Here is a 52274-nt window from a genome sequence, read left to right as displayed (position 1 = left end):
GTCAGGACTCACCGTCCAGGAAACCGGAGTGCTCACCTGCCGGCGGCTACCACCAAGGAGTCTGCCGGATGGCTTACTCCCAGAACTGATTAGGAGACCCGCTCCATCCACACCCGACTTGCCGGTGAGGCGCGCCCATCCCCGCCAAGAGAAGAACGCGCCGCCGGCTCCAACCAAGGAGACATCCAGCATGTCACAGACTCCGCGTGACAAGGCTTACGACAAGGCACAGGGTCGCCTGACCCGCGACGCCGCACACCGTTACCAGCAGCCGGACTGGGGCACGGAGGACCCGCGCGCCCGTGAGGCGTACGACCGTGAGCTGTCCGAGATGATGCCGGTGATCGGCCGGACGGGGCGGCGCCGGTGACCGGCCAGCCCGGCTCTGCGATCTCGGTGGAGATCGTGTCATTCGGCTATCTGCACGGTGAGCCGCCGGCCGCGCATCTGACGATCGACCTGCGGCACCACTTCAAGGACCCGCATGTCTCACCCGAGCTGCGCTACATGACCGCGCACGATGAGCCGGTCCGTACCACGGTGCTGGCCACGCCCGGCATCGCCGAGTTGCTGGAGGCCACCGCGCACGCGGTGGTCGCGTTCCTGTCCGGTCCGAGCGCCGGCCCGGTCGTCGTGGCCGATGGCTGCGCCGGGGGCCGGCACCGTGCGCCGGTCTTTGCTCAGCATCTGGCCACCCGGCTGCGCCGAGAGGGCCTGTCGGTCACGCTGCACCACCGTGACCTGGACAAGCCCGTTGTCGAGCGCTGACTCCGTTCACCATCCGCAGGGGGCGGCCCCTGATCCGCCAAGACCTGAGCCGCCCCCTGGACTCCCTTGCAAAGGAGCACTACCCATCATGACCTACGATCTCAACGCGCCCCCGCGACCGGCGCCCACGCCAGCGCGGAACCGCTTCGCGGTCACGCTGCTGGCCGCACTGACCGAGGGCATGCCGCGGCATCTGGCCGAAGAGGCGGCCTGCGCGTTCGACCCCGAGCTGCACACCGGCCCGGACCTGTTCGTGGAGGAGTCCGCCGAGGAGCGGTCGGCGCGTGAGCAGGTGGCCCGGGAGGTGTGCGCGGAGTGCCCGGTGTGGGCCTCCTGCCTGTTCTACGCCCTGGACGCCCGGCCCGAGACGGGAGTGTGGGCGGGCCTGACCGCCGACGAGATCGCCGCCATCACCAGCGACGGACGCGGCGCCTCGGCGTCGCCATCGGAGGTGGCGTGATGGCCCACCCCGCCCCGACCGCCGCCGCGGCGGTCCCACACGCAAGTCACGTCAACGCCAGTGCGGCCATCCACCAGCCGCGCGCCCACGAGATGAACCTGTACGAAATCGACGGCGCCGACGCGCTGATCCTCATCCTCTCCACCAACCACGTCTGGTTCAACCTGAGCACAGCCGAAGGCGACCGCGAGGCCAACGCCGAGGCGATGGAGCGGCTGGCCACACTCGCCGCCGAGGCCGCCACCAGGCTGCGCCGAACGGGTGAGCAGCCGTGAGCCGAATCCAGGCCCGATTCTGGGACCCCACCGGCCAGCGCTACAGCCTGCCTACCTGGCCGTGGCGAATGGCCCCGCCGCACCTGCTGACCCGCCGCCAGCTCAGCGCCGCCGGACTACGGCCCGGCGGGCAGGGCGTACAGGGGCAAGTGCTGTGGGCCTCGCGCCGCTACCACGCCCCCGGCGGTGTGCGCGCCGCCTACCTCTACGACGTGCGCTTCGCCCTGCCCAAGCGCACGGCGACCGCCCGGCAGCGCGCCGCGCTGGTCAAGGCCAACGCCGCCCGCCGGACCTGCCCCGACTGCACCCGTGACGTGGGCTACGTGCTGGCCCGTCACCTCGGCGTCTGCAACGACTGCGCCGAAAGGAGCGCCGCATGACCACCTACTGGGACACCAAGGCCGCCCGCACCGTGGCGGGCGCCGACGCGGAAACCCGGCTGGCCGAAGCCGAGGCCACCCGCGCCGAAACGATGCTCCGTGTCGAGGCGCAGCGGCTGGCGCTGCAAGCACAGCAGACTGAGCAGGCCGACCAGGCCCGCGCCCGGCGCCAAGAGGCTCAGGCCAAGGTGCGCCGGGAGCGCCGGAGCGAGCGCGACAAGCGCCGCAAGGAACGCCGCCAAAGACGCCAGCAGGCCATCACCACCGTGGCCGACGCGGTGAGCGAACGCGCGCCGCTGCTGGTCGGCGCGGTCGCGATGGGCGCCCCGATCGTCATCGCCTGGAACGGCCAACTGGAGTTCGGCCAGGCCGTCATGCACCTCGGCGCCCTGGCGGTAACGGTGCCGATCGCGCTGGAGGGCAGCGCCTGGTATCTGGCCTGGCTGACCCACAAAGCGCTGCAGGCCGACAAACCCACGGCGCAGTTGCGCGTCTGGACGTGGCTGCTGGCGTTGACCGCCGCGGCGATGAACGTCTGGCACGGCATCACCGGCGAGGCGTTCGGCGCTGACGGGCTGCAGGTCGGCATCGTGCGCGGCCTGGCCTCCCTGCTGGGAGTCGGGCTGTGGGAGCTGACCGTGATGGCGCGCCGCCAGCGCAACGCCGGCCGGTCCCTGGCAGAGCTGCGCACCACGCTGTGGCGACGCCTGCGCTACCCGCGCCTGTCCTGGCAGGCCGCTGGCATCCTGGCCGCCCGCAGCCCGGCCTACGGCGCCGATGACGCCTGGCACGCGGCATGGATCGACCGCTACGGCATAGGCCCCGAGGCGCCCCGGAGAGAACGCCGGCTCGCCCGCCGGATCATCCGCCGTCAGGCCCGCATGGACCGCAAAGCGATCAAGGATGGCCGCCTGTCCATGGTCGGCGGTCTGATGATCGGACGACCGATCCCGATCGTCGTCCCCGCCGATCGGACAGTGCCCGCGCCCGCGCGGGTGACGCCTGCCGCGTCGATCGAAGCCGTGCGCGTCGATCCTCCCGCGCGTCAATCGGCCAAGGATCGACCGAAGTCGATCGATCGACCTTCACGCCGATCGATCGAACCGCCCCGACGCGACACCAGCCCGGCGCCCCGTCGATCGATCGATGAGCATCGGCAGATTCTGCGCCTGCTGATCGGCCAGGGCGACATCAGTCCCCACGCGACCGCGGAGGAGATCCGCACGACGCTGCGGTGCGCACCCAAGACCGCCGCGGCGCTCAAAGACGAGCTCGCCAAGGGGGTGACGGTATGAGCCGCCGCCGCACCATCACCGAAGTCCTGATCGGCGCGCTGTTCACCCTGGCCGCACTGTCGATCGCCACTGCCATGGCTGTGGCGTACCTGACGCCGTGGCCCCGCGAGGTGGCGCTGTGGCTGTCGGGCACCGTGACCGGCCTGTTCGCCGGTCCGCCGCTGCGGGCCTGGCTGGCACTGGTCGCCGCTCGACTGGCCGGCATGCATGCCGTGCCTGTCCGCACCCCTCGCCGTCATACCTCCCGTTCCCACGCTCGGAAAGAGGTTGAGTGATGCCCGGTTTCAAGTACGCAAGCGGCAACAGAAGACGTGCCTTGTGCGCCCGGATGGGTTGCTCGCGGGACGCCGTCACCACCGTCGTGGTCCGCGGAGTGACCTACTGCGTTTGCAAGCTACACAAAAAGGGCCGCTGACATGCGCGTTGCCACCGACGCTCCGCGCACGGTGTACGAGATCACCGATGCCTCCCCGCCCCGCACACCCCCGGCCATCCCCGCAGCCTGGTACGCGCGGCTGCTGCGGCGCGCCATAGTGGCTGTGGCCGCCCTGATGCTGGCCGGCCTGCTGCTTGGAGGCGCGTTCACCACCTGGCGCTGGCTAGTCGTCCCGATGCTGCTGGCCTGGGTCGCCTGGCCGTGGCTGCGCCCGGCTCTGCACCGAGTGGCCACGGTCGCGCTACTGATCCTCGGCGCCCTGGATGCGCTGATCGCCGCCATACTCGGCACGCGCCGCCTGGTCTACCTGGCCGGCCTGCTGCGCCAGGCCGTACGCGAGTCGCGAACCGCTGCCCGGCCCGGAGCTGGCGCTGGCCTGGACGATGAAGCCCCTTTCTCCCAAGGAGATGCCCGATGACCGCTGACATCCCGGCCAAGCCCGGCCGTAGCCGGATTCCCGAACTGTCGTCGATCCCTTGGGAGGGTCCTTCGGCGATCACCCGATACGCACAGGTCGGCCGCAACCTGGCCCGCGACCTGGGAGAGGAATTCGCCCTCGGCTCCGATGAGCTGTACGCGGTGCTGATCCGCAGCTTCAAGGGCCACCCGGTGCTGAGCGTGTTCGGCGCGCCGGACGTGCGCCGCCGCGCCCGCCGAGTGGTCAAGCGCCTCAAGCGCGCCGCCGAACTGCAGCGCGGCGCCGGCGTGGAGCTGGTGAAGTTCCACGCCCAGTTCCGCAAGGAGTTCGTGGAGGTGCTGCCGCCGGCCAAGCCCGAAAAGCGGCACACCCAGTTCAATTGGAAGGACGACGCCTGATGCCCCGCTCCCCGTCGCCCGCGACGCCGCCGCCCGCAGTGCTGCCTGCGGTCCCGGACTCCTCCTCCTGGGAACAGGTGGCTACGCGCGAGGTGTCCAAGGCCCTGCTGTACTTCCCGCCCTGGCTGATCGGCTTGCTGCTGTTCGGCCTCGGCGTCGCGTTCCATTTCACGCTGCGCAGCGACGACCCGCAAACCGTCGCCTGGACCACCGCACTCATCATCACGTGCGTGCTCGTGCTGACCGCGCTGACCTGGCGTCAGTCGCACGCGCGCAGCCTGACCGGGCGGGCGCACACCACGCTGACCACCCTGGCGGGCGGGCTGTGGGTGTGCGCGGCCACCATCAACGGCCCGGCCACCACTGTGACCGGCCGGTTGATCCTGATCGGCGGGGTGGCGTTCGCGCTGTCGTTCAACATCCGCACCGTGATCCGCGCCAAGCAGATCGACGTCAACGCCGCGGTCGCTGACCCGCTGGCCTTCCTGTTCGGCCGCGGCACGGAGAAGGCTGGCATGCCTGCGGTGCAGGCCCGCACGATCCAGGCCACCGCGCACAAGGTGACCGGCGAAGTCCAGTTGGCCGAGGGCCGGCAGATCGCCGATGACCTGCAAAAGAAGGTCCCCTACGTCGAATCCGGGATCGGCCTGCCGCCCGGTTCGATCACCACCGCCGTAGACCCCGACGACGCCTCCAAGGCATCGGTCACTATCTCCGATCCGCGGGTGATGAAGCACCCGATCGCCTGGCCCGGCCCCTCCCGCGTCGGCGCCAGCATCGCCGCACCGATCCGCCCCGGCCTGTGGCAAGACCTGGACGAAGTCGAGTACATCATCGTCGGCCACCACGTGCAGATCATGGGCAAGACCGGCGCCGGCAAGTCCATCGGCGGCGCCTGGAACGTCCTCGCCGAGGTCGTCACCCGCCGCGATGTGGCGGTATTCGCCATCGACATCACCAAGGGTGAGCAGACCTTGGGACCGCTCAAGGCCGCCCTGCACCGGCTGGAGACTACCAAGGACGGCGCCCGCGCGCTCCTCGGCGAGATGTTCGCCGACATCAAGCCGCGTACCGACCTGCTGGCCAGCAAAGGCCTGCAGAAGTGGGTCGAAGGATGCGGGCTCACCTACTGGGTGCTGTGGCTGGAGGAGTTCCCCGACATCTTCGACGCCCTGACCGACAAGCAGCAGGAACAGTTCCTGTCCCTGATCAAGGCCATCCGCAGCGCCGGCGGCACCGTCGTCCTGTCCCTGCAGCGCAGCGACTGGACCCAGATGCCCACCATCGCCCGCGGCCAGCTCGCCAAGATGTGCTTCGGCGTCGATTCCGCCGCCGATGCCAGCTTCGGCCTGTCCGAGGCCCAGGAAGACGCCGGGTGCCGGCCCGAGCTGTGGAGCAACAAGCAGCCCGGCATGGCCTACCTGGACGCCCCGTCCATCCCCGAAGACCGGATCACCATGCCCATGCGCACCTACGCCTGGGGCATCACCGCGGCCGGCGAGTTCGACGACGAACAGGCCAACGCCCAGATGCGGGCGCACGCCGCGGCCTTCCCCGCCATCCACAAGCAGATCGATCCCATGACTGCCGCCCTGTCCCGGCTGTCGGCCACGGCGCTGGCCGACCCCGCGCCGCTGCCCGCCCTCGACACCATCGAGCCCGACGACGAAGACGACGACGATGAGGAGGTGCGCAACGTCGCCACCGAATATCTGGCCACCGACGACCCTGACCCCGAGGTGGCCGCCGACCTCGATGACGAGATCGCCGACTTCCCCGAGGGGGAACCGCCGCTGACGTTCGCCCCGCCTGAGCCCAAGATGACCCCGGAAGAGCGGGGCGCGGCGCTCATGGCCCGCTTGCATGAGCTGTGGGACGACGGCGCCCGCGACGTCGGCACCGGGGACTTCAAGGTGCTGTGGGAGACCACCGACATCTCCCGCGCCTGGTTCCAGAAGCAGATGAAGCGTCTGTGCGAGGCCGGCGTCATCGGCGCCTACGACGACGACCGGCAGCGCTACCTGATGGAGCACCGCCCCGAACTTCCCTAACCCCAGGAGGGTGAATGCCTCAGGTACGCGTCATGGGCGATGACCCCGATCACGTCGAACAGGTGGTGTCGCTCCTGCTGGCGCTGATCGGCTCCTCTCCCAGTCTCACCGCGGGAGATCCCACCCGCCTGCGTCACCGCAACGGCGGCGGACGCGTCGTCTTCGACCTCAACGCCACCAACCGCCGCGCTCCCACTGACCGCCCCACGCGTGTCCAGAGTGAGCGGATCGACAACCAGGCCGCGCCACGCCCTCGGCACGCCCCCGTCCGGCGAGAGCTGCCGCCCGGCTGAGCGTCCTTTGCCCCCGCCCTCGTGATCGCGTGGCCCCTCTTCTGGGGCCACGGGCGGGGGCTGGGGGAAGGAGTTACAGGTCAACGCGGGATCCACGATGCGTGGCCCCCACCGTGGCCCCCCGCGTGGCCCTCACTGTGGCCCCCGGCGTGGCCCCCTCGTGGCCCCCTCAAAGCAAGATCAAAAACTTTCGCGGACGCATCCCACGCGCAGCCGTGCGCGCGAGCCTGCCCGCACACCCCGGAAGGAGCTCACGGCCATGAGCATCACCACCCGAACCTGCCTGGTCGTCACCTGCACCCGATGCGGCGAGGTGGACGACGAATTCCCGACCCTGCACGCCGACACCCTCGACCAACTCCGCGACTGGCTCAAGGACTGGCACTGGAGCGACCCCAACACCCCTGAACTGTGCCCCAGATGCGCGGCTCACCTCGCCTGCGAGCGCGACGGCCACCAGTGGGGCGCCTGGTGGCCCCGCAGCGCCGACCCCAGATCGCGGTTCCGCTTCTGTGACCGCTGCAGCGCCGCCGAAAGCGATCCGCCTCTCCGTCCCGCCGTAACGGCCTGAGCGGAAAGAGAACACGACCGTGAACCCGCTGAAGCTCACCGCGGCCGAATGGCGCATCCTGCGCTACCTGGCCGCCCACAGCACCACCGCCACCCGCGTCGGCTTCCGCATCCGGGACCTGCGCGAGCGCACCGGCGCCAACCGCGCCGACGTGGTGGCGCTGGCCGAATCGCACTACATCACCGGCCGGCTCCACACCGAACAGCAGCCCTACCCCGTCCTCATGCAAACCGCCGACAACCCTCGGCTGCGCATCCACCTCACCCCGGCCGGCAAGACCGCCGCCACCGCCCTGCAGGCCGCCCACCTCGCCCTGTGCCACCTGCGTGCACGCGGCCCCCTACCCATGGCCGCCCTCCAGCGCGACACCGGCACCAGCGACGACACCGTGACCCAACTCGAACGACACGGTCACATCGCCATCACGCCGGGTGAATACCTGAGCTGGCAGACCGGCGGCTTCACCTTCCTCTACGGTCCGCCGAGCGCCGCCGGCCCGGCCGGCTGTGACCCCTGCTGGCGCTGTAACACATCCCCGTCGCACGGTGCCCGCATTTGGCGCAACACCTACGGCGACCTGTACTGCGACCCGTGCGCCCGCCACAACGCCGGCGAGGCCCCCACCGCTCTGCTCACCCTGACCAGCCTCGGCCGCCGCTACGCCGAGCACTACAGCCCCGGGAGCCAGTCATGACCAGTCCGTCCATCTTCGACGTGCTGGCCACCATCGCGCTCTGGCTGACCATCCTGGCCGTACTGGCGTTCACCCTGCTGGTGGCCTACCGGGTCAGCCTCAAGCGCCACCCCTACACCGACTGCCGCCACTGCAAGGGCACCGGCGAACGCCGTAGCCGCCTGTTCGCGCACACCTTCGGCTACTGCCCCGACTGCACCGGCACCGGCCGCAAGCTCCGCTTCGGCGTCCGCCTGCTCAACGTCCGCTGAAACGAGGTAACCCTGCCATGAGCCTGTGCACACTCGCCGGAACGGTCCTGATCGCCGCCCTCTGCGGCGGGCCGCCATCCGCTTCCACCGCCGACCCCGCCAGGATCGTCATGGGCACCAAGCAGCCCGGCAACGTCCTGATGATCGGCATCCTCAACCAGTTCGCCGCCTACGAACGCACGGCCACCCCAGCGCAGCTCCGGGCCTGCACCCGCCGGCCCGACATGCGCTACCCCCGCTGCCTGCCCCCGACGCGCTAACCCGTCGCGCTGCCTCCCGAGCGGCACCGCCACCCCTGTCATTCCTGGAAGGAAGGCTCCGCCATGTCCGGCGAAACCACGATCACCATCATCGGCAACCTGACCGGCGACCCCGAGCTCAACTACACCCAGTCCGGCACCGCCGTGGCCGGCTTCACCATCGCCTCCAGCCCTCGCGTCTACAACAAGCAGGTCGAACAGTGGCAGGACGGCGAGCCGCTGTTTATGCGCTGCTCAGCGTGGCGCGACCTCGGCGAGCACGTCACCGAATCCCTCACCCGCGGTACCCGCGTCATCGCCTCCGGCCGGCTGCGTATGCGCACCTACGAAACCAGCGACGGTGACAAGCGCACCGTCACCGAGATGACCGTAGACGAGATCGGCCCGTCCCTGCGCTTCGCCACCGCCAAACCGCAGAAGGCAACCCGCACCGGTGGGAACGGCCATGTGGGCAGCACGCCCGCCGACCCGTGGGCCAGCGACGAACCGCCGTTCTAGCTCTCCTCCCTTCCCAGCGCGGGCCTCGCGCGCCGCTTCCCGACGTGTGAGGCCCGTCCAGTCAGCGCCCTCGTAACCCGTCGCCTCACGACAAAGGAACCACCATGACCTGTCAGCGGTGCATCGCCCAGTGCTCCGTGATCCACTTCTGGTGGGCCTTGTTGAGGACTATGGCCAGCGGCTGGCCGTGCAACTTGTCGTAGTCGGGGTAAGCGCGGGTGCTGGGCGCGATATCCAACGTCAGCGTGCTCGGGTCGATGGCGATCTGGCCGAGGTCGAAGAGGCGGTGCACGTCACGTCGCAGCAGCAGCCCGCCGTGGGTGTGATGCTTGCCGCTGGCGGCGTAGCTGTACAGGTGTGCCGCTTCCAGGGCCGCCGCGGGCATGGGGCCGAGGAAGGCGCATACCTCGCCGAACTGATCCAACAAGTCGGCGCGGAAGCTGGCTTGACCGTTGCGGACCCGGACCGTCCTGGTCTTATGCCCTCCGGCGATGACCTTGCGCCTGTTGTCCGCGACGTTCAGGGAGGTGGCGTTCTTCCCCGTCTCCACACGGGCGCGGAAATCGTCCCAGCGCAGGCGCCGCAGAGCGTTCTGCGACTTGGGCTCCTCGCACAGAGCCCGCAGTTCCTTATCGGTGACGTGACCCCGTAGGTCGATCCAGCCGGCCTCATAGCGGGCGCGGTAGGTGGTCACCGCGACCGTCTTACCGCCCGGGATATCGAACTCCGCCTTGCACTTTTTGTTCCAGCACCGGTACTTCGGCGTCATCGTCACGCGCGCGTTGATGTCCGCCTTGCCACACTTGGGGCACCAGCTGAGGTCTTTGGTGTCGCTGCCAGTCGCGATGTCCTCAATCACGGACAGGCCCAACAGCGTTTCCCCGTCCCACAGCACGATCGTGTCCCCGACCTTCACATGGGAGGCGTTGGGCACCCTGCTGTCCCAGCTGTAGTGGGTGGAGGGATTGTCGTCATACCCCTCACCCACACGCTTGGCCTTAGCGGCCAAGTACACCAACCACGCCGTCACGTGAACCCCTCCGTTGCCCGACGCCCGCCCCGCACCCGCCGACCGCGCGCCCTCGCGCGCCTCAGGGGGACGGCTCACCGATCAACGTAGCGGGCGGTACTGACAAACGCCGCACGATTTTCTGCAGCGCGACGCACCCTCGGCAGGCCCCCTGGTGGCCGCCCCTGCCGACCCACCGATCCGAGCACCCTCTACCGGACGCTACGCGGCCTCGGCGACAGCCGCCAAGCACACGCCGAGGCCGCCCCGCCCCCTCAAACCAGCAAAGGAAGGCACCTCCAGCATGCCAGCCACACGCACCCGCGCCCACTCCCGCCGCCACGTCCCGGAGCCACCCGCGGCGCCACCTCCGCAGGCCGTCCCCACCCACGTGATCGACCTGCGGCCCGGTCACGCCGTGCGCCTGCCCGGATACGGCACCCTGGCCGTCACCCGCGCCGCCGCCCCGGTCCCCGCCGACCTGGTCGCCCTCCGCCTGGGATGGGCGGGCCTGTCCCTCATCGCCCGCCCAGACACTCCCGTAGACGCCCTCACCCGCGAAACCGCCCTGGTGCACCTCGTGTGGTGGTGCCGCCACTGCGACGGCACCGGCCAGTGGCAGCCCGAAGGGAGGGCGTCCAATGGGCGTTGAGCATCTGACCCACCACCCGCACCCCGTACACCCTGCGGCGCGCGAGCCGAACGGGCTACGCCTGCTGGACCTGTACTGCTGCGCCGGCGGCGCGGGCATGGGCTACCACCTGGCTGGTTTCGAGGTCACCGGGGTGGACATCGCGCCACAGCCGCGCTATCCCTTCGCCTTCATCCAGGCCAACGCTCTGGACGTGCTGGAGGATCGGACGTTTCTCGCCGGGTTCGACTTCATCCACGCCTCGCCGCCCTGTCAGGGGCATTCCCCGCTCAACGCCTACAACCACAAGGATTACCCGGACCTGATCCCGGCGACTCGACAGGCGCTGCGCAAGGCCGGCCGGCCCTACGTCATTGAGAACGTCATCCAGGCCCCGTTGATCGATCCCGTGGTCTTGTGTGGGGCGATGTTCGGGCTGCGGCTCTACCGGCATCGCGCCTTCGAGGTCGGCGGCGGCTTCGCCTTCACCGCGCCCCCACACCCCCAGCACCACGCCCGCTGTGTCCGCAACGGCTATCTGCCGTCGGAAGGCCAGTTCATGACCATCACGGGCGGCCGGCACTCCGAGGCCTGGCGGGCCAAGGCATCCGAGGTCATGCGCGTGCCCTGGACACGCACCATCCGCGAAGTCTGTGAGGCCATCCCGCCCGCCTACACCCACCACATCGGCCAGGCCATCCACGCCCACCTCGGCACCCCCACGGCGGTGGCATGAGCACGCCCCCGCTAAGTTACGCGCTGGCCGCCGCCGCCCGCGGCTGGCCCGTCATCCCCATCGCCCCGGGCGACAAGGCGCCCCCGCGCGGCTTCACCGACTGGGAAGCCCGCGCCACCCACGACCCTGACCGCATCCGCGCCTGGTGGCAGCGCGCCCCCTACAACGTCGGCATCGCCACCGGCCCCGCCGGGCTGATCGTGGTCGATCTGGACCTGCCCAAGCCCGGCCAGCGCCCGCCCCCCGAGTGGGATCTGCCCGGCGTTTGCGACGGCTCGGACGCGTTCTCCCTGCTCTGCCAGCGCGCCAACGCCCCGGTCGAGTGGGAAACGCTGCAGGTGCGCACCCGGCGCGGCGGCCTGCACCTGTACTACACCGCCCCGCCCGGCGCCCGGCTGCCCAGCACCAACGGCAGCCTCGGGTGGCTAATCGACACCCGCGCCTGGGGCGGCTACGTCGTCGCCCCCGGCAGCACCGTCAACTTGCCAGACGGCGCCGGCCGATACACCGTGCAGCACGCCACCGCGCCCGCCCCGCTGCCCCCCTCCCTGTTCAAGCTGCTCACACCCGCCCCGCTACCGGCCAAGAGGCCCGTGCACGTCCCCATCGCCGACAACCGCCATTCCGCCTATCTCCGCGCGGCCCTAAACCGCGAGCTCGCGCACTTGGCCGCCGCCCAACCCGGACAGCGCAACCGTGCCCTGTTCGGCGCCGCCGCCGCCCTCGGCGAACTCATCGCCGGCGGCGCGCTCCCCGAGCAACCCGTCAAAGAGCTGCTTGAACAGGGAGGGGGCGACCTCGGACTATCGCGCGCCGAAGTCGTCCGAACCGTCAATTCCGGGTTGCGGCACGGCGCCCGCCGCCCCCGCCACCTGGCCACCGCCTAACCCGCCCTCGGGAGGCACCATCATGACCGATCAACCGCCCGGCGCGGACCTGCTAGACCGGCTCCGCGCCGCCCTGACCCGCTACGTCATCCTGCCCAGCAGCGAGGCCGCCGACGCCGTCACGCTGTGGATCGCCGCCACCCATGCCCAACCCGCGTGGGCGCACGCACCCCGCCTGGTCATTCGAGGCCCGGAAAAGCGGTGCGGCAAGTCCCGGCTGCTGGACATCGTGGAGGCCACCTGCCACCAGCCGTTCATCACGGTCAACTCCTCCAGCGCCGCCGTCTACCGGTCCATCACCGACGACCCGCCGACCATGCTCGTGGACGAAGCCGACACCATCTTCGGCCCCAAAGCAGACGGCAACGAAGACCTGCGCGGCCTGCTCAACGCCGGACACCAGCGCAACCGGCCGGCCAAACGCTACGACGCGGCCACCAACCGCGTGGAAAGTATTCCAACCTTCGCCATGGCCGCCCTGGCCGGCATCGGCGCAATGCCCGACACCATCGAAGACCGCGCCGTCGTCGTCCGCATGCGCCGGCGCGGCCCCGGCGAGACTGCCGCCCCCTACCGGCACCGCCGCGATCGCACCCCGCTGCGCGACCTGGCCGGCGCACTCAACCAGTGGCTACGCGCCGACCTGGCCAGACTGGAGGAGGCCGAACCCGCCATGCCTGTCGAAGACCGCGCCGCCGACACCTGGGAACCCCTGGTCATCGTCGCCGACCACGCTGGCGGCACCTGGCCCGAGCGCGCCCGCGCCGCCGCCGTCGCGCTGACCGCCGAGGCCGACGACAACGGCCGGCCTTCCACCGGGCTGCGACTGCTGGCCGCCTGCCGCACCGCATTCAGTACCGACACGGCGCTGCCCACCGCCGTCCTCCTGGAACGGCTCAAGGCCGATCCCGAGGGCGAATGGAACGAGCACGGCCCCGGCGGGCTTACCGCCATACGACTCGGCATGATGCTCCGCGAATACGACATCCGCCCCGCCGTGATCCGCTTCCCTACCGGGCTGGCGAGAGGGTATCGCCGCGGCGACTTCACCGACGCGTGGGCGCGCTACTGCCCCACCGTCGAACCCGTTCCCGAGGCCGCCGTCGTGCCTCTTGAGGGGGAAGGCCGTTACAACCGTAACAGCCGTAACACCGCAGGTCACGGCGATACGGCTTCCGACCCTGTTACGGCTTGAGGCGTAACACCCCAACAAGCCGTATCAACCCTGACCTGCAAAGTTACGGCTGTTACGGGTTGATACGGCTACCCCCTCCCACCGCACATCCAGCGCTCCTGCCGATCATGAAAACCCGGAAGGACACGCTCATGGCAACCGGCGCAAGCAAGCCCATGACCGTCGCCGACTTCTGCACCGAACTGGGCATAGCCCGGTCCACGTTCTACGACTGGCGCCAGAAAGGCCGCGCCCCGCGCTGCCTCAAACTCCCAAACGGGGACCTTCGTATCCGTCGCACCGACTACGAGCGCTGGCTGACCAGCCTGGAGGACGCCGCCTGATGAAGGACATCACTTACGACGTTCGCCTCTACAAGACTGAGGTCTACAAGGGCAAAAAGGCCAATACGTACTACGTGCGATGGAAAGCCGGAAGGGTGTGGCGCAAGCCCTTCCGGAACGCGGCGCAGGCAGACACGTACCGAGGGGAACTACAGGCCGCCGCGCGCAAGGGAGAAGCGTTCAGCCTGCTCACTGGCGAGCCCGTAAAGTGGAACCGCACCGCACGACCCGAAATGAGCTGGTACGAGTTTGCCTGCAAGTTTGCCGACTTCAAATGGAAAGCCGCCTCGGCGAAGTATCGGCAAGACATCGCCCGCGCCCTTACCGCAGCCACCCCCGCCATGCTCGTCGGCGACAACGGCAAGCCATCCGATCTCGACCTTCGCACGGCCATGCGTCGATGGGCCTTCAACACCAAGCAGCGAGACGAAGCACCCGAAGACATGGCGAACGTGCTGGCGTGGCTGGCCAAGCACACCCGGCCGGTGTCCGATCTTTCCGAGGCCGCCACCGTCCGCGCCATGCTCGACACGGCAACCTCTCGCCTGAACGGCAAACCTGCCGCCATGAGCACGATTCGCCGACACAAGACCATCCTTCAAAACGCGCTCGATTACGCCATGGAGCTCAAGCTCTTTGACGTGAATCCGATCAAGTCGCTCAAATGGAAACCCGTCAAAGTCACCTACGAAGTAGACAAGTGCAGCGTGGTCAACCCCACGCAGGCGCGCCGCCTACTCGCTGAGGTCGGAGCGCAGAAACCCAGCGGAAAACGGCTCGTGGCGTTCTTCGGCGCGATGTACTACGCAGCGCTCCGCCCAGAGGAAGCCGTCAATCTCACAGAGGACAACATCATCCTTCCCGAGCTGGTCAAGAATGCCGAGACGGGGCAGATGGAAGTACCCGCCAACGACTGGGGGGAACTGCACTTCGCCAGCGCGGCGCCGTTCGCCGGCCGCGAGTGGACCGATGACGGCGGCCTACGCGAGCGACGTCCCCTCAAACATCGCGCCGAGGGGGTGATACGCGTCGTTCCCTGCCCGCCACCACTGACCAAGCTGTTCCGCGCGCATCTCGCCGCGTTTGCCCCCGGCCCTGGAGAACGTCTCTTTACCGGCGTCCATGCTGGAGAGTTGCCCTACATCACGTGCCGGCGCGTGTGGAACAAGGCGCGCGAGAATGCCCTGACCGACAAGGAGGTGCAGTCACCGCTGGCCAAACGGCCCTACGACCTTCGCCACGCCTGCGTCTCGACCTGGCTCAACGCAGGCGTACCGGCCACGCAGGTAGCGGAGTGGGCAGGTCACAGCGTGGACGTCCTCCTCAGGATCTACGCCAAGTGCATCGTCGGCCAGGATGAGGCCGCCAAGCGCCGCATAGCTGATGCACTCCGCGATGAGTGATCGCCAGGCCGCCACGAACGTGCGCACGTATTTGGCACAGGTACCCGCAAACGCTCAGCGAGAGCCGTAGACAGCCGGACACATGGAACCCCCCGTCGCTGCGCGAAAGCGCAGGTCAGGCGGGGGTTTTGGCTGTTCTGGAGAAGTAGGGCGGGTGGGACTTGAACCCACGACCCACGGATTATGAGTCCGATGCTCTGACCGGCTGAGCTACCGCCCCTGGATTCAGTTGTGACATGCGGTGTGCAGCATATGGATCTTGGTGAGGCTCGCGCATGTCAAGGCTAGAGCATCGGATCCGGGTGTGCCGCACGGCCGGATGGGGACGGGGTCCCGCGGACATCATTCCATGCCGGGCAAGGTTGGTGGGGTCGTGTCGATCATATTCGGGTCTCGGTTGGGGGTTGTGTTTGCTGTGGGCGGAATGGGAGGGGTTGGGAGGGGAGGTACCGTGCCGATATGGCGATCAAGGTGGTGTACGAGACGCACTCCATCACTGTGGACAACGAGGTCGGTGTCGCCACCGGGTGGCTGCCCGGGGAGTTGTCCGCGCGGGGGCGGGAGCTGGCCGCCGAGCTCGGGGTGCGGAGGCGGGGGGTGGACGTCGTCTACTGCTCGGATCTGCGCAGGGCGGTCGAGACGGTGGAGGTGGCGTTCGGGGGCGGGAAGGGCGGGAAGGAGGTGCGGCTCGATGCGCGGCTCAGGGAGTGCGACTACGGCAGCTACAACGGACGGCCGGTGAGCGAGGTCGCGGCCCTGCGCAGGCGGCACATCAACACGCCGTGGCCGGGCGGGCAGAGCTATCGGCAGGTCGTGGCGGCGACGGCCGCGTTCCTCGACGATCTGCGGAAGGAATGGGAGGGGGCCACGGTGCTGGTGGTGTCCCATTCGGCCAATCGGTGGGCGTTGCAGTACCTGCTGGACGGCACTCCGCTGGAGGACCTGGTGGACGCGCCGTTCGAGTGGCGGCCCGGGTGGGAGTACGAGCTGGCATAGCGCCTCGGAGTGCGAGGTGGCACGGCACCTTGCCTGGACGCGGGTGCGGGGTCAGGGTGGGGTGGGGCCCGGATGGTCGGGTCGTGGCAGGTCGTGGCGGCGGGGCCTGGACATGGCTGATGCGCCGATCGCGTTCGCGATCAGCGCCGGCGGGTGGAGCTGGCTTGTCTCCCGCCGCTGGGGGTGCCGTCACGGTAACGGCGGGCCCAGGGGGCGAGGAGTTACTACTTCACTCCTATCAGGGTGTTATGGCGCGGTGCCGTACGCCGGGTTGCGTACGAGCCAATCGGAGTAGACCGGACTGCGGCGTACGGCCTCGGTGTGTGCCTGTTTGGCCTGGGCGACCACCCAGGTGGCGTCGGGGGCGGTGGGGTGGCGGCCGAGGAGTTGCCGCCAGCGCAGCGGCGCGCCGGAGAGCGGGACCATGGCCAGCCCCGGCAGGGCCTGGTGGGTCGCCTGGCAGAGCACCACGGCGCGGCCCACCTGGGCGAGGTGGGTGCAGGTCGGGACGTCCGTCTCGTAGATCGTTCCGGGGGTGAAGCCGGCTCGGGCGCAGGCCATGGCGAAGCAGTCGGCGAAGCAGCCGTCGCCGGGGGTGACGGCCCATTGTTCGCCGGCCAGGTCGGCCAGCTCCACCTCCTTCTCCTTGGCGAGCGGATGGTCCTCGCCGACGAGGGCGAAGACCGGGTCGACGCTGATCGTCTCCCACAGGAGCGTTCCTGTGGGGGTGCCGGAGTCGCCGCAGGCGCCGGTCAGCACGTAGTCGAGGCGGCCGAGCTCGACCATGTTGATCAGCTCGTGCGTTGACCACGACGTGAACGTGGTGACCGTGCGCTCCGCGGCCAGCCGGTCGACCAGGCCGCCGAGTATCGGGCCGTTGGTGGCGCCGATGCGGAAGCCGGGGGAGGGGGTGTGGGCGAATCGTACGGCCTCGTCCTGCAATTCCTTGGCCGCGGGGAGCAGCACGCGCGCCCGGGCGAGCACCAGCTCGCCGAGTCGCGTGGGCCGCGCCCCGTGGCGGTCACGTTCGAACAGGGCGCCGCCGAGCACCCTCTCGATCCGTTTGAGCTGGGCGGTGAGGGCCGGCTGTGCCAGCCCGAGCAGGGACGCGGCCTTGCTCACACTTCCCGCGTCCGCTACCGCGCGGACGATCCTGAGGTGCCTGAGCTCAAGGTCCATACCGGGAAGGTAAGGCGACGAATCGCTCCCAAACAATGGCTATATGTCAGGAATTGTGACAGATATTGTCGGGGGTGTCTGGGGTAGGGGGAACCCATGACGACGATGGGAATAGATCCGGCCCAGCTCAGCGACGAGGATGTGGTACGCGAGCTGCGGCAACTCCATGCCACTCGTAGTGACACATTCTTCCATGGATCAGACGATGCTCTGGCACGTCACACTTCCCGTACCAATGAGCTAGAGGCGGAATACCTTCGCAGGTTCCCCGACCGCGAGGTCGATCCGGCCAGGCTGAGGGAGGGGGCGAGGCAACGTTGATGTCCGAGGGGCATGACGTCCAGGAGCTGTCGGACGTCGACATCCACGTCTACGAGGCGGTGGCCTCGCAGGCGGTCGAATCCGGCGGCGTGGCCGGACTGGAGGCGGTGATCCGGGCGACCGGCCTGGAGGACGACGAGGTGCGCGACAGCCTGGCCGCCCTCGTGAACCAGGGGTACGTCGTCCCGCGGGACGACGGGTACGGCCTCGGTCCCCACACCTTCGAGGTCGAGTACTGAACGGGCGCGGACGGCTCCGCGCCGCCGCCGCAGCGGTGCCGGTGCGGAGCCCACAGGCCGGGCGTACGGCCTGTGGGCTGTAGGGGCGCGGCGAGGTCGGTGCGGTCAGGGCTTGAGGGGGCGGAGGCGGGCCCACAGGACGAAGGCGGCGCCGAAGACGGCCATCGGCAGGCCCGTCCACAGGTTCACCGCGTCCCCCAGCAGGCCGGCGACGACGAGGATCACGCCGTACAGCAGGAACAGCCCGCCGATCACCATCCGGATGTCGCTCACAGGATCACTCCGTACAACAGGGCGGCCAGGATCACGGCGCCGGTGCCGAGCAGCACCGGCGAGCGGTACCAGCGTTCGTCGCCGGCGAGGGCGTCGCCCTCCAGGTCCGCGGCGCTCAGGCCGTACACCAGGCCGCGCAGCTCCCGCTCCGGCTTGGGTGTGGTGACCAGCGTGACGATCACCGACACCAGCACGTCCACGGCGAAGGCGATGCCCGCGCCCCAGAAGCTGGCGTTCAGCTCGGTGCCGAAGTCCACCACGCCGGCCTTATAGGCGAAGTACGACGCGAAGGCGCTCAGCGTCCCCGCCAGCAGCCCCCAGAACCCGGCCCACGGCGTCATCCGCCGCCAGAACAGCCCGACGACGAACGTCGCGAACAGCGGCGCGTTGAAGAAGCTGAACAGCGCCTGCAGGTAGTTCATGATGTTGGAGTAGCCGGCCGCGATGAACGCCGTGCCCACGCCGAGCGCCACGCCGGCGACGGTGGCGACGCGTCCGACCTTCAGGTAGTGGCCGTCCGGCCGGTCGGGCCGTACGTGCGCCTGCCAGATGTCGTTGGTGAACACCGTGTTGAACCCGCTGATGTTGGCCGCCATCCCCGCCATGAACGAGGCCAGCAGCCCGGTCACCGCGACGCCGAGCACGCCGTTCGGCAGCAGGTCGCGCATGAGCAGCGGGATCGCGTCGTTGTAGTCCTGCCCCTTGCCCAGGTCGCCGAAGAGCACCAGCGCGATCATCCCGGGCAGCACCGTGACCAGCGGGATCAACAGCTTGGGGAAGGCCGCGATGATCGGCGTCATCCGGGCCGCGTTGGTGTTCCTGGCCGACAGGGCGCGCTGCACCTCGGCGAAGTTCGTCGTCCAGTAGCCGAAGGAGAGCACGAACCCCAGCCCGAAGACGATCCCGATCCAGTGGGCCTGCATCGGGTTGGCGCCGGCGGTCCCGGCCCAGGTGTGCAGGCCGCCCTCGCCGAGCGCGCTCTGCCGTACCTTGTCGAACAGCCCGGCCACGCCGCCGACCTTGACCAGGCCGAGCACGGTCAGCGGGATCAGCCCGGCGAGGATCACGAAGAACTGCAGCACCTCGTTGTAGATGGCCGAGGACAGGCCGCCGAGCGTGATGTAGGAGAGCACGATCAGCGCCGAGACCACCACCGACACCGGCAGCGGCCAGCCCAGCAGGGCCTCCATGACCAGGGCGAGCGCGTACAGGTTCACCCCGGCGATGAGGATCTGCGCGACCGCGAACATGAGGGCGTTCAGCAGCTGGGTGGCGCCGTTGAAGCGCCTGCTCAGGAACTCCGGGACGCTGCGCACCTTCGAGCGGTAGTAGAAGGGCATCATCACGATGCCGAGGAACACCATCGCGGGGACGGCGCCGATCCAGTAGTAGTGCACGGTCATCGCGCCGTACTGGGCGCCGTTGGCCGCCATGCCGAGGATCTCGATCGCGCCCAGGTTGGCCGACACGAACGCCAGTCCGGTGATCCAGGCGGGCAGTCCGCGGCCCGCGAGGAAGAAGTCGAGGCTGGAGCTGATCCGGCGGCGGGCGGCGAACCCGATGGCGAGCACGGTGGCGAAGTAGACCGCGATGAGCAGGTAGTCGAGGAGGTTGACGTCTAATCGCACAACCGGCCCGCTACCCGGAAATCACCGCGATAGCCGCACCGCGGGCGGGGTGCGAGGGTTGCCGGGGTGAACGGCGGCGTGCGGCGGGCGTCGTGGTGAGGTGCGTCGTGGTGAGGTGCGTCGTGGTGAGGTGCGTTGTGGAGCGCGTGCGCGCGGGCGTTGTGGTGGGGTGTGTTGTGGACCGGCGGGGGCGGTCGCCATAGTGTCGAGAGGTGGACGTCGCCACCTTGACCCCGGCGCAGGCGCGGGCCCGCTTCCGCGTCGGCGAACGGGTGCCCACCGCCGGCTGGTGCCGCGGCTGGACGCAGGCCAACCTGATCGCCGTGCCCGCCGCCCTGCGGTACGAGCTGCTGCTGTTCGCCCACCGCAACCCCCGGGCCTGCCCCGTGCTGGACGTGGGCGAGCCGGGCGCCTGGTCGACCGCCCTGTTCCGCGGCGACCTGCGCACCGACCTGCCCGGCTACCGCCTCTACCGCGACGGCGAGCCGGTGGCCGACCTGGACGAGGTGACCGGGCAGTGGCGGGCCGACCTCGTGCCGTTCCTCATCGGCTGCAGCTTCACCTTCGAGGCGGCGCTGCTGGCCGCCGGCGTCCCGGTGCGGCACCTGGAGCAGGGCAGGAACGTGCCGATGTACCGCACGAACGTGCCGTGCGAGTCCACCGCCTCGCTGGCGGGGCCGCTGGTCGTCTCCATGCGGCCGGTCCCGGAGGAGCTGGTGCGGCGGGCCGTCGAGGTGAGCGGCAGGTATCCGCGGGTGCACGGCGCGCCGGTGCACGTGGGCGACCCGGCCGCGATCGGCGTGCCCGACCTGGGGCGTCCCGACTTCGGTGACCCGGTGGAGCTGCGGCCGGGGGACGTGCCACTGTTCTGGGCCTGCGGGGTGACGCCGCAGGCGGCGGTCATGGCGAGCGGCGTGGAGTACGCGATCGGTCATCTGCCCGGTCACATGGCCGTGCTGGACGTCCGGGACGACGACTATCGAGTGACTTGACCAGATATTTCGCGGTATAGGTGGATGCTTCGGTCAGTTCGGCCGGGGTGCCTTCGAAGATCACCTCGCCGCCGTGCCGGCCCGCCTCGGGGCCGAGGTCGATGACCCAGTCGGCGTGCTTGACCACGTCGAGGTCGTGCTCGACGACGATGACCGTGTCGCCGCCGTCCACCAGCCGGTCGAGCAGGGCCAGCAGCGTGTCCACGTCGGCCATGTGCAGCCCGGTCGTCGGCTCGTCGAAGACGTACACCTGGCCGCGCTCGCGCATCCGGTGCGCCAGCTTGAGCCGCTGCCGCTCCCCGCCGGACAACGTGCTGAGCGGCTGCCCGAGGGTCAGGTAGCCGAGCCCCAGCTCGCCGAGCCCGCCGATGCCCGGCAGGTCGAACAGGCCCGCGGCCTCCTCGGCCGTCATCGCCAGCACGTCCGCGATCGTGCGGCCCTGCACCGTGTGCGACAGCGCCTCCGGGCTGTACCGGCTGCCTCCGCACGCGTCGCACACCCGGGTCACCGGGTCCATGAACGCCAGGTCCGTCTTGATCTCGCCGCGCCCCTTGCACACCGGGCACGCCCCGGCCGAGTTGAAGCTGAACAGCCCCGGCCGCACCCCGTTGGCGTCGGCGAACAGCTTGCGCAGCGGGTCCATGGCATCGAGGTACGTGGCCGGGGTCGAGCGCGGCGAGCCGCCGATGGCCGACTGGTCGATGAGCACCACGTGCGGATGCCGGGCGACCAGCTCCTGGCGCATCAGCGTGCTCTTGCCCGACCCGGCCACCCCGGTGACCGCGGTGAGCACACCGAGCGGCACCCGTACGGTGACGTCCTTGAGGTTGTGGGCGTTCGCGCCCTCGACGGTCAGCCAGCCGGCGGGGGCGCGCACGGCGTCCTTGAGCCCGGTGACCCGCCGCAGCATGCGGCCGGTCAGCGTGCCGCCGGACGTCAGCGCCGCCACCGTGCCCTCGAACACGACCCGGCCGCCCCGCGTGCCCGCGCCCGGCCCCATGTCCACCACGTGGTCGGCCAGCTCGATCAGGTCGCGGTCGTGCTCGACGACCAGCACCGTGTTGCCCTTGTCGCGCAGCTCGACCAGCAGGTCGCCGAGCCGGTGGACGTCACGCGGGTGCAGCCCCACGCTGGGCTCGTCGAAGATGTACGTCATGCCGGTGAGGCTGCTGCCCAGGTTCCGCACGGTCTTGAGCCGCTGCGCCTCGCCGCCCGACAACGTCGGCGTCCCGCGGTCGAGGCTGAGGTAGCCGAGGCCGATGGCGTCGATCCGGCGCAACGACTCCACCGCCGCCTCCGCCACCGGGTCGCCCAGGCCCTCCAGCACGCCGATGAGGTCGGTCACCTCCATCGCGCAGTGGTCGGCGATGGACCGCCCGTCGATGAGCGAGGCCAGCGCGGCCGCGTTGAGCCGCCGGCCGCCGCACTCGGGGCACGTGGCCTGCCGCACGTACGGCGCCGCCGCCTTGTCGAGCTGGTCGAGGTCGCGCTTGAGGTGGACCCGCTCGAACCGGGTGACCAGCCCCTCGTAGGTGTTGGTGTACTCGCCCCGGCTGACCTTGAAGCCGCCGCCGTACAGCAGCAGGTCGCGCTCCTGCGGCGTGAAGCCGCGCAGCGGCTTGTCCGGGTCGAACAGCCCCGACCTGGCGTAGAGCTGCCACACGTACGACCCGGGCGGGGCCATGCGGATCGCGCCCTCGTTCAGGGAGAGGTCCTCGTCGAGCAGCTTGCCGACGTCGGCCTCCACCTTCTTCCCCAGACCGTCGCAGACCGGGCACATGCCCTGCGGGTCGTTGAACGAGTACGCCGTGGCGGGCCCCGCCGACGGCTCGCCGCGCCGCGAGAACAGCACCCGCAGGATCGCGTGCACCTCGGTCATCGTGCCCACGGTCGAGCGGGCGCCGCCGCCGACCGGCTTCTGGTCCACGATCACGGCGGCGGTCAGGCCGGACATGCGCTCGGCGCGCGGGCGCTCGTGCTTGGGCAGCCGGTTCCTGACGAACGCGCTGAAGGTCTCGTTGAGCTGCCGCTGCGACTCCGTGGCGATGGTGCCGAACACGATCGAGGACTTGCCCGACCCCGACACGCCGGTGAACACCGTCAGCCGCTCCTTGGGCAGCCGCAGCGAGACGTCCTTGAGATTGTTCTGTCGCAGGCCGATCAGCTCGATGTCGCGCGACACGTGCCACACCCCCCATAGCTTTGGCTACTGCCTATAGCCTAAGCTAATTCATGTGGCTGACATTCCCGACCGGCGAGCACGACGGCGAGCCGAGACGCAGGCCGAGATCCTCCGCATCGCCCTCGACGTGATGGCGGAGGAGGGCGTCGCGGGGCTGAGCCTGGCGACCGTGGCCAGGCGGCTCGGCATCCAGCCGCCGTCGCTGTACAAGTACTTCCCGTCCCGGCACGCGGTCTACGACGCCCTGTTCCGGCGCGGGCAGGAGGGCTACCTGGAGGCCGTGCGGCGGGGGGCCGGGCCGCACGAGCCGGGGCTGGCGGCCATGGGGCCGTCCCTGGAGGCCGGAGCGCGGTGGATCATGGAGAACCAGGTGCTGGCCCAGCTGATGTTCTGGCGGCCGGTGCCGGGGTTCACGCCCTCGCCCGAGGCGTACGCGCCCGCGCTGGCCGTCCACGAGCACTTCGCCGAGCTGATCAGGGCCGCCGTCGGGCGCGGTGAGCTGCACCCCGACGCCGCGGGCGAGGAGGGGCTGGCCCTGGCCGCGAGCCTGATCGCCGGGCCCGTGTCCCAGCAGCTCAGCAACGAGCCGGGCGCCTCCTACGAGGAAGGGCGGTTCACCCGGCTCGTCCCCCGGCTGCCGGCCGTGTTCGCGGCGGTGTACCCGCCGCCGTGAGCTGGTCGCCGATCGGTGGCGCGCCCCGCCGGTTGTCGATCTCCAGGTGCGGGACGACGGGCGGCTCGTCCACCCGGATGTTGCGCAGGTAGTCGGCGAAGGCCGCCAGCTTGCCCGCGTCCCTGGCCAGGCCGCGCGCCTCCAGCCGGGCGCGCAGCGTCGGGCCGTCCGAACGCACCCACAACAGGCGCACGGGCGGGCCGCCCAGCTCCGCCACCCACCGCGCCCACCGCGCCGCGTCGTGCACCTGCGCGGTGAACGGGCCGTCGAGCAGCACCGGGCAGCCGTGGCCGCGGATCTGTGCGGCGATCCTGGTCAGGCCGGTGTACTCGTGGTGCTTGACGTGCCGGTCGTACCAGGGACCCTCGCGCTCGCCCTCGTCGCGGCCGTGGGCCCGCAGGACCTCCGCGACGAGATCGCCGTAGACGGTGTCCTTGTCGAGCAGCGCGGGCACCGGCGACAGGCGGGCCAGCAGCTCGGCCGCCACCGTGGACTTGCCCGCCCCCGGCGGCCCGCTGATCACCCACACGGTCGTCATGCGCCCAACCTACGCGGATCTGCGTACACGAGTGCCTCGCCTGGGCGGACGACGTCCGGCCCGCCCGCGGACAGACTTCCTGCTCATGCTGACCGTCTTCGCCAGAGCGTTCCGGGTGCCGGAGCTGCGCAGGAAACTGCTGTTCACGTTGGGGCTGATCGTGCTGTTCCGCCTCGGCCAGATCATGCCCGCCCCCGGCGTGGACGTCGTGGCCGTGCGGCAGTGCGTGGGCTCGGCGAGCGGCGGCGTCTTCGACATGATGCAGATGCTCAGCGGCGGCGCGATGCTCCAGCTGTCGGTGTTCGCGCTGGGCGTCATGCCCTACATCACGGCCAGCATCATCCTGCAGCTGTCCGCCGTCGTGGTGCCGCGGCTCGACACGCTCAGGAAGGAGGGGTCCAACGGGCAGGCGCGGATCACCCAGTACACCCGATACCTGACCGTCGGCCTCGCCGTCCTGAACGCCACGACCGTCGTCACCCTGGCCCGCTCGGGGAACCTGCTGCCCGGTTGCGCCCGTCCGCTGCTGCGCGACCAGGGGCTGCTCGCGGTGTCGGTGATCGTGGCGACGATGGTCGCGGGCACCTGCGTGGTCATGTGGATGGGCGAGCTGATCACCGACCGGGGGATCGGCAACGGCATGTCGATCCTCATGTTCACGCAGGTCGTGGCCGTGTTCCCGGGGTACATGGCGAAGATCTTCGTGCTCACGCCGTTCGGGTTCGCGGTGATGCTGGCGGCCGGGTTGTGCCTGGTGGCGGCGGTGGTGTTCGTCGAGCAGGCCCAGCGGCGGGTGCCCGTCCAGTACGCCAAGCGCATGGTGGGGCGGCGCATGTACGGGGGGAGCAGCACGTACATCCCGCTCAAGGTCAACCAGGCGGGGATCGTACCGGTGATCTTCACCTCGTCGCTGCTCTACGTGCCGACGCTGGCCGCGCCGCTGCTCGGCGCGGAGGCGGGCGCCTGGGTCTCGCGCAACCTGACCGCCGGCACCCATCCGCTCTACATGAGCGTGTACGTGCTGCTGATCGTCTCCTTCGCCTACTTCTACGTCGCGATCACCTTCAATCCCGTCGAGGTGGCCGACAACATGCGGCGGTTCGGGGGATTCGTGCCGGGGATCCGGCCGGGCGCGCCGACGGCCCGCTACCTGGCGTACGTGTTGTCGCGGCTGACCGCGCCGGGAGCCGTCTACCTGGGCGTGCTGGCGCTGCTGCCGCTGGTGGCGTTCGCGATCCTGCGCGACCCCGGCACGCAGCAGAACTTCCCGTTCGGCGGGACCAGCGTGCTCATCATGGTCGGCGTCGGGCTGGACACGGTCAAGCAGATCGAGGCCCAGCTCCAGCAGCGCAACTACGAGGGCTTCCTGCGATAGACCGCGGGCCGGGCGCGAGGGCTTCCTCGGGCAGGCCGCGTGCCCGGCTCAGACCGGCGGCGCGAGCCCGGCCCGCATGGCGAACACCACGAGCTGGGCCCGGTCGCGGGCACGCAACTTGACCATGGCCCGGCTGACGTGCGTGCGCACGGTGTCGGGGCTGATCACCAGCTCCCTGGCGATCTCGTCGTTGGACCGGCCCGTCGCCACCCACGCCACCAGCTCGCGCTCACGCGGGGTGAGCGTGCCCAGCCCCTCGACGGGCTCGGCGCCGCCGCGGCCGAACAGCCCGATGACCTTCCTGGTGATGGACGGCGACAGCAGCGCCTCGCCCGCCGCCACCACGCGCACGGCGTTGACCAGCTCGTCGGGCGCGCTGTCCTTGAGCACGAAGCCGCTCGCCCCGGCCTGGAGGGCGGCGAAGACGTACTCGTCGACGGCGAACGTGGTCACCACGACGATCCGGGTGCCGGCCAGCGTGGGATCGGCGGCCACGGCGCGCAACGCGGACAGGCCGTCGGTGCCGGGCATGCGGATGTCGAGCAGCAGCACGTCGGGACGGGTGCGGCGGATCAGGTCGAGCGCCGCCGCCCCGTCGGCCGCCTCGCCCACGCACTCCATGCCGGGCTCCCGCTCCAGCAGCGCCCGCAGCCCCATCCGCACGACGGCCTGATCGTCGGCGACCGCCACCCTGATCACGCGACCCCCGGCGTCGGTACCGGGCGAGGCTGCACCGGGCAGGGCTTGACCGGGGGCCGGCGTGTCCGGGCCTGAGGGGTGGGAGCCTGGGCCGGGGGCGGTCATGCCTCGTACCGGGGGAAGCGGGCGGTCACCTGGAAGCCGCCGCCCTCGCGGGGCCCGGCTGTGAGCCGGCCGCCCGCCCCGGTGACGTGGGCGCGCATCCCGGCCAGCCCGCGGCCCTCGGCGGCGCCGTTCCAGCCCGCGCCGCGGTCGGCCACCTCCAGGACGAACACGCACGGGCCGTCGGCCAGGCGCACCGAGGCCCTGGTCGGGCCGGCGTGCCGGAGCACGTTCGTGAGGGACTCGCGGACCACCCGGTAGACGGCGTCCCTGAGGTGGGCGGGCACGGCGGGATCGGCGAGATCGGCGGGCTCGACGTCGACCGGCAGGCCCGCGGCGCGTACGCCGGCGATGAGGCCGGGCAGGTCGGCGGCCGGCGGGTCGATGCCGTCGAGTGCGGCGCGCAGGTGGGCCAGGGCGGTGGTGCTGGTCTCCCTGATCGCCCGGAGCGAGGCCCGTGCCTGCTCGGGGTCGTCGTCGAGGACGACGAGCGCGAGCCCGGCCTGCATCGCGATGGCGGCGAGCCCGTGACCGGCGGCGTCGTGCACCTCCCCGGCGATCCGCGCCCGCTCGGCCGCCGCCACCTCGGCCTTGCCGAGGAAAGCCCCCGACCGCCCGAGCACGGCCTCCGCCTGCCCGAACACGGTGTCCGCCGCGTGCGGGACGGCCTCCGCCGTGTGCGCGACGGCCTCCGCCGTGTGCGCGACGCCCCCCGCTGTGTGCCGGACGGTCTCCGGTGTGTGCGGGACGGCGTTCGGCGCGTGCGGGGTGGCGGTCGCGAAGGCGTCGGCGGTGGCGGTGGGCCGGGCGGGACGAACGGTGGCGGCGGGATGGGCGACCGCGGGCGCCGGGATCCCCCAGGCCGCACCCACCGGCCAGGCCCCGCGCCCGGAAGCCGCACCCCCAGCCCCCAGACCGCAAAGCCCCCCGCCCCCAGCAACGGACGCACCCGGAACGAACGCGGACGGCGACGCGGTGTGCGAGGCGAGCCCGGACGGCGACGCGGTGTGCGAGGCGAGCCCGGACGGCGACGCGGTGTGCGAGGCGAACGCGGACGGCGACTTGCTGTGAGGAGCGAGGGCGGACGGCGGCGACGCGGTGTCGGAGGCGTGGGACGAGGGCGGGGGCTCGGCGTCGGCGGCGGCCGCCGCTGCCGCGGCCCTGGCCTGCGCGAGACCGCTGAACGACCACGGGACGGCCAGCCACCCGGCCCAAGCCAGCATGACGACGACCGGGACGTCACCCACCCGGCTCAGACGCGACAGCGCCGCGAACGACCTGCGCAGGCGCCCGCCGCGTTGCGTGTGCTCGCTCACCATCCCCCACCCGGCCAGGCTCGTGTCGCCCCGATCCTAGCGAGTTCTGGGCGGCACGGCCCGATCACCGCCCGCCCGCCCACCCCGAGACGATCTTGACGACAGGGCCGGGATCAGCCCCTCGGGCATGCGCACGCTCCTCGACGAGGAACTGCCCGCTGGGTCAGCAGGCGCAGGGATCGTGGTCCAGTTGGTCAGCCGGCGCAGGGATCGTGGTTCGGTCGGTCAGCCGGGGCGGCGGCGGGGTTCGGTCGGTCAGCCGGGGCGGCGGCGGGGTTCGGTCGGTCAGCCGGGGCGGCGGCGGGGTCCGGTCGGTCAGCCGGGGCGGCGGCGGGGTTCGGGGTCAGCGCATGCCGTCGGTGAGCCAGCGCAGGGGGTTGTCGTGGGTGATCAGGCGGATGACGTCCTCGCCGGTGCCGGCCTCGCGCAGGCGGGGGAGCAGGCTGTGGAACAGGTGGGCGTAGCCGCAGCCGCCGTACCGCTGGACCTGGGCCACGCGGCTCAGGCCGGTGCTGAGGAGCAGGCGGTCGGCGTGGCCGTCCTCGATGAGGCCGAGCGCGATCCTGGCCGCCTGGTCGGGGCCGAGCGCCAGGACGCTGAGGCTGACGTACGCGCCCGCCTCGGCGATCTTGCGGGCGCCGCCCAGGTCGCCGGAGTAGCCGGCGGCCACGCGGGAGCCGGGCAGGTTCTCGCCGAGCAGGATCTCCAGCAGCGCCGGGGCGTTCTGGCCGTGGGTGGCGACGGGCAGGCGCGACTGCCGGGAGGCGCGGGCGGCGGCGCGCAGGCAGCGCTCCTCGCGGGCGGTGGGCTCGGGGCCCCAGCTGCCGACCTCGCCGATCACGCCCGGGAAGACGCCCGTGCCGTCCACGCCGCTGGAGATCTCGGTCATCAGGCGCCGGGTGAGCTGCTCGACGTCCTCGTCGCCGACGTCGGTGAACGGCTGGGCGAAGAAGCCGGTCGAGGCGATCACCGGCACCCGGCTGCCCGCCGCGATGCGGGCCAGGGCGGCGGCGTCGCGGCCCATGCCGAGACAGGTCAGCTCGACCACCAGGTTGAGCTCGTCGGACTGGCGCAGCTCGCGGAGCTCCGCCGTGACAGTGGTCTCCTCGTCGAGCCAGCGGTGGGGGTCGGAGTCGATGCCGACCGCCCAGCGCATGTCGTTGCGCAGGTGCTCGTGGGGGAGTACGGCGCCGTTCACCGCTGCCGCGCGGATGGGGCCGGTGACGGTGCGAAGGATGACCTCGGGCATAGCAGACATTAACCGATAGTTGCCGGAATCCCCTTCCTTCTGGCGGGAAATTTTACTCTTCGTCCTGTTTGGCGACCTGCTAGTGGTCTGCAAGTGTTCCTGTCGATGTGGGCCGTATCCTGAGAGACAGCCGACGACACGGGGGAGACGTGCCGATCCAGAACTCCGAGACGGGCGACGCCGACGTGATGAAGGACGAGGCCGCCGACCGCTCCGCCATGCCCGCCCGCCGCAGCGGTCTGAAGGGCCGGCTCGACGGCATCCGGTCCACCCGCGCGGGCGCGCTCACGCTGAAGATCGTGGTCGGCGTCATCGGCGCGGTGATGGTGGTCGGCGGCCTGATCATGGTGCCGTTCCCCGGGCCCGGCTGGCTCGTGGTGTTCGCCGGGCTGGCGGTGCTGGCCACCGAGTTCCATTGGGCCCACCGGGTGCTGGAGTTCGGCAAGCAGACGCTGCACGCCTGGACGCAGTGGTACAAGCGGCAGGGCTGGACGGTGCGCATCCTCGTGCTGCTGGTGACCGTGGCCGCCGCCGCGGTGATCGTCTACTTCGGCATGCTGACGCTCGGCATCGACCTGCTGGAGATCGCCCAGCGTTTCGTCTAGTTCCGCAGGGGATTTCAGACCGGGTCGTTATCGTTCCCGGAATCGCCGCCTTTCCCTGCCTATTCTGCGGGCGTGCTCGCTCACCTCGCCGTCGCGCTGTCGCTGACGTTCCTCGCCCCGGCCGCCGCTCGGGCCGACCTGACGTTGCCGGAAACCGGCGGCATGAAATATCACGAGAAATCGGGCGATCCGGTACGGCTGAGCGCGTACGGCCTCGGCACCGGACGCACGTACCTGCGCGCCGCCACCGGCGACGCCTTCACCCGGCAGAAGGGCCTGTCGGAGGTGGCGGTCTCGCCCGACGGCCGCCTGACGGCCGGGGTGCCGTCCGCGTACCGGGCGGGCTACGACTCGGTGGTGGTCACCGACCGGGCCACCGGCAAGACCGCGCGGATCCGTACCGTCAAGAAGCCCATGACGGCGGCCTACGCCTCCTGGTCCAGGGACGGCAGGAAGCTCGCGCTCACCGTCGAGCAGAAGAGCGGCGGCACGTGGCGGGTGCTCGGCTTCACGGTGGTGGACGTGCGCGCGGGCACCGCGAGCACGGTCCGCGTCGCGGGCCTGGCCCGGAAGGCCGGCTTCTGGTGGAGCCCCGACGGCAACCTCGTCAGCATGTACGGCACCGGCCTGCGCGTCTACCGCCCCACGGACGGCGCGGTGCTGCGCACGTACGCGGACGTGGGCCTGCCGACCGGCCCCGAGGACTCCTACGCGCCCTCGGGCAAACGCCTGACGACGTGGTGCCCCTCGCGCTTCAAGGAGCAGGTGTGCCTGGTCGACCTGGCCACCGGCACGATCGCCCAGCGCGTGGCCGTCAAGCCGGCGGCCCTGTTCGGCTGGTGGGACGACACCCACCTGATCGCCGTCACGACGGCGGGGAAGGGCCGCCGCCTGTCGGTGCTCGACCTGACCGGCCGGACGACGCGGGTGCTCGCGGACGTGCCCGCCGCCACCTGGGCCGCCGAGCTGTGGGTCAACTTCGCCAGGACCCGGGTGTCATAGGTACAGGCCCGTGCCGTGGTCGGTCTCCTGGGTGGCCACCGCGTGCAGGTCGCGCTCGCGCATGACGAGGTAGACCCGCGCGTGCACCTCGACCTCGAACTGGTCTTCCGGGTTGAACAGCACCTTGTCGCCCACCTTGACCGCGCGCACGTTCGTGCCCACGCCGCAGACCTCGCCCCACGCCAGCCGGTTGGCCATCTTGACCGTCGCGGGGATGACGATCCCGGAGCCGCTGCGGCGCTCCTCGGCCTCCTGCTCCAGCCGGATCATCACTCGGTCGTGCAGCATCTGAATCTCGAACTTGGGCGCTTCCACGGGTCACAGTTTACGAGCCGCCGCAGCTCCGAAAATCCCGCGATCGTCCCAGGTCCCGCCTTCCCCGGAGATCGGGTCACGGCAGCAGGAGCTCGGCGTAGACCGGACGGTGGTCGCTGCCGACCGGCGCGAGCACCCGGAAGTCCCGCACGGCCATGCCGTCGCCGGCCAGCACGTGGTCGATCGCCACGCCGGGCAGCGGCCCCCATCCGCCCCACGTCGGAGACAGGCCCCGGCCCATGGCGTCGGCCGCGTCGCGGTAGCCGGCGGCCAGCAGCTCGCGGAGCGGGAGGTGGTCGAGGGTGGCGTTGAAGTCGCCGGCCAGCACGCGCAGCCGTCCGCCGCCGCGCGGCAGGCGTTGCAGCCCCGCCAGCCAGCACGGCCGCCGGCCCGTCCGCTTGGGGGCGCACGGATGCACCGAGACGATCTCCACCCGGGCCCCGCCGGGGTGCTTCAGCACGGCCGTGGCCTGGCCGAACCCGCCCGCCTCGATCAGCTCGCCGGCGGTGAGGGGATGGCGGGCGTACACGGCCGAGCCGCCCGCGCCCGGGGCGGGCCACGTCACCGCGTACGGCAGCAGCTCGCGCAGCCCGGCCGCCGCCAGCCGCCGCTCGGCGAGGGGCGTGAACTCCTGCAACGTCAGCACGTCCGGCCGCAGCGACCTGACCTGCCCGGCCAGCTCCGTCGCGTCGGCCGTGCCCACCAGCAGGTTGGCGGCCAGCACGCGCAGCGGCGCGCCGTGGGCGGCCGGCGCGGGGTCGGGCAGGGCGCGGGGCAGCACCGCGACGCCCAGCGCCAGCACCGTGACCAGCGCGACCGCCCCCGCCGCCCACCGCCGCAGCAGCCCGGCGAGTGCCAGGCCCAGCGCCGCCCCCACCGCCGCGTGCGGCGTGAACGCGACCGCCGGCACCCACGGCCAGTCCGGCTCGAACCCGCTCAGGCGCACCGCCGCCCAGACGGCGAACGGCGTCACCGCGATCCAGCTCATCCAGCTACGCACGTTCTGTATCGCCATATGTCGTGAAAGGCGTTCACGGCGTGAGAAAGTGTGCTGCATGCGCGACGTGGAAGCCCGGGTCCTGAACGCCATCGACGAGGCGGAGGCCGTCGGTCTGCTGGCCGAGGCGGTGCGCGTCCCGAGCGTCACGGGCACCGACGCCGAGTCCGACCTCCAGCACCGCTTCGCCCGCCTGCTCACCGAGGCCGGCCTGGACGTGGACGTCTGGAAACTCGACCTCGCCGACCTCACCGCGCGCGCCGGTTTCCCCGGCACCGAGGCCCCCAGGCAGGAGGGTTACGGCGTCGTCGCCGTGACCGAGGGCGAGGGCGTGCCGGCGCTGGCCCTCCAGGGCCACGTGGACGTCGTCCCGACCGGCGACCTGGCCAAGTGGGAGGGCAGCGACCCGTTCGCCGCCCGGATCACCGGCGACGTGCTGCACGGCAGGGGCGCCTGCGACATGAAGGCCGGCCTGGTGGCCAACCTGGCCGTCGTCCGGGCGCTGAAGCGGGCGGGGGTACGCCTGGCCAGGCCCCTCGCCGTGCACTGCGTGATCAGCGAGGAGGACGGCGGCCTCGGCGCGTTCGCCACCCTGGCCAGGGGGCACACGGCGGAGGCCGCGGTGATCACCGAGCCCACCAGCGGCGCGGTCATCACCGCCAACGCCGGCGCGCAGACCTTCCGGCTGGAGATCGCCGGCCGCGCCGCGCACGGCGCCACGCGGTACGAGGGCGTCAACGCGATCGAGGTCTTCTGGCCGGTGTTCGAGGCGATCAGGCGCCTGGAGGCCGAACGCAACCGGGACGTGCCGGAGCTCTTCGGCGCCAACCCCATGCCGTACCCCATCGAGGTCGGCACCGTGCGGGCCGGCGACTGGGCGAGCACCGTGCCGGACCTGCTGGTCGCCGAGGGACGCCTCGGCGTGCGGCTGGAGGAGGACCCGGCCGCGGCGCGGGCGGCCTTCGAGGAGGCCGTCGCCTCGACCGGCCATCCGTGGCTGCGGGACAACCCGCCTGCGGTGACCTGGCCGGGCGGCCAGTTCGCCAGCGGCCGGCTGCCCGCCGGGCACGAGCTGCTCGGCGCGGTCGACCAGGCCGTCGCCGACGTCGCGGGCCGCCGTCCGGCCGAGGCCGCCGCGCCGTACGGGAGCGACCTGCGCCTGTACGCGGCGGCAGGTGTCCCGACCCTGCACTACGGCCCGGGGGACGTCCGGTTCGCGCACGCGCCCAGGGAGCAGGTCGAGCTGGCCGAGCTGCGCGAGGTCACCCGCGCGCTGGCGCTGCTCGCGGTGCGCCGCTGCGGCGTCCTGTGAGCGGTTCCCGGTACGACCGTCACAGGGACGACTCGACCGGCAGGCCGGCCCCGACCCAGTCCTCGATGCCCTCGGCGTACCGGCGCACGTCGGTGTAGCCGAGCGCGGTCAGCCGGTTGGCCACGGCCTTGCTGTTGCCGCAGGCGGGGTTGGAGCAGTAGGTGACGATGGTGGCGTCCTTGTCGGGCAGCAGCTCGGCGGCGCGCTCGGCGACCTCGCTCTCCACCAGGGCGACGGCCCCGGGCAGGTGCTGCTGGGCGTAGGAGGAGCCGCCGAGCGTGTCCAGCACGGTCACGCTGCCCAGACGGGCGTGCAGCTCCTCGCGGGTGATGGTCATTGTGGCCTCCGAGCGAAATGGACTAGAGTCCGGATGTGTGAATGGCCAGGAACCTAACGGACCGCAGTCCGGTTCGTCAAGCGAGCCGCTGGAGCTGCTGACCGGCAAACCGGTCAGGGAACGCGCGGACGCGGCGCGCAACAGGGAGAAGGTGCTCGCGGCCGCCGCGCGGCTGTTCGCCGAGAAGGGCGTGGAGGCCGTGTCGATGGACGCGGTCGCCGCCGAGGCGGGCGTCGGCAAGGGCACGCTGTTCCGCCGGTTCGGCGACAAGTCGGGGCTGGCGGTGGCGCTGCTGGACGCCCGCGAACGCGACCTGCAGCAGCGCGTGCTGTCGGGGCCGCCGCCCGTCGGCCCCGGCGCTGCGGCCGCCGAGCGCCTGACCGCCTTCACGGCCGCCTACCTCGACTACCTCTACGCCCACCTCGACCTGGTGCGGATGTCCGAGACGGCCAGCCCGGGGGCCCGCTACCGCATCGGCGCCTACCGCTTCTGGCACCGCCACGTCGCGATCCTGCTGGCCGAGGCCCGGCCCGGCGCCGACGCCGACGTGCTCGCCCACACCCTGCTGGCCGCGATGGGCGCGGAGGCGGCCGGGGTGCTGCGCGAGGAGTACGGCCGCGAGCGCGCCGCCGCGGGCATCACGGCCCTGGCCGCCGCCCTCGTCCGGCCGGTCTAGCTCGAGTTGTTCGGCTCAGGCGGGAGCGGTCACCCGCCGCCGCGCCTCGGGCACGATCATCGGCGTGCCCGACTGCGGGTCCTGGATGATCTCGCACCGCAGGTCGAACACCCGGTGGACCAGCTCGGGCGTGACGATCTCGGCGGGCACGCCCTCGGCCACGACCTCGCCGGCCCGCATGACGATCAGGTGGGTGGCGTACCGGCACGCCTGGTTGAGGTCGTGCAGCACGGCGACCATGGTCCGGCCGGCCTCGTGCAGGTCGGCGCAGAGGTCGAGCACCTCGATCTGATGGGAGATGTCCAGGAACGTGGTGGGCTCGTCCAGCAGCAGGATCGGCGTCTCCTGGGCCAGCGCCATGGCCAGCCACACCCGCTGCCGCTGGCCGCCGGACAGCTCGTCCACGATCCGGTCGGCCAGCCCGGCGACGTCGGTCGCGCGCATGGCCTCGGCCACGGCCGCCTCGTCGGCCCTCGACCACTGGCGCATGAGCCGCTGGTGCGGGTAGCGGCCGCGGGCCACCAGGTCGGCCACGCTGATCCCGTCGGGCACGATCGAGCTCTGCGGCAGCAGGCCCAGCCGCCGCGCCACCTCCTTCGACGGCAGCGCGGTGATCACGCTGCCGTCCAGGTGCACGGCGCCCTTCCTCGGCTTGAGCATCCTGGCCAGCGCGCGCAGCAGCGTGGACTTGCCGCACGCGTTCGGGCCGATGATCACGGTGAAGGACTCGTCCGGGATCGCCACGCTGAGCTCGGCGGCCACGACGCGCTGGTCGTAGGCGAGGGTGAGGCCGGTGCCCGACAGGCGGTGGTCAATCATCAGTGACGGTCCTTTCGCAGGAGCAGGGCGAGGTACGTGCCGCCGATGGCGGCGGTGACCACCCCGACGGGGAGCTGGGTCGGCGCGAGCAGCCGCTGGGCGACCAGGTCGGAGGCGGTGAGCAGCACCGCGCCCATGAGCGCCGAGGCGCCCATCGTGACGCCGGGGGAGCGGATCAGCCGGCGGGCGATCTGCGGCGCGGCCAGCGCGACGAAGACGACGGGCCCGGCCGCAGCGGTGGCCACGCCGGTCAGCAGCACCCCGGCGGTGATGGCCGCGGCCCGTACGGCCTCGACCTTGACGCCCATCGCCCTGGCCGCGTCGTCGCCCATCTCGATCATCCGCATCGGCCGCGCCACCAGCGCGCACACCGGCAGCAGGACGGCCAGCGCCACCGCGACCGGGATCGCGTGGGCCCACCCGCGCCCGGCGAGGCTGCCGGTCAGCCACGCGCCCGCGGTGGCCGCGTCGTTGATGTTGGCCCTGGTCAGCAGGTAGTTGTTGACCGCCAGCAGCAGCGTGTTGGCCCCGATGCCGACCAGCACCAGCCGGTAGCCCTGCACGCCGCGCCGGAAGGCCAGCGCGTAGACCAGGACGGCGGTGACCACGCAGCCGGCCAGCGCGCCGCCCGCGATCGTCATGGCCGAGCCGCCCGCGACGACGGCGAGGATGCCGCCCGTCGAGGCGCCGGCGGTGAAGCCGACGAAGTCGGGGCTGCCCAGGGGGTTCTTGGTCAGGCTCTGGAAGATCGCGCCGCCCGCCCCGAACGCCGCCCCCACCAGCAGCCCGGTGACCACGCGCGGGGCCCGCAACCTGCTCACGATCAGCTCGGCGACCGGCGTGCCCTGGCCGAACAGGGCGTCCAGGACGTCGGGCACGGAGACGGTGAACTCGCCGGTGGCGATCGCCGCCACGCCCACCCCGCAGCCGATCGCCACGAGGGCGGCGCAGACGAGCAGCGACCGGGGCGCGAGCCGGACGGACCAGGGGCCGAGACGTACGGTCACAGCGCCGCCACCCGCCTGCGCCGGGCCAGCAGGATGAAGATCGGCGCGCCGATCACCGCCCACACGATGCCCACCTGCACCTCTCCCGGACGCGCGACCAGCCGCCCGACGACGTCGGCGCCCAGCAGCAGCACGGGCGCGGCCAGCGCCGAGTACGGCAGCACCCACCGCTGGTCGCCGCCCACCAGCGCGCGCACGGCGTGCGGCACGACCAGCCCGACGAACCACAGCGGCCCGGCGGCGGCGGTCGCGGCCCCGCACAGCAGCGTGACGGCCACGCCGGTGAGGACGCGCGTCCTGCCGACCGCGACGCCCAGCGAGCGCCCGGCGTCGTCGCCGAGCGAGAGCATGTTGAGCGGCCTGGCCAGCGCCAGCCCGAGCGCCAGCCCCGCCACCATGAACGGCGCCAGCCGCGCCAGCGTGTCCGCGTTCTGCCCGGCCAGCGAGCCGGTCAGCCAGAACCGCATCCGGTCGAAGGTCTGCGCGTCCATGCGCAGGATCGCCGAGGCGACGGCCGTGAACACCATGCCGAGCGCGACCCCGGCCAGCGCCAGGCGTACCGGTCCGGCGCCGGAGCGGCCGGCCGCGGCCAGCGCGTAGACGACGACGGAGGCCACCGCGGCGCCGCCGAAGGCGAACCAGACGTACACGGCGGGGTCGGAGAGGCCGAACAGGCCGAGCGCGAGCGTGACGCCGAGCGCGGCGCCCTCGTTGATGCCGAGCAGCCCGGGGTCGGCCAGCGGGTTGCGGGTCAGGCTCTGGATGAGCGCCCCCGCCAGGCCCAGCGTCGCGCCGACGCCGATGCCGAGCAGCGTGCGCGGGATGCGCAGCTCGCGGATGACGACGTGGTCGCTGGAGCCGTCGGGGGCGAGCAGCGCGTCGATCACCGTCGAGAACGGCACCGACCGCGCCCCGAGCGCCACGCTCGCCATCGCCACCAGCGCCAGCACCCCCGCGGTCACGACCAGCCCGATCACCAGCACGGACGCGGGCCGGCGCGGTCGCGTCCCCTCCACGGTCGCCGGCGGACGCCCGCCGGCGGGCTCAGCCGTGTCCTCAGCCGGGCGCACCCGACCCCCTCTCGTAGCGGTCAAACTTAGGTAAGGCTAATCTAATGTCTCCGTAAGAAGGCAAGCCTAACCTTAGGAGACGGACATGTCGGGACCGGTATTCGCGCGCAGAGGCTTCCTGGCCGCCACGGCAGGGCTCGCGGCGGCCCTGACACTGTCGGCCTGCGGCGGCGGCACCCGGGCGGCGGGCGACGGCGGCGCGACCGCCTCGGCCGCGCCCGCCGCGCAGGGCTGGACGTTCACCGACGACCGCGGCAAGAAGCTGGACCTGCCCAAGCGCCCGTCCCGGGTGGTGGCCCAGGTGGGCGCCGCCGCCGCGCTGTGGGACTTCGGCGTGCGCCCGGTCGCCGTCTTCGGCCCGCACAAGCTCGCCGACGGATCCAGGGACCCGCAGGTCGGCAACGTCGACATCGCCGAGGTCGAGGGCCTGGGCAACGTCTGGGACGAGTTCAACGTCGAGAAGTACATCTCCCTCCAGCCCGACCTGCTGGTCAGCAGCATGTACGTCAAGGGCGACCTCTGGTACGTGCCGGCGAAGTCGAAGGAGACCATCGAGCAGGTCGCCCCCACCGCCGGCGTCATGCTCACCGGCCGCAGCGCCACCCAGGTGATCGGCAGGTACGAGGAACTGGCCAGGTCACTGGGCGCCGACCTCCGGGGCGTGCCCGAGGCCAAGGCCCGCATGGAGGCCGCGACCAGGGAACTGGCCGCCTTCAAGGACCTCAGGATCCTCTTGATGTCCGGCGGCGCCGACGCCATGTGGGTCGTCAACCCGCCCGAGTACCCCGACATCGTGCATCTCACCGAGAACGGCCTGAACGTCGTCAAGCCCTCGAAAGTCGACGACGGCGGCTTCTTCCAGACCCTGAGCTGGGAGAACGCCGACACCTACGACGCCGACGTGATCCTCTACGACACCCGCACCCAGTCGCTCAAGCCCGAGGAGATGCTGAGGAAGCCCACCTTCGCCAAGCTCCCGGCGGTCAAGGCGGGCCAGCTCTACCCGTGGCGCGCCGAGGCCCCCTTCAGCTACCAGGGCTACGCCGCGTTCCTGGAGGAGCTGGTGGCGAACCTGAAGAAGGCCAAGGTGCTTCAGTAGGCCCCGCGCACCTCGACGATCTCGGCGAGCGGGAACTCCAGGTAGTCGCCCGCCTCCTCGCACCAGGCGTCGAGCGCCCCGGCACGCAGCTCGCCGTGGCTGATCGTGGCCGTCAGGCCGTCGGCCAGCGTGATGCCCGCCCGCACCCCGCGGTCGACGACGAAGCCGAGCAGCGACTGCTGGGCGGTCGGCAGTCTGGTCGCCATCCTGCCGATGACCGCCCAGGTGCGGCCGTGCTTGCCGGAGTCGTCCCGGCCGGCCGCGACCAGGCGGCGGGCGTGCTCGTGCGGGTCGGGAGCCGGCTCGGCGATCACGTACGGCGCGTGCGGATCCGAGCCGGGCGTGAACTCCGACAGCTCGGCCACCTGCCCGCCGGGCAGCAGGATCAGCTTGCCGTTGTGCGGCTCCTCGGCCCTGGCCCGGTGGATGGTGATCTCGCCGGTGTCGGAGACCGGCACGGGGGAGTAGCCGTTCTCGCGCAGGGCGGCCAGCGTGCGCTCGGCCGGGGCCGCGCTGATCAGCACCGTGGGGGCCAGCAGCCGCAGGCCCAGCCGGGCCAGCCGCCGGTGCCCGGCGATCTCGGCGAGCAGCGCGGTGTCGCCGGCCTGCACCACGCAGCCGACCGTGGAGACCGTCACCTCGCCGTGCCGGCGGGCGGTGTCGCGCACCAGGTACTCAAGGGGCTGCGGGATCGTGCCGACCGTGGCCAGCTCGTCGAGCAGCTCGTCGGCGTCGTAGCCGTGGTCGAGCGCGCCGCGCACGCTCTCGGTGGTGAAACGCCACACCGAGGCCGCGCCGCGCGACTCGCGCTCGGCCACCCGGTCGAGCAGCGCCGCCAGCTCGGCCGACGGCGGCCCGGTCACCACCGCGGTGAGGTCGGGGCCGAACAGCGCGCTCCTGCGCACGCTGGCTAGCGCCCTGGTGGACGCCTCGGCCAGCAGCGGATCGTGCTCGACCCGCGGGACGGCGTCGTCGTTCTCGTCGCCGGGGTCGGCGGTCAGCCCGGCCAGGGCGCGGCCGAGGTCGGTGAGCGCGCCGTTGGCCAGCAGGCCGAGCAGCGTGGCCTCCTCCAGCACGGCCGGCGCGCACTCGGCCAGCAGCGCCTGGTCGAGCAGCGGGGCGTGCCAGTGGACGTTGCGCACGAGGCTGTCGCGGTCGGCGAAGGCGGTGCCGGCCGGCAGATGGGCCAGCGCCGCCAGCACGGCCCTGCGCACCCTGGCCACCGCGCTGCCCGAGGGGTCGTCGCCGAGCACGGTGGCGTACTTGCCGTCGACCTTGCGCAGGGACGAGCGTTCCATCCGCCACCACGCCGACAGCAGCACCCGCAGCCGGGCCGAGCCCTCGTCGAGCCGCCAGCGGTCGAAGCGCTCGGTGGGGATCATGCCGCCCGACTGCTCGTCCCAGGCCAGCAGCCTGGCCACCGCGCAGACCTCCAGCAGCAGGCGGGTCTCGTCCTCGTCGCAGCCGGTCTCCTTGGCCACCCTGCGGACCTCGCGCACGCCCACGCCGCCGGTCTTGAGCAGCGGCAGCGGCGTCTTGGAGGTGTTGTCGAGCAGGGCCGCGCAGCGCTCGACCACGTGCGGGGCGGCCAGCGTCATCAGGTGGTCGACCTCCTCGGGGTCGACCGGGATCGAGGCCACCTCGGGCGCCTCGGGCTGGAACGGCGGATGGTAGGCGGGGCCGCGCAGGCACAGCGCCACCTCGCGCGGGAGCTCGGCGACGTGCCAGCTCGGGCGGAACAGCAGGCCGTGGTCGGCGCACCACTTCTCCGGCGTGCCGGGGGTGACGAACCGGCCGCCGTCGACGTCGCGGGCGGGGCCGTCCCAGGCGAAGCGGCCGAGCAGCGCGAGCGTGCCGTCGGGGGCGGTGGCCGTCAGCCGGTCGAGGCGGCCGGGGTCGGACAGCAGCTCGATGACGCGGGCGATCGTGCGCCGCTTGTTGCCGTGGGCGGGCAGGCCGAGCACGCGGGCCAGGGCGCGCAGGGCGTCGTTGCTGATCGTCCAGGAGTTGAGGTAGTGCTCCAGCGGCTCGCCCAGGCCGAGCGGCGCCGCCCACCAGCGCGCCACGCCCTCGGCCAGATGGATCACGCCGTCGGCGTCGGGCCAGGCCAGCGCGTGGTCGTACAGATGGTCGAGCCAGGGGGCCACCGTCTCGCCCGGGACGCCGAGGAAGGCGGCCAGCCCCTCGGGCGTCGGCCGGGTCATGGTCAGGCCCGCCTCGGCCAGTTGCAGGGCGGGCAGCGGCAGCCCCCGCATGGCCTCCATGACGGCGAAGCCGTTGCCCAGGCGCTGGGCCAGCGTGTCGAGCCTGCGGGGCCAGGGCGGCGCGATGGCGTCGGGCCTGTTGGCCAGGATGCGGGCAAGCCGGTTTTCGTCTAGTGTGCGCAGCCAGCCGAGCAGGTGATCTTCCATCTGTCAGCACTCTCATGGGGTCGCGTGGGACTCACCGTGAGCCATGACCATCCACGGTAGTGCAGAGCACCCCTCTCTCAGGAGAGGACCGCCCAGACGATCTTGCCGTGGGGCGCGAGTGCCGACCACCCCCAGCGGAGGCTGAGTGATTCGACGATGTGGAGACCCAGGCCGCCGGTGTCAAGGGGGCCAGGGTATCGCAGCACGGGCACCGAGGTGCCGGGATCGGTGAACGCGCTGGTGACGAGCGAGCCGCGGCGCACCAGGGACATGTGGACCGGGCGCTGGCAGTGGGGCTCGTCGAGGCGCAGGCCGTGGCGCAGGGCGTTGGTGGCGAGCTCGGAGACCACCAGTTCCATGTTCTCGACCAGCTCGCCGAGCCCCCAGCCGGACAGGGTCCCCGTGGTGAAGCTGCGCGCGGAGTGGACCGAGGAGGCGGTGGGCGGGAGCACGTACGTGGCGCTCGCGGACGGGCCGGTCACCAGGAGATCGCGAGCCGCCTCCGGCCACCAGCCGACGGGCGGCCACCAGTCGAACGTGGTCCACTGGCCGGGCGCCGTGGTGGATTGCACGTGATCATTCTGCGGCAATCTCTCGTGCAGGTGCAAGAGCGAATGCACGTGCAGACAACTCGTGCAACCGCTACGGTTCTCCTCAAGTGGTCAATATGGGGGAAAGGGGATCTTGTCCGCGGCCCATGATCTTTCGGCCGCCAAGTGACAGACTGTGTCTTCAAGGAAACGACACAAGGAGCAGCACGTGTCCATTGATCCGCCCGGCTCCGGCTCGACCGTTCGGCGCATCATGCTGGGTGCGAGCCTCAGGCGCCTGCGCGAGGCCTCCGGGCTCGACCGCGGCCAGGCCGGGTTCCACATCCGGGCGTCCGAATCCAAGATCAGCCGTATGGAGCTCGGGCGTGTCGGGTTCAAGACACGTGACGTGGAGGACCTGCTCACCCTGTACGGCGTCGTCGACGATGCCGAACGCCGTGCCCTGCTGGAGATGGTCCGTGAGGCCAACACCCCCGGGTGGTGGCACAAGTACTCCGCCGAGCTGCCCTCGTGGTTCACGACGTACGTGGGCCTGGAGGAGGCCGCGAGCGTGATCCGTACCTATGAGGTGCAGTTCGTGCCCGGCCTGCTGCAGACGGCCTCGTACGCGCGATCGGTCTTCCAGCTCGGCAATCCCGACGCGAGTCCGGACAAGATCGAGCGCCGCGTGCACATGCGCATGCAGCGCCAGGAGCGCTTCACCCAGAAGGACGGCCCCAAGCTGTGGGCCGTCATCGACGAGGCGGCGCTCAAGCGGACCATCGGCGGGCGAGAGGTCATGTCCGAGCAGCTCCAGCATCTGCTGGAAGTCGCCGCCCTGCCCAACATCACCCTCCAGGTGATGCCCTTCAGGTTCGGCAAGCACGCCGCCGAGGGGGGCGCGTTCAGCATCTTGCGGTTTCCCGAGTCCGATTTGTCGGACGTTGTCTACGTCGAGCAGCTCTGGGGTGCCCTGTACCTGGACAAACGTGAGGACATCGACCCGTACCTCACCGCCATGGAGCAACTGTGCGTGGAAAGCACCACGCCAGGGGGCACCGTCGAGCTCATCGGCGGTCTTCTCAGAAAGATGTAGATGAACCACACCTACAACGGCATGCCCGCGGCCGACCTCACCCAGGTCGCCTGGCGCAAGAGCCGCTACAGCAACTCGCAGGGCAACTGCGTGGAGCTCGCGGAGCTTCCCGACGGAGGGATCGCGGTCCGCAACTCGCGCTTCCCCGACGGTCCTGCTCTCATCTATACCCGCGACGAGATCCGGGCCCTGGTGCTCGGCGCGAAGGACGGCGAGTTCGACGGCCTCCTCGTGTAACAGCCTGTTCACCTCCGGCGCGCTCCCTTAACGGGGGCGCGCCGGAGGCGTAACCGGCGGGGAATTTCCGCAGGTCAGGATGGCGTACATGCTCGACCAGATGAACCTGTACCCGATCGCCGACGACGTGCTGCTCGCGCCGGGCGGCAAGGTCGTGGTCCGCACGTACGGCGTGGCGCCCGCGGGCGCCGCCATCTCCTACCGCACCTGGGTGACCGGCCTGCGCGACCAGCCGCGCTACTGGCACTGGGGCCACTTCGAGGACGCCGCCTCCGGGCACCGCCGGGTGCTGGAGTGGCTGACCGGCAGGGGGCCGCGGCCTTCCCAGGCGCTGACCTGATCGCTATCCTCATGCCAAGCAAATGCTTGGTAGAGGAGGCGTGGTGCGGCGCGCGATCCACCTGCTCGAAGAGGTCGACTTCCGGCCGATGAACTCCAGACGGCCGCTGGAGTACCTGACCTGGCTGACCCGCTACAAACGCGAGGACGAGAGCCGCGCCGAGCCCGCCCTGACCACCGGCATGTCCATCAGGTCGCGCGAGATCGACCTCGTCGGCGCCTTCTACGCCGTGGGCATCACCGGCCACCCCCAGTTCAAGGCCGTCACGTTGTGGGACTGCCACGGCGGGTGGGACGGCGGCTGGCGCCAGATGATGGACATCTACCAGGGCGTGGACGAGCGCCTGTTCCTGTCCGACATCGACGACCTGCGCTTCTCCGCCTTCTCCAGGCCGCTCGGCGCCGCGCCGGGCTGCCCGCCGCTCGCCGGGGCCCCCGCCGCCGAGTTCTACCTCTTCGAGAGCGCCCGCGTCCGCCCCGGGGCCGCGCTGGACTACCTGGAGGCCGTCCGCACCGAGCGCGCCCCGCTGCTGGCCGAGCACGGCCACACCCTGACCGGCCTGTACGAGGTGCTGTTCTGCGACACCGAGGTCGTCACCATGTGGGCCGTCTCACTGGACGACCACCTGGCCACCCAGCGGGCCCGCGACGCCGCGCTCGGGCTCGACGACGAGGTCCCGCCCGATTCCCGGCTGCTCGACTGGGGCAGGCGGGCCCGCGGCTACCTCGAAGGCCCCTGGCGCGAGACCCTGCTCGCGCCGTTCCCCGGCAGCCGTCTGGCGCGGGCACCGCGGCCGGGTTAGCGTCGGCTGCGGAGGCAGCCATGACGGACCCCTACCTCTACGGCGAGGGCGAGGCCGGGGGCGTGGCGTCCGTGACCGTGCCGTACGCCGAGCAGGTGGCGCTCATGGACGACCTGCTCACCGAGCTGAGCCCGGCCCAGTGGGACGCGCCGATCGCCCGCCACGGCACGGTCCGCGACCTGGTCGGGCACCTGGCCGCCAACGACGCCACCGTGGTCTCCTTCATGGGCCTGCCCGGCGCGGGCGCGGCCCCGGCGCACCGGCGCTGGCGCGGCCGCGCCGCCGCGTGCCGGGCAACGTGCGCCTGGTCGCCGAGTTCGGCCTGGCGCTGCTGCCCCGGGCGCTGAGGGGGCCGCGCCGCGACGTCTCGGTCACTGTCGTGCTGACCGGCCCAGGGGGCGGCACGTGGACGGTCCCGCTCTCGCGCACCCCTGGCCGGGACGCCGGGCTGATCTCGGCCTGCGCGGTGGACTTCTGCCGGCTGGTGGCCGGCCGGTGGCCCCCGGACGCCTTCCCGCACGCCTCGGAGGGCGACCGGGAGCTCACCCGCGACCTGATCCGCGCCGCCGCCACCCTCGGCTGCGACTGACGAACCCCCTCAGGCGACCGGCGAGTTCCAGCTCAGCAGCACCGGTTCGGCGTGCTCGAAGCCGAGCCGGGAGTAGGTGCCGGTGTCGAGCCGCAGCAGCCGGCCGTCCGCCGGGTCGAGGCCGAGCCAGCGGGCGGCCAGCACGCGCAGGAAATGGCCGTGCGCCACCAGCACGACCCGCCCCTCGGCCCGGCGGGCCCGCTCGATCACCCGGTCGGCGCGCGCGGCCACCTCGGCGGCGCTCTCGCCGGGATGCTCGGCGTCGCCGGGGATCACACCGTCACGCCACAGGTACCAGCCGGGCCGGGTCTTCCTGATGTCCGGCGTGGTGATGCCCTCGTAGCCGCCGTAGTCCCACTCCCACAGGTCGGGGTCGACCTCGTAGTCCGTCAAACCGGCCAGCTCCGCCGTACGGCGGGCCCGCTGCGCGGGGGAGACCAGCGCCAGCCCGAACGCGGACGCCTTGACCAGCGGCGCCAGCGCCCTGGCCTGGTCCTCCCCGTCGGGCGTCAAGGGCAGGTCGGTACGGCCGGTGTGCCGGCCGGCCGTGCTCCATTCGGTGGCTCCGTGCCTCAGCAACAACATCTCATCCATGAGGTCCATCATCCGGCAGGGCCGCCAGCTCCTCGACGACAGGGGTGAAGGCGGCCAGGTCACGCTCGTGGTGCAGCACGAAGTAGGAGACGCCGTGCGCCTCGCGCCAGTGGCGCAGCTGGTCCGCGACGTCGCGGCGGGTGCCGAGCAGCACCTGCGGCGTGTCGCCGAGCCCGGAGCTGTCGGCGGCGCTCCACGACTCCTCCGGCTTGCGCTCGCCCACCTGCATCACGCTGGTGCCGATCTCCAGCAGGTGGTGGCGGGGGCTGCGGCGCAGCAGCGCCAGCTTGGCGAGGAACGCCTCCGGGCCGGCGTCGCGCGGGTCGGGGCCGGTGCCGTCCGCCTTGACGCGGGTGCCGAGGTTGACGATGTCGGCGTGCTCGGCGGCCAGGGCGAGCATGCGGGGGCCGCCGCCGCCCAGCAGGATGGGCGGGCGCGGGCGCTGCACCGGCTTGGGCTCCTGCTCCAGCCCGGCCAGGCGGTAGTGCGCGCCCTCGTACGTCAGCGGGCCGTCGCCCCACAGGCCCTTGATCACCTCCAGGGCCTCGCGCAGCCGGTCGAGGCGCACGCCGGGCGGGTCCAGCCGCAGCCCGGCCCGTTCGTAGTCGTCGGCCATCCAGCCGGTGCCGAGGCCCAGCTCCAGGCGTCCGCCGGAGAGCAGGTCCAGGGTGGCGGCCTCCTTGGCCAGCACGGCCGGGTGCCGGAAGTCGTTGGCGAACACCAGGGTGCCGACGCGCAGCCGGGTGGTGGCGCAGGCCGCCGCCGTCAGCGCCGCGACGGGCGCGAAGCGCGGGCCGACCAGGTGGTCGGGCACCAGCAGCACGTCGAAGCCGGACGCCTCCAGCCGCCTGGCCCGCTCGGCCCACTCCTTGCCGGACCGCGCCCCGCGCAGCACCGCACCGAACCTGAACCGTCGCACGGCATCCTCCTCGACCCGGATCTTACCAAGCGCTTGCTTGGAGTGGCACACTGGTGGCCATGGAGATCCCGGTACGCCAGGCGACCGACGACGAGGTGGCGTTCTTCGGCGAGCACGGCTGGGTCCGCCTGGACCGGCTGGTCGCCCCGGACACGGTCGGCGAGCTGCGCGAACGGGCCCGCGAGCGCCTGCGGTCGCGCAGCCGGGCCGGGGACACGCCGGTCGACCGGGCCTTCGGGCAGTCCCGCGACGTCGCCGCCGAGGACGAGCTGTTCGGCGCGCTGAGCACCAGCCCGGCCATGGGCCGCAACGCCGTACGGCTGCTGGGCGGGGTGCGGGCCGTGCGCGTGCAGGTCACCAACCTGCTGGTCAAGGAGCCGGGCGAGCACGGCGCCACCGAGTTCCACCAGGACTTCCCGTGGATGCCCATGGACCGCTCGGCCATGCTGACCGTGTGGCTGGCGCTGGCCGACGTGCCCGCCGACATGGGGTCGCTGCGCTTCTACAGCGGCTCCCACCGCTGCGGCCTGCTCGGGCGCAGCTTCACCCGCGCCGGGGACGACCAGCTCAGCCAGCATCCCTGGATCGCCGAGCTGGAGCTGTCGCCACCGTTCGACCTGCGGGCCGGGGACGCCACCGTGCACCACGCGCTCACCGTGCACGGCGCGTCCGCCAACCGGCGCGACACCGCCCGCCTGTCGTTCACCGTCACCTACTTCGACGCCGACGCCCTCTACACCGGGCTGCCGTACCGGCAGACCGACGGGCTCGGCCTGGAGGTCAACCGGCCCTTCGAGCACGAGAGGTTCCCGTGCCTGAGACCGTGAGGGGGCCGGTCGCCGACCTCGGGGCGACGCTGATGCACGAGCACGTGTTCGGGCTCAGCCCGGAGATCCTGTGGAACTGGCCGGACGTCCCCGAGGGCTGGGACCTGGAGCGGCGGGCGCGGGAGGCGGCGGCCAAGCTCGACGCGCTCAAGGCCGAGGGCATCGACACGATCGTCGACCTGACCGTCGTCGGGCTCGGCAGGTACGTCCCGGCCGTCCAGCGGGTGGCCGAGCTGACGTCGGTGAACATCGTGGCCGCCACCGGGCTCTACACCTACGACGCGCTGCCGCCGTACTTCGGCAACCGGGGGCCGGGGTCGCTGTTCGGCGGCCCGGACCGGCTGGCCGAGTTCTTCGTCCGCGACCTCGCCGAGGGGATCGGGCGGACCGGGGTGAAGGCGGCCATGCTGAAATGCGCCTCCGACCACCTCGGCATGACCAAGGGGTGCGAGCGGGTGTTCCGGGCCGTGGCCGAGGCCCACCTGGCCACCGGTGCGCCGATCACCACGCACTCGCACAGCGCCTCCAGGGGCGGGCTGGAGCAGCAGCGGCTGCTCGGCTCGCTCGGCGTGGACCTGGAACGGGTGGTGATCGGGCACGCGGGCGACTCGACGGACCTGGCGTACCTGGAGGAGCTGGTGGCCGGCGGCTCCTACCTGGGCATGGACCGGTTCGGCATCGAGACGATCAGCTCGTTCGACGACCGGGTGGCGGTGGTGGCGGCGATGTGCGAACGCGGCCACGCCGGAAAAATGGTTCTAGGTCACGATTCGTACTGTTTCAACGACCGGTTCGACCCCGACGTCGTACGGCGTCGCCACCCGAACTACCACCTCCTGCACATCTCCCGCGACGTCGTGCCCGAACTGCGCAGCCGCGGCGTCACCGGCGACCAGCTCCACCAGATGCTCGTCGACAACCCCAGGAGGATCCTGCGATGACCTCTGCGACGACCCCCGCCTCGGCGCAGGACTTCGACGTCGCCGCCGACTGGCACGTCGCCGCGCCGTACGACTTCCTGCGCCGCCTGCGCGCCGGACGGCCGGTGTTCCGCAGCGAGCACCTGGGCGCGTACGTGCTGACCCGCCACGCCGACGTGCGCGCCGCGTACGGCGACCCGGCCCGCTTCTCCTCCGAGGGGTCGCTGACGATCTCCCGCAGCCTCACCCCGCAGACCCGCGCCAAGCTGGGCGAGCACGGCTCGTTCCTGTCCAGCTTCGTGGCCAACGTGGACCCGCCCGACCACACCCGCCTGCGCCGCTCGGTCTCCCGGGCCTTCACGCCGCGGGCCGTCGCCGCCATGGAGGAGCGCTTCCGGCGGCTGAACGAGGACGTCCTCGACCGGGTCGCCCCGAGGGGCCGGGCCGACTTCGTCGCCGAGATCGGGCACGAGCCGTCGGTCAAGCTGACCGCCCGCTTCATCGGCGTGCCCGCCGCCGACGAGGCGTTCGTGCAGGCGCACGTCAAGGACTGGTTCATGCTGTTCCTGTCGCCGCAGCCGCCGGCCCGCCAGCTTGAGCTGGCCGACAGCTTCCTGGCCTACCTCGACTACGTCGACCGCCTGGTGGCCGCCCGCGCCAAGGACCCGCGGGACGACTTCACGTCCCTGATGACCTCGCTGATCGGCGACGAGCTGAGCCGTCGGGAGGTCGTCGAGCTGATCTCCACGATCCTGCTCGGCGGCAACGACACCGTCCCCAACCAGCTCGGCAACAGCGTCCTGCGGCTGCTGCGCGAGGACGCCTGGCCGGTGCCGCCGGCCCTGATCCCGGGGGCGGTCGAGGAGTGCATGCGGATCGACGGCGCCTCCCTGGGCTCCTTCCGGCACGCCGTCGAGGACGTCGTCCTGCACGGCGTGACGATCCCGGCGGGCTCGCTCGTCCTGCTGTCCACCGACTCCGCCGGGCACGACGAGACCGTCTTCCCCGACCCGGAACGGTTCGTGATCGACCGTCCCAACGCCGCCGACCACCTGGTCTTCGGGTACGGCATCCACTTCTGCGTCGGGGCGGCGCTCGGCCGCCTGCAGCTGCGCACCGCGCTCGACGTCCTCGGGCGCCGCCTGCCCGGCCTGCGGCTGGTCCCGGACGCGCCCGTCGCCTACCGCAGGTCGCTGGTGGGGCGCGGGCTGAGCGCGCTGGAGGTGGAGTGGTGAGCGCGGACGTCCCGAACGGGCGGTTCGGCGGGCGGGTGGCGCTGGTGACGGGGGCGGGGTCCGGCATCGGCGCGGCGTGCGCGGCCCGGCTGGCCGCCGAGGGCGCCCGGGTGGGCGTGCTCGACCTGCGCGCCGCCCCGGCACGGGCCACCGCCGCCGCCGTACGCGCCCGGGGCGGCGCCGCCATGGCGCTGACCTGCGACGTGTCGGACGAGAAGCAGGTGGAGGAGTCGGTGGCCGCGCTGGTGGCCGCCTTCGGCCGGGTGGACGTGCTGCACTCCAACGCCGCCTGCCTCGACCGCGACGTCTACGGCCGCGACCGCGACCTGACCGCCATGGACGCCGCCGTCTGGGACCGCACGATGGAGGTCAACCTGCGTGGCGCGATGCTGCTGGTCAAGCACGTCGTCCCGGTGATGCGCGACGGCGGCGCGATCGTCCTGACGTCCTCGGTGTCGGGCCTGACCGGCGACGTGGACCACGCCGCGTACGGCACCTCGAAGGCGGCCCTGGTCGGCTTCACCCGCTACGTCGCCACCATGTACGGCGCCCGCGGCATCCGCTGCAACGCCGTCGCCCCCGCCCTGGTCATGACCGCCGCCGCCGAGCGCGCCCTCACCCCGGAGCAGCTCGCCGACAAGGCCGCAGAACGCCTCCTGCCCTGGCCCTGCGCCCCCGAGGACGTGGCCGACCTGGTCGGCTTCCTGGCCTCGGCCGAGTCCCGCTGCATCACCGGCCAGACCATCGCCCTCGACGGCGGCACCCTCGTCCACCGCCCGGAACACGCCATCCACCGCTCCCGCGCCTGACCGCAGGGGCCGGTGGGCGGGAGCCCGGACGGAGGATCTAAGGTCTGGAGAAAAGCGGACTAAGGGGGACGGATGGAGCCGGTCGCGGTCGGGCTGATCGGGGCGGGGCCCTGGGCTGAGATGGCGCACGCGCCGATGCTGGCCAAAGGCCCCCACACCCGGCTCGCCGGCGTCTGGGCCCGCCGCCCCGAGCAGGCCGCCAGGCTCGGCGCCCCGGTGTACGAGCGGGTCGAGGAGCTGTTCGACGCCTGCGAGGCCGTGGCGTTCTGCGTGCCGCCCGGCGTGCAGGCCGAGCTGGCCGTCCGCGCCGCGCACGCGGGCAAGGCACTGCTGCTGGAGAAGCCGCTGGCCGACTCCGTGGAGGGGGCCATGCGGGTGGCCGAGGCCGTGGCGGAGACGGGCGTGCCCTCGCAGATGATGCTCACCATGCGCTACGCCACCCCGACCCGCACGTTCCTGGCCCGCTGCGCCGAGATCCAGCCGTTCGGCGGGCACGCCGCCAACATCTCCGGCGCGCTGCTCGGCGGCAACCCGTTCGCCACCCCGTGGCGGCTGGAGCGCGGCGCCCTGCTGGACGTCGGCCCGCACGTCATCGACCTGCTCGACGCCGCGCTCGGCCGGGTCGTCGGCGTGCGCGCGCACGGCAACCCGCTCGGCTGGACCGGCCTGCTGCTGGAGCACGAGGACGGCGCGGTCAGCGAGGCGTCCCTGTGCATGGCGGCCGTCGGCGACCTGCCGCCCTCGACCTTCGAGGTGTACGGCAGGACCGGCAACGCCGTCCTGCTGCCCGGCGACGAGGACCCCTTCGAGGTCGTGGCCGAGGAGTTCGCCCAGACCGTCCGGCGCGGCGGCGGCCACCCGCTGGACGCGGCGCACGGCCTGCGCCTGCAGGAGATCATCGCCGCCGCGGAGGCGCAGCTCGCCGCTTGACCCCGCGGCTTCGACGCCTGCTTCGGGGGTTTCGGCGCCTGACCCCGAGACCCCTTGACGTCGAGGACGTCTGGGGCATTGATAACGTTTGTCCGACGCGCAGTGCTGCAGCGAAGTCCGGTGCGATTCCGGCGCTGTCCCGCAACTGTCATAGCCAGGTCGCCTGCCTCTGCGCCGACGTCATCAACCCTCGTGGAAAAGGGTGATCCGTCGCTCATCGCGGGTCTCTCGGTTCCGACAGTGTGAAAGGACTACTCGTGAGGCCCGTACGCACGGCCTTCGCGGGCGCGCTGCTGGGAACGCTCGTCCTGGCCGGATGTGGCCAGACCGGCGCCAATGTCGCCCCCTCGAACTCCCCCGACAGCCCCCCTCCCACGACCGCCGCGGCCGGCACCGGGGACTTCCCGGTCACCGTCGAGGCGGGCAACGGCAAGGTCACCCTCGCCAAGAAGCCCGAACGCATCGTCTCGCTCTCGGCCACCCACACCGAGACGCTGTTCGCGGTCGGCGCCGGCCCCCAAGTCGTCGCGGTGGACGACCAGTCGAACTACCCGCCGGAGGCCCCCAAGAGCGACCTGTCCGGCTTCAAGCCGAACGTCGAGGCGATCATCGCCAAGAAGCCCGACCTGGTCATCCTCTCCAACGACCAGGACAAGATCGTCGCCGAGCTGGCCAAGGTGAACGTGCCCGTCCTGCTCGAACCGGCCGCGACCGGGCTGGAGGAGGCGTACGAGGAGATCAGCGAGATCGGCGCGGCCACCGGCAACAAGGCCAAGGCCGACGAGGTCGTCTCCGGCATGAAGGCGGCCATGGCCAAGCTGGCCGCCGACGCCCCCAAGGACAAGAAGCTCACCTACTACCACGAGCTGGACCAGACGCCGTACGCCGCCACGTCCAAGACGTTCATCGGCCAGGTCTACGGCATGTTCGGGCTGACCAACATCGCCGACCAGGCCCCGGACGCGGCGGGCGGCTACCCCAAGCTGTCGGCCGAGTTCGTCGCCCAGGCCGACCCCGCGCTGATCTTCCTGGCCGACGTCAAGTGCTGCCAGCAGAGCAAGGAGACGCTGGCCAAGCGGCCCGGCTGGAAGAACCTCTCGGCCGTCAAGAACGACCAGGTGATCCAGCTCGACGACGACCTCGCCTCCCGCTGGGGCCCGCGCGTCGTGGACCTGGCCCAGGCGATCGGCGCGGCCGTGGCCAAGGCCGGCGGCGCGGGCTGAGCGTGACAGGCAAGGCGCAGCCGTCGAGGGCGCGTCCCGTCTGGGTGGCGGGCGCCCTCGCCGTGCTGGCCCTCACGATGGTCGCCGGGCTGCTCGGCGGCGCGGCGGACATCTCGCCGTGGCAGGTGGTCCTCCAGGTGGCGGACTGGTTGCCGTTCGTCTCGGCCGACTCGGGCCTCGCGCCGGTCGAGCAGGGCCTGCTGTACGAGCTGCGCCTGCCCAGGGTGCTCGTCGCCGCGGTCGTGGGCGGCCTGCTGGCCATGGCCGGCGCCGGGTACCAGGGCGTGTTCCGCAACCCGCTGGCCGACCCGTACCTGCTGGGGGCCGCCTCCGGCGCCGGGCTGGCCACGACGCTGGCCATCGTGCTGCTGCCCGGCGCCAGCGGGAGCATCCCCGTCGCCGCCTTCGCCGGGGCGGTGGGCGGGGTGTTCCTGGCGTACACGCTGGGCAACGCGGCCGGCCGCTCCGGCGGCACCGGAGGCACCGGCGGCGGCACCGCGACATTGGTGCTGGCCGGGGTGGCGGTCACGTCGTTCCTGACCGCGATCCAGACGTTCGTCCAGCAGCTCAAGGTCGAGG

At 71.8% G+C, this 52274-nt stretch carries 65 protein-coding genes and 1 tRNA gene (1 of these 66 running past the window's edge); 46 read left to right on the top strand and 20 right to left on the bottom strand.

Annotated features, from left to right (window positions below; translation table 11 throughout):
• The first annotated feature begins 190 nt into the window (after positions 1-190).
• The 16 genes from ABT158_RS15750 to ABT158_RS15675 all read left to right on the top strand — a co-directional run bounded on the left by ABT158_RS15750 (position 191) and on the right by ABT158_RS15675 (position 9048).
• Entirely contained in the window at positions 191-370 is a 180-nt protein-coding gene (locus ABT158_RS15750) for a hypothetical protein (protein WP_352353661.1), read from the top strand.
• The gene (locus tag ABT158_RS15745) at positions 367-768 is read left to right on the top strand and encodes a RapZ C-terminal domain-containing protein (protein ID WP_352353659.1); all 402 of its coding nucleotides are present in this window, start codon (positions 367-369) and stop codon (positions 766-768) included. The genes ABT158_RS15750 and ABT158_RS15745 overlap by 4 nt, the downstream gene beginning before the upstream one ends.
• Positions 769-856: 88 nt before the next feature.
• Positions 857-1228 (top strand): WhiB family transcriptional regulator, encoded by a 372-nt coding sequence (locus ABT158_RS15740; RefSeq protein WP_352353657.1) that lies wholly within the window; start codon positions 857-859, stop codon positions 1226-1228.
• The gene (locus tag ABT158_RS15735; RefSeq protein WP_352353655.1) at positions 1228-1503 is read left to right on the top strand and encodes a hypothetical protein; all 276 of its coding nucleotides are present in this window, start codon (positions 1228-1230) and stop codon (positions 1501-1503) included. The genes ABT158_RS15740 and ABT158_RS15735 overlap by 1 nt, the downstream gene beginning before the upstream one ends.
• Complete coding sequence (locus ABT158_RS15730; protein ID WP_352353653.1) at positions 1500-1883, top strand: RRQRL motif-containing zinc-binding protein; 384 nt, start codon at positions 1500-1502, stop codon at positions 1881-1883. Before ABT158_RS15735 ends, ABT158_RS15730 begins: the two co-directional genes overlap by 4 nt.
• On the top strand, positions 1880-3178 hold the full coding sequence (locus ABT158_RS15725) for a DUF2637 domain-containing protein (RefSeq protein WP_352353651.1): 1299 nt from the start codon (positions 1880-1882) through the stop codon (positions 3176-3178). Before ABT158_RS15730 ends, ABT158_RS15725 begins: the two co-directional genes overlap by 4 nt.
• Positions 3175-3453, top strand: a complete 279-nt coding sequence (locus ABT158_RS15720) for a hypothetical protein (protein ID WP_352353649.1) — start codon at positions 3175-3177, stop codon at positions 3451-3453. Before ABT158_RS15725 ends, ABT158_RS15720 begins: the two co-directional genes overlap by 4 nt.
• Before the next feature lie 141 nt (positions 3454-3594).
• Complete coding sequence (locus ABT158_RS15715) at positions 3595-4032, top strand: hypothetical protein (RefSeq protein WP_352353647.1); 438 nt, start codon at positions 3595-3597, stop codon at positions 4030-4032.
• Positions 4029-4430: a TraA-like protein gene (locus ABT158_RS15710; protein ID WP_352353645.1), complete on the top strand. Its 402-nt coding sequence runs from the start codon at positions 4029-4031 to the stop codon at positions 4428-4430. The genes ABT158_RS15715 and ABT158_RS15710 overlap by 4 nt, the downstream gene beginning before the upstream one ends.
• Positions 4431-4522: 92 nt before the next feature.
• Complete coding sequence (locus tag ABT158_RS15705; RefSeq protein ID WP_352353643.1) at positions 4523-6481, top strand: ATP-binding protein; 1959 nt, start codon at positions 4523-4525, stop codon at positions 6479-6481.
• A 14-nt stretch (positions 6482-6495) separates the two neighbouring features.
• Entirely contained in the window at positions 6496-6774 is a 279-nt protein-coding gene (locus tag ABT158_RS15700) for a hypothetical protein (protein ID WP_352353641.1), read from the top strand.
• A 259-nt stretch (positions 6775-7033) separates the two neighbouring features.
• Positions 7034-7345: a hypothetical protein gene (locus tag ABT158_RS15695; protein WP_352353639.1), complete on the top strand. Its 312-nt coding sequence runs from the start codon at positions 7034-7036 to the stop codon at positions 7343-7345.
• Positions 7346-7364: 19 nt separating this feature from the next.
• Positions 7365-8039 (top strand): winged helix DNA-binding protein, encoded by a 675-nt coding sequence (locus tag ABT158_RS15690; protein WP_352353638.1) that lies wholly within the window; start codon positions 7365-7367, stop codon positions 8037-8039.
• The gene (locus ABT158_RS15685) at positions 8036-8290 is read left to right on the top strand and encodes a hypothetical protein (RefSeq protein ID WP_352353637.1); all 255 of its coding nucleotides are present in this window, start codon (positions 8036-8038) and stop codon (positions 8288-8290) included. The genes ABT158_RS15690 and ABT158_RS15685 overlap by 4 nt, the downstream gene beginning before the upstream one ends.
• 17 nt (positions 8291-8307) lie before the next feature.
• Positions 8308-8550, top strand: a complete 243-nt coding sequence (locus ABT158_RS15680; protein ID WP_352353635.1) for a hypothetical protein — start codon at positions 8308-8310, stop codon at positions 8548-8550.
• Between the two features lie 63 nt (positions 8551-8613).
• Positions 8614-9048 carry a single-stranded DNA-binding protein gene (locus tag ABT158_RS15675; RefSeq protein ID WP_352353633.1) on the top strand — a complete coding sequence of 145 codons (435 nt, stop codon included), beginning with the start codon at positions 8614-8616 and terminating at the stop codon, positions 9046-9048.
• 112 nt (positions 9049-9160) lie between these two features.
• Here the strand turns inward: ABT158_RS15675 and ABT158_RS15670 are convergent, their stop codons facing one another.
• Positions 9161-10078, bottom strand: a complete 918-nt coding sequence (locus ABT158_RS15670) for an HNH endonuclease signature motif containing protein (RefSeq protein ID WP_352353631.1) — start codon at positions 10076-10078, stop codon at positions 9161-9163.
• A 283-nt stretch (positions 10079-10361) separates the two neighbouring features.
• On the opposite strand from ABT158_RS15670, the gene ABT158_RS15665 reads away from it, so the two are divergent.
• From ABT158_RS15665 to ABT158_RS15640, 6 genes are all read left to right on the top strand, one after another.
• On the top strand, positions 10362-10709 hold the full coding sequence (locus ABT158_RS15665; RefSeq protein WP_352353629.1) for a hypothetical protein: 348 nt from the start codon (positions 10362-10364) through the stop codon (positions 10707-10709).
• Positions 10699-11424, top strand: a complete 726-nt coding sequence (locus ABT158_RS15660) for a DNA cytosine methyltransferase (protein ID WP_352353627.1) — start codon at positions 10699-10701, stop codon at positions 11422-11424. The genes ABT158_RS15665 and ABT158_RS15660 overlap by 11 nt, the downstream gene beginning before the upstream one ends.
• Complete coding sequence (locus tag ABT158_RS15655; protein ID WP_352353623.1) at positions 11421-12311, top strand: bifunctional DNA primase/polymerase; 891 nt, start codon at positions 11421-11423, stop codon at positions 12309-12311. Before ABT158_RS15660 ends, ABT158_RS15655 begins: the two co-directional genes overlap by 4 nt.
• A 22-nt stretch (positions 12312-12333) precedes the next feature.
• Complete coding sequence (locus ABT158_RS15650; RefSeq protein ID WP_352353620.1) at positions 12334-13506, top strand: DUF3631 domain-containing protein; 1173 nt, start codon at positions 12334-12336, stop codon at positions 13504-13506.
• Between the two features lie 131 nt (positions 13507-13637).
• Positions 13638-13829 (top strand): helix-turn-helix transcriptional regulator, encoded by a 192-nt coding sequence (locus ABT158_RS15645; RefSeq protein ID WP_352353618.1) that lies wholly within the window; start codon positions 13638-13640, stop codon positions 13827-13829.
• Entirely contained in the window at positions 13829-15232 is a 1404-nt protein-coding gene (locus tag ABT158_RS15640; protein ID WP_352353616.1) for a tyrosine-type recombinase/integrase, read from the top strand. The genes ABT158_RS15645 and ABT158_RS15640 overlap by 1 nt, the downstream gene beginning before the upstream one ends.
• A 146-nt stretch (positions 15233-15378) precedes the next feature.
• On the opposite strand, the gene ABT158_RS15635 is transcribed toward ABT158_RS15640, so the two are convergent.
• Positions 15379-15452, bottom strand: a tRNA-Ile gene (locus ABT158_RS15635).
• A 239-nt stretch (positions 15453-15691) separates the two neighbouring features.
• On the opposite strand from ABT158_RS15635, the gene ABT158_RS15630 reads away from it, so the two are divergent.
• Entirely contained in the window at positions 15692-16228 is a 537-nt protein-coding gene (locus ABT158_RS15630; RefSeq protein ID WP_352353614.1) for a histidine phosphatase family protein, read from the top strand.
• Positions 16229-16474: 246 nt separating this feature from the next.
• On the opposite strand, the gene ABT158_RS15625 is transcribed toward ABT158_RS15630, so the two are convergent.
• Positions 16475-17407 (bottom strand): LysR family transcriptional regulator, encoded by a 933-nt coding sequence (locus ABT158_RS15625; RefSeq protein ID WP_352353612.1) that lies wholly within the window; start codon positions 17405-17407, stop codon positions 16475-16477.
• A gap of 96 nt (positions 17408-17503) precedes the next feature.
• On the opposite strand from ABT158_RS15625, the gene ABT158_RS15620 reads away from it, so the two are divergent.
• Both ABT158_RS15620 and ABT158_RS15615 read left to right on the top strand, forming a co-directional pair.
• The gene (locus tag ABT158_RS15620) at positions 17504-17728 is read left to right on the top strand and encodes a DUF6158 family protein (protein ID WP_125631040.1); all 225 of its coding nucleotides are present in this window, start codon (positions 17504-17506) and stop codon (positions 17726-17728) included.
• A complete protein-coding gene (locus ABT158_RS15615; RefSeq protein ID WP_352353610.1) occupies positions 17728-17967 on the top strand; it encodes a hypothetical protein in 240 nt (79 codons plus the stop codon). The genes ABT158_RS15620 and ABT158_RS15615 overlap by 1 nt, the downstream gene beginning before the upstream one ends.
• A 105-nt stretch (positions 17968-18072) precedes the next feature.
• On the opposite strand, the gene ABT158_RS15610 is transcribed toward ABT158_RS15615, so the two are convergent.
• Both ABT158_RS15610 and ABT158_RS15605 read right to left on the bottom strand, forming a co-directional pair.
• The gene (locus ABT158_RS15610; RefSeq protein WP_352353608.1) at positions 18073-18240 is read right to left on the bottom strand and encodes a hypothetical protein; all 168 of its coding nucleotides are present in this window, start codon (positions 18238-18240) and stop codon (positions 18073-18075) included.
• Positions 18237-19868, bottom strand: coding sequence for a sodium:solute symporter family protein (locus ABT158_RS15605; RefSeq protein WP_352353606.1), 1632 nt, complete (start codon positions 19866-19868; stop codon positions 18237-18239). Before ABT158_RS15605 ends, ABT158_RS15610 begins: the two co-directional genes overlap by 4 nt.
• Before the next feature lie 212 nt (positions 19869-20080).
• On the opposite strand from ABT158_RS15605, the gene ABT158_RS15600 reads away from it, so the two are divergent.
• The gene (locus tag ABT158_RS15600) at positions 20081-20860 is read left to right on the top strand and encodes a putative hydro-lyase (protein WP_352353604.1); all 780 of its coding nucleotides are present in this window, start codon (positions 20081-20083) and stop codon (positions 20858-20860) included.
• Here the strand turns inward: ABT158_RS15600 and ABT158_RS15595 are convergent.
• Positions 20769-23042 carry an excinuclease ABC subunit UvrA gene (locus tag ABT158_RS15595; protein WP_352353602.1) on the bottom strand — a complete coding sequence of 758 codons (2274 nt, stop codon included), beginning with the start codon at positions 23040-23042 and terminating at the stop codon, positions 20769-20771. The two genes, ABT158_RS15600 and ABT158_RS15595, sit on opposite strands and share 92 nt — an antisense overlap.
• A 52-nt stretch (positions 23043-23094) precedes the next feature.
• Between ABT158_RS15595 and ABT158_RS15590 the strand changes: the two genes are divergently transcribed.
• A complete protein-coding gene (locus ABT158_RS15590; RefSeq protein WP_352353600.1) occupies positions 23095-23715 on the top strand; it encodes a TetR/AcrR family transcriptional regulator in 621 nt (206 codons plus the stop codon).
• Here the strand turns inward: ABT158_RS15590 and ABT158_RS15585 are convergent.
• The gene (locus ABT158_RS15585; protein WP_352353598.1) at positions 23657-24253 is read right to left on the bottom strand and encodes a P-loop nucleotide/nucleoside kinase family protein; all 597 of its coding nucleotides are present in this window, start codon (positions 24251-24253) and stop codon (positions 23657-23659) included. The two genes, ABT158_RS15590 and ABT158_RS15585, sit on opposite strands and share 59 nt — an antisense overlap.
• A gap of 85 nt (positions 24254-24338) precedes the next feature.
• Between ABT158_RS15585 and secY the strand changes: the two genes are divergently transcribed.
• Positions 24339-25628 carry a preprotein translocase subunit SecY gene (gene secY / locus ABT158_RS15580; RefSeq protein WP_352353596.1) on the top strand — a complete coding sequence of 430 codons (1290 nt, stop codon included), beginning with the start codon at positions 24339-24341 and terminating at the stop codon, positions 25626-25628.
• Positions 25629-25676: 48 nt separating this feature from the next.
• Here secY and ABT158_RS15575 read toward each other — a convergent pair whose 3' ends face one another.
• The 3 genes from ABT158_RS15575 to ABT158_RS15565 all read right to left on the bottom strand — a co-directional run bounded on the left by ABT158_RS15575 (position 25677) and on the right by ABT158_RS15565 (position 28994).
• Complete coding sequence (locus ABT158_RS15575; protein ID WP_352353595.1) at positions 25677-26327, bottom strand: response regulator transcription factor; 651 nt, start codon at positions 26325-26327, stop codon at positions 25677-25679.
• A gap of 101 nt (positions 26328-26428) precedes the next feature.
• On the bottom strand, positions 26429-27748 hold the full coding sequence (locus ABT158_RS15570) for a sensor histidine kinase (protein ID WP_352353593.1): 1320 nt from the start codon (positions 27746-27748) through the stop codon (positions 26429-26431).
• 340 nt (positions 27749-28088) lie between these two features.
• Positions 28089-28994, bottom strand: a complete 906-nt coding sequence (locus ABT158_RS15565) for a phosphotriesterase family protein (RefSeq protein ID WP_352353591.1) — start codon at positions 28992-28994, stop codon at positions 28089-28091.
• 149 nt (positions 28995-29143) lie between these two features.
• Between ABT158_RS15565 and ABT158_RS15560 the strand changes: the two genes are divergently transcribed.
• Together ABT158_RS15560 and ABT158_RS15555 are read left to right on the top strand one after the other, a co-directional pair.
• Complete coding sequence (locus ABT158_RS15560; RefSeq protein WP_352353589.1) at positions 29144-29599, top strand: TIGR02611 family protein; 456 nt, start codon at positions 29144-29146, stop codon at positions 29597-29599.
• A 72-nt stretch (positions 29600-29671) separates the two neighbouring features.
• The gene (locus ABT158_RS15555; protein ID WP_352353587.1) at positions 29672-30601 is read left to right on the top strand and encodes a TolB-like translocation protein; all 930 of its coding nucleotides are present in this window, start codon (positions 29672-29674) and stop codon (positions 30599-30601) included.
• Here the strand turns inward: ABT158_RS15555 and ABT158_RS15550 are convergent.
• Positions 30596-30916, bottom strand: a complete 321-nt coding sequence (locus tag ABT158_RS15550) for a GroES family chaperonin (protein WP_352327236.1) — start codon at positions 30914-30916, stop codon at positions 30596-30598. The two genes, ABT158_RS15555 and ABT158_RS15550, sit on opposite strands and share 6 nt — an antisense overlap.
• A 76-nt stretch (positions 30917-30992) precedes the next feature.
• Positions 30993-31916 carry an endonuclease/exonuclease/phosphatase family protein gene (locus tag ABT158_RS15545; RefSeq protein ID WP_352353585.1) on the bottom strand — a complete coding sequence of 308 codons (924 nt, stop codon included), beginning with the start codon at positions 31914-31916 and terminating at the stop codon, positions 30993-30995.
• A 55-nt stretch (positions 31917-31971) separates the two neighbouring features.
• Here ABT158_RS15545 and ABT158_RS15540 point away from each other — a divergent pair, with 55 nt between their 5' ends.
• Positions 31972-33225: an ArgE/DapE family deacylase gene (locus tag ABT158_RS15540; protein ID WP_352353583.1), complete on the top strand. Its 1254-nt coding sequence runs from the start codon at positions 31972-31974 to the stop codon at positions 33223-33225.
• Between the two features lie 19 nt (positions 33226-33244).
• On the opposite strand, the gene ABT158_RS15535 is transcribed toward ABT158_RS15540, so the two are convergent.
• Entirely contained in the window at positions 33245-33562 is a 318-nt protein-coding gene (locus ABT158_RS15535; protein ID WP_352353581.1) for a rhodanese-like domain-containing protein, read from the bottom strand.
• A gap of 37 nt (positions 33563-33599) precedes the next feature.
• On the opposite strand from ABT158_RS15535, the gene ABT158_RS15530 reads away from it, so the two are divergent.
• Positions 33600-34238: a TetR/AcrR family transcriptional regulator gene (locus ABT158_RS15530; RefSeq protein WP_352353579.1), complete on the top strand. Its 639-nt coding sequence runs from the start codon at positions 33600-33602 to the stop codon at positions 34236-34238.
• 15 nt (positions 34239-34253) lie between these two features.
• Here ABT158_RS15530 and ABT158_RS15525 read toward each other — a convergent pair whose 3' ends face one another.
• From ABT158_RS15525 to ABT158_RS15515, 3 genes are read right to left on the bottom strand one after another with little or no spacing between them, the layout of a single operon-like run.
• Entirely contained in the window at positions 34254-35057 is an 804-nt protein-coding gene (locus ABT158_RS15525) for an ABC transporter ATP-binding protein (protein ID WP_352353577.1), read from the bottom strand.
• Positions 35057-36064, bottom strand: a complete 1008-nt coding sequence (locus tag ABT158_RS15520) for a FecCD family ABC transporter permease (protein ID WP_352353575.1) — start codon at positions 36062-36064, stop codon at positions 35057-35059. The genes ABT158_RS15525 and ABT158_RS15520 overlap by 1 nt, the downstream gene beginning before the upstream one ends.
• Positions 36061-37134 (bottom strand): FecCD family ABC transporter permease, encoded by a 1074-nt coding sequence (locus ABT158_RS15515; protein WP_352353573.1) that lies wholly within the window; start codon positions 37132-37134, stop codon positions 36061-36063. Before ABT158_RS15515 ends, ABT158_RS15520 begins: the two co-directional genes overlap by 4 nt.
• 85 nt (positions 37135-37219) lie before the next feature.
• Here ABT158_RS15515 and ABT158_RS15510 point away from each other — a divergent pair, with 85 nt between their 5' ends.
• Complete coding sequence (locus ABT158_RS15510) at positions 37220-38233, top strand: ABC transporter substrate-binding protein (protein ID WP_352353571.1); 1014 nt, start codon at positions 37220-37222, stop codon at positions 38231-38233.
• Here the strand turns inward: ABT158_RS15510 and ABT158_RS15505 are convergent.
• Together ABT158_RS15505 and ABT158_RS15500 are read right to left on the bottom strand one after the other, a co-directional pair.
• The gene (locus ABT158_RS15505) at positions 38227-40644 is read right to left on the bottom strand and encodes a helicase-associated domain-containing protein (protein WP_352353569.1); all 2418 of its coding nucleotides are present in this window, start codon (positions 40642-40644) and stop codon (positions 38227-38229) included. The two genes, ABT158_RS15510 and ABT158_RS15505, sit on opposite strands and share 7 nt — an antisense overlap.
• 77 nt (positions 40645-40721) lie before the next feature.
• Entirely contained in the window at positions 40722-41216 is a 495-nt protein-coding gene (locus ABT158_RS15500) for an ATP-binding protein (RefSeq protein ID WP_352353567.1), read from the bottom strand.
• Positions 41217-41403: 187 nt separating this feature from the next.
• Between ABT158_RS15500 and ABT158_RS15495 the strand changes: the two genes are divergently transcribed.
• The 6 genes from ABT158_RS15495 to ABT158_RS15470 all read left to right on the top strand — a co-directional run bounded on the left by ABT158_RS15495 (position 41404) and on the right by ABT158_RS15470 (position 44238).
• Complete coding sequence (locus ABT158_RS15495) at positions 41404-42270, top strand: Sco1979 family transcriptional regulator (RefSeq protein WP_498703442.1); 867 nt, start codon at positions 41404-41406, stop codon at positions 42268-42270.
• Positions 42271-42507 carry a DUF397 domain-containing protein gene (locus ABT158_RS15490; protein WP_352323675.1) on the top strand — a complete coding sequence of 79 codons (237 nt, stop codon included), beginning with the start codon at positions 42271-42273 and terminating at the stop codon, positions 42505-42507. It begins immediately after the preceding gene.
• Positions 42508-42595: 88 nt separating this feature from the next.
• Positions 42596-42847 (top strand): hypothetical protein, encoded by a 252-nt coding sequence (locus tag ABT158_RS15485; RefSeq protein ID WP_352353565.1) that lies wholly within the window; start codon positions 42596-42598, stop codon positions 42845-42847.
• 43 nt (positions 42848-42890) lie between these two features.
• Complete coding sequence (locus ABT158_RS15480) at positions 42891-43649, top strand: hypothetical protein (protein ID WP_352353563.1); 759 nt, start codon at positions 42891-42893, stop codon at positions 43647-43649.
• A 20-nt stretch (positions 43650-43669) separates the two neighbouring features.
• Positions 43670-43996: a maleylpyruvate isomerase N-terminal domain-containing protein gene (locus ABT158_RS15475; protein WP_352353561.1), complete on the top strand. Its 327-nt coding sequence runs from the start codon at positions 43670-43672 to the stop codon at positions 43994-43996.
• Positions 43948-44238: a hypothetical protein gene (locus tag ABT158_RS15470; RefSeq protein ID WP_352353559.1), complete on the top strand. Its 291-nt coding sequence runs from the start codon at positions 43948-43950 to the stop codon at positions 44236-44238. The genes ABT158_RS15475 and ABT158_RS15470 overlap by 49 nt, the downstream gene beginning before the upstream one ends.
• Positions 44239-44247: 9 nt before the next feature.
• On the opposite strand, the gene ABT158_RS15465 is transcribed toward ABT158_RS15470, so the two are convergent.
• The gene (locus tag ABT158_RS15465; RefSeq protein ID WP_352353557.1) at positions 44248-44832 is read right to left on the bottom strand and encodes a histidine phosphatase family protein; all 585 of its coding nucleotides are present in this window, start codon (positions 44830-44832) and stop codon (positions 44248-44250) included.
• Positions 44825-45751, bottom strand: coding sequence for a TIGR03621 family F420-dependent LLM class oxidoreductase (locus ABT158_RS15460; RefSeq protein ID WP_352353555.1), 927 nt, complete (start codon positions 45749-45751; stop codon positions 44825-44827). The genes ABT158_RS15465 and ABT158_RS15460 overlap by 8 nt, the downstream gene beginning before the upstream one ends.
• A gap of 59 nt (positions 45752-45810) precedes the next feature.
• Here ABT158_RS15460 and ABT158_RS15455 point away from each other — a divergent pair, with 59 nt between their 5' ends.
• The 7 genes from ABT158_RS15455 to ABT158_RS15425 form a co-directional block, all read left to right on the top strand.
• Positions 45811-46578 (top strand): phytanoyl-CoA dioxygenase family protein, encoded by a 768-nt coding sequence (locus ABT158_RS15455; RefSeq protein WP_352353553.1) that lies wholly within the window; start codon positions 45811-45813, stop codon positions 46576-46578.
• On the top strand, positions 46563-47519 hold the full coding sequence (locus ABT158_RS15450) for a phosphotriesterase family protein (protein ID WP_352353551.1): 957 nt from the start codon (positions 46563-46565) through the stop codon (positions 47517-47519). The genes ABT158_RS15455 and ABT158_RS15450 overlap by 16 nt, the downstream gene beginning before the upstream one ends.
• Positions 47516-48733: a cytochrome P450 gene (locus ABT158_RS15445; protein WP_352353549.1), complete on the top strand. Its 1218-nt coding sequence runs from the start codon at positions 47516-47518 to the stop codon at positions 48731-48733. Before ABT158_RS15450 ends, ABT158_RS15445 begins: the two co-directional genes overlap by 4 nt.
• Positions 48730-49542 (top strand): SDR family NAD(P)-dependent oxidoreductase, encoded by an 813-nt coding sequence (locus tag ABT158_RS15440; RefSeq protein WP_352353547.1) that lies wholly within the window; start codon positions 48730-48732, stop codon positions 49540-49542. Before ABT158_RS15445 ends, ABT158_RS15440 begins: the two co-directional genes overlap by 4 nt.
• A gap of 72 nt (positions 49543-49614) precedes the next feature.
• Complete coding sequence (locus ABT158_RS15435) at positions 49615-50472, top strand: Gfo/Idh/MocA family protein (RefSeq protein WP_352353545.1); 858 nt, start codon at positions 49615-49617, stop codon at positions 50470-50472.
• 257 nt (positions 50473-50729) lie between these two features.
• On the top strand, positions 50730-51695 hold the full coding sequence (locus ABT158_RS15430; RefSeq protein WP_352353543.1) for an ABC transporter substrate-binding protein: 966 nt from the start codon (positions 50730-50732) through the stop codon (positions 51693-51695).
• A 2-nt stretch (positions 51696-51697) separates the two neighbouring features.
• Positions 51698-52274 carry the 5' portion of a FecCD family ABC transporter permease gene (locus ABT158_RS15425; protein ID WP_352353541.1) on the top strand. The gene runs 479 nt beyond the window's last position, so only the first 577 of its 1056 coding nucleotides appear in the window; it begins with the start codon at positions 51698-51700; its stop codon lies beyond the right edge, outside the window.

It is taken from the genome of Nonomuraea sp. NPDC001636, from assembly GCF_040298265.1.
Classification (GTDB): Bacteria; Actinomycetota; Actinomycetes; order Streptosporangiales; family Streptosporangiaceae; genus Nonomuraea.
This window is presented reverse-complemented; position numbering and strand designations above follow the sequence as displayed.

What these genes read in the sequence shown, in the direction of transcription:
- ABT158_RS15750 (WP_352353661.1), top strand. Translation starts at nt 191, where the DNA reads ATGTCACAGACTCCGCGTGACAAGGCTTACGACAAGGCACAGGGTCGC.
- ABT158_RS15740 (WP_352353657.1), top strand. Translation starts at nt 857, where the DNA reads ATGACCTACGATCTCAACGCGCCCCCGCGACCGGCGCCCACGCCAGCG.
- ABT158_RS15735 (WP_352353655.1), top strand. Translation starts at nt 1,228, where the DNA reads ATGGCCCACCCCGCCCCGACCGCCGCCGCGGCGGTCCCACACGCAAGT.
- ABT158_RS15725 (WP_352353651.1), top strand. Translation starts at nt 1,880, where the DNA reads ATGACCACCTACTGGGACACCAAGGCCGCCCGCACCGTGGCGGGCGCC.
- ABT158_RS15720 (WP_352353649.1), top strand. Translation starts at nt 3,175, where the DNA reads ATGAGCCGCCGCCGCACCATCACCGAAGTCCTGATCGGCGCGCTGTTC.
- ABT158_RS15715 (WP_352353647.1), top strand. Translation starts at nt 3,595, where the DNA reads ATGCGCGTTGCCACCGACGCTCCGCGCACGGTGTACGAGATCACCGAT.
- ABT158_RS15710 (WP_352353645.1), top strand. Translation starts at nt 4,029, where the DNA reads ATGACCGCTGACATCCCGGCCAAGCCCGGCCGTAGCCGGATTCCCGAA.
- ABT158_RS15700 (WP_352353641.1), top strand. Translation starts at nt 6,496, where the DNA reads ATGCCTCAGGTACGCGTCATGGGCGATGACCCCGATCACGTCGAACAG.
- ABT158_RS15695 (WP_352353639.1), top strand. Translation starts at nt 7,034, where the DNA reads ATGAGCATCACCACCCGAACCTGCCTGGTCGTCACCTGCACCCGATGC.
- ABT158_RS15685 (WP_352353637.1), top strand. Translation starts at nt 8,036, where the DNA reads ATGACCAGTCCGTCCATCTTCGACGTGCTGGCCACCATCGCGCTCTGG.
- ABT158_RS15680 (WP_352353635.1), top strand. Translation starts at nt 8,308, where the DNA reads ATGAGCCTGTGCACACTCGCCGGAACGGTCCTGATCGCCGCCCTCTGC.
- ABT158_RS15675 (WP_352353633.1), top strand. Translation starts at nt 8,614, where the DNA reads ATGTCCGGCGAAACCACGATCACCATCATCGGCAACCTGACCGGCGAC.
- ABT158_RS15665 (WP_352353629.1), top strand. Translation starts at nt 10,362, where the DNA reads ATGCCAGCCACACGCACCCGCGCCCACTCCCGCCGCCACGTCCCGGAG.
- ABT158_RS15660 (WP_352353627.1), top strand. Translation starts at nt 10,699, where the DNA reads ATGGGCGTTGAGCATCTGACCCACCACCCGCACCCCGTACACCCTGCG.
- ABT158_RS15655 (WP_352353623.1), top strand. Translation starts at nt 11,421, where the DNA reads ATGAGCACGCCCCCGCTAAGTTACGCGCTGGCCGCCGCCGCCCGCGGC.
- ABT158_RS15650 (WP_352353620.1), top strand. Translation starts at nt 12,334, where the DNA reads ATGACCGATCAACCGCCCGGCGCGGACCTGCTAGACCGGCTCCGCGCC.
- ABT158_RS15645 (WP_352353618.1), top strand. Translation starts at nt 13,638, where the DNA reads ATGGCAACCGGCGCAAGCAAGCCCATGACCGTCGCCGACTTCTGCACC.
- ABT158_RS15640 (WP_352353616.1), top strand. Translation starts at nt 13,829, where the DNA reads ATGAAGGACATCACTTACGACGTTCGCCTCTACAAGACTGAGGTCTAC.
- ABT158_RS15630 (WP_352353614.1), top strand. Translation starts at nt 15,692, where the DNA reads ATGGCGATCAAGGTGGTGTACGAGACGCACTCCATCACTGTGGACAAC.
- ABT158_RS15625 (WP_352353612.1), bottom strand. Translation starts at nt 17,407, where the DNA reads ATGGACCTTGAGCTCAGGCACCTCAGGATCGTCCGCGCGGTAGCGGAC.
- ABT158_RS15620 (WP_125631040.1), top strand. Translation starts at nt 17,504, where the DNA reads ATGACGACGATGGGAATAGATCCGGCCCAGCTCAGCGACGAGGATGTG.
- ABT158_RS15615 (WP_352353610.1), top strand. Translation starts at nt 17,728, where the DNA reads ATGTCCGAGGGGCATGACGTCCAGGAGCTGTCGGACGTCGACATCCAC.
- ABT158_RS15585 (WP_352353598.1), bottom strand. Translation starts at nt 24,253, where the DNA reads ATGACGACCGTGTGGGTGATCAGCGGGCCGCCGGGGGCGGGCAAGTCC.
- secY (WP_352353596.1), top strand. Translation starts at nt 24,339, where the DNA reads ATGCTGACCGTCTTCGCCAGAGCGTTCCGGGTGCCGGAGCTGCGCAGG.
- ABT158_RS15570 (WP_352353593.1), bottom strand. Translation starts at nt 27,748, where the DNA reads ATGGTGAGCGAGCACACGCAACGCGGCGGGCGCCTGCGCAGGTCGTTC.
- ABT158_RS15565 (WP_352353591.1), bottom strand. Translation starts at nt 28,994, where the DNA reads ATGCCCGAGGTCATCCTTCGCACCGTCACCGGCCCCATCCGCGCGGCA.
- ABT158_RS15540 (WP_352353583.1), top strand. Translation starts at nt 31,972, where the DNA reads ATGCGCGACGTGGAAGCCCGGGTCCTGAACGCCATCGACGAGGCGGAG.
- ABT158_RS15535 (WP_352353581.1), bottom strand. Translation starts at nt 33,562, where the DNA reads ATGACCATCACCCGCGAGGAGCTGCACGCCCGTCTGGGCAGCGTGACC.
- ABT158_RS15525 (WP_352353577.1), bottom strand. Translation starts at nt 35,057, where the DNA reads ATGATTGACCACCGCCTGTCGGGCACCGGCCTCACCCTCGCCTACGAC.
- ABT158_RS15510 (WP_352353571.1), top strand. Translation starts at nt 37,220, where the DNA reads ATGTCGGGACCGGTATTCGCGCGCAGAGGCTTCCTGGCCGCCACGGCA.
- ABT158_RS15505 (WP_352353569.1), bottom strand. Translation starts at nt 40,644, where the DNA reads ATGGAAGATCACCTGCTCGGCTGGCTGCGCACACTAGACGAAAACCGG.
- ABT158_RS15490 (WP_352323675.1), top strand. Translation starts at nt 42,271, where the DNA reads ATGAACCACACCTACAACGGCATGCCCGCGGCCGACCTCACCCAGGTC.
- ABT158_RS15485 (WP_352353565.1), top strand. Translation starts at nt 42,596, where the DNA reads ATGCTCGACCAGATGAACCTGTACCCGATCGCCGACGACGTGCTGCTC.
- ABT158_RS15475 (WP_352353561.1), top strand. Translation starts at nt 43,670, where the DNA reads ATGACGGACCCCTACCTCTACGGCGAGGGCGAGGCCGGGGGCGTGGCG.
- ABT158_RS15465 (WP_352353557.1), bottom strand. Translation starts at nt 44,832, where the DNA reads ATGGATGAGATGTTGTTGCTGAGGCACGGAGCCACCGAATGGAGCACG.
- ABT158_RS15455 (WP_352353553.1), top strand. Translation starts at nt 45,811, where the DNA reads ATGGAGATCCCGGTACGCCAGGCGACCGACGACGAGGTGGCGTTCTTC.
- ABT158_RS15445 (WP_352353549.1), top strand. Translation starts at nt 47,516, where the DNA reads ATGACCTCTGCGACGACCCCCGCCTCGGCGCAGGACTTCGACGTCGCC.
- ABT158_RS15435 (WP_352353545.1), top strand. Translation starts at nt 49,615, where the DNA reads ATGGAGCCGGTCGCGGTCGGGCTGATCGGGGCGGGGCCCTGGGCTGAG.